Below are 52,788 nucleotides of genomic sequence, written 5' to 3' on the forward strand. Positions count from 1 at the left end.
ATGACCCCACGGTGAGCGACCAGCTCAAGGCCAAGCTGGCGAGCCTTGTGGACCAGGACGTCTCGGCCACGTTCGCAGTCGCTGGCGCCTCTGGCAAGGACGCCCCCGAGAGCATCACCGCTAGCTGCGCCGTCATTGGGCCCAATGGCCCCAACGCCTCCGGCGCCACCGAGAGCTGGGTGCCCGAGACCTCGCTCTCGGTCGAGCCGGGTACCACCGCGGCCGACTTCACCAAGAAGGTCCTCGACGCCAATGGCATCATCTCTGACCCAGACCTCATGGAGTTCAAAAAGGGCGATTTCTCGCAGGGTTATGACGCAGCGACCGGCAAGTGGTGGCAGCTCTTCATCAACGGCAAGTCCGCCACGGTGATGGCGTCGAGCTACGTTCTCAAGGATGGTGACCAGGTCGTCTGGTACTTCTCGGCATGGGGAGACTCGCTTCCTGGCCAGGTCACCGGCTCGGTGAAGGTGATTGGCAAGGACGACTCTGGCCAGGATCAGGTCTGGCTGGACACCACGTCGCTCACGCTCGTCGAGGGCTCGACGGCGGCCGACCTTACCGAGGCAGTTTTTGGCGAGAAGGGCCTTGCGCACGATTCCGGCGTCGCAAGCTGGGGCTGGTACCTCAACACCATCACCTCGCCCGTCGACGGCAAGGAACGGGGCTGGGAATCTAAAACCGGTCGGTACTGGCAGCTGTATGTTAACGGGGAGCTGTCGCAGCTAGGTGCCGGCAGCGTGAACATCTCCAACGGCAGCGAGGTCGTCTGGTACTACGGCGCGGACAAGGAGCTGCCTCCCAAGGACGAAGTTCTGGTCATCGAGCCTGACGCCACGCGTCCCACGGGCCTCGAGGCTGCCTGGCCCGGCTACAAGGGCGCTGACGAGACGGGCGTGGTGCGCGGACTCTCGACTCCAGTGCCCGGCTCCAACACGTATGCCAAGCTTGACTGGGCTCAGTCACGTACTACGACCAGCATGTTTGTCAACGCGAGCGACGCGATAGTCGTGAACGGCGACGTCTACGATGCTGCGCAAACGCAGCTCTACCGGCGTGACGCGTCCACAGGCGTGGTGCTCGACTCGGCGCGCCTGGCCGCGAGCGTCGACTCTACCGCGCGCTTGCAGTACGCCGACGGCCTCATACTTGTGCCGCTGCACGGTGGGCGCGTCCAGGCGCTCACGGCAGACACGCTGACCACGGTCTGGGTCTCGGCTGCGCTGCCCACCTCGACCAGCGCGAGCGGCACGGCTACTGAGCAGCAGCTCCTCTCGTCCATCACTGTTCGCGACGGCAAGGCGTACTTCTCGACCGCAGCGGCTGACGGCGGCGACACCTGCGGCGGCTACGTTGCCTGCGTGAGCCTTGCGGACGGCAGCCTTGTGTGGTCGCACGAGAACACGAGCGTTGGCTACTACTGGACGGGTGCCCTGCCTACGTCTGTGGGGGTGCTTACGGTCAACGACGAGGGGAGCGTCTCGCTGCTTGACGCCACGACGGGAGAGGAGCTTTCCTCCCTCGAGCTGGGGACGCGTTGCCGCGCGCAGCTTACGGTGAGCGGCAACACGGTCTACGCGGTCACGACCGACGGCTCGCTGCATGAGTTCTTCCTGGGTTCTGACGGCTCGCGGACGGCGGGTCGCAGCGTGAAGTTTGGCTCGAAGTCAACCTCGTCACCCGTCATCTGCGACGGGCGTGCCTACGTGGGCGGATCAACGCCAGCGAACCAGGCCGACGGCGCGCTGTTCGTGATCAACCTGGGTAACATGGAAGTTGAGCACGAGGTCCTGGTGCCTAAGGTTGAGGTCAAGCGCCAGGCGGGCACCGGCGAGGTCAAGGGCACGCCGCTGGTGAGCGTTGCCGCCGACGGCAACACCTACGTGTACTTCACCAGCAACGGCAAGCCGGGCGGCGTGTACGCGTATCGCTTGGGCGATTCCGAGGCGAGCATCCTCTACCTGCCTCCGCACGAGGAGAACAACGATCTCTGGCAGTTCTGCCTGAGCTCCGTTGCCTGCGACGCGAGCGGCAACCTCTACTACTTCAACGACTCCGGCACCCTCTTCAAGCTGGACGCCACCGGGACCACGCCTGTTCCTAACGGGGGCGAGGGCGAGAACGGCGAGAACAACGGTGGCTCTGCGGGTGGCAGCGGCAACGCTGGTACCAGCGGTAATGCGGGTGGCAACACCACAGGCAGCGCCTCCGGCAATACCGTCCCGACCCCATCCGCCACGACGCCAGCAAAGCCTCGCGTACCCGTCTCTGTCGGCAACGCGTCGACTGGCTCCGCGACAGCCGACGCCCCCGCGTCAGAAAGCGGTTCGCTTCTCGGCAGCTACTCGTCGGAGGACGTGACCGCCGTAACCACAACCGCATCCCCGGAGTCTGCCGTCTCGGGTGAGACCACGGCCACCGGCGAGCCTGCCGTGAACCAGGCGGGCCTTCCCATCTGGCCAATCGTTGGCACCTGCGTGGGTGCGGCACTGCTCGTCCTGCTGCTTGCCACCCGCCGACGCGGCAACCAGGACGCTTCCGAGGGGAGGCGCGGCTAGATGTCAGATAGCGGTATGCAGGCTGGCGGCAACCAGCCAGCAAACGGTAGGCGCGCTGCGAGGGCGATCATTACGGTTCTCGCCGTCATCCTCGTCGCCTTCTGCGTCTGGGCGATGTCCGTCTACGCGCAGGGCGGCGACCCGCTTGCGTGGGCAACGGGCTCCGCTGCGTTCCAGACCACGGCCGAGGAGGAACAACTCACCGACAAGGACGTCGCTGCGTCGCAAGAGGCGTCCCAGACCCTCACGGTCACCACGGACGACGTCTACTCAGCACTTGCCTCGCTCCAGTTCGACGGCACGGACGTCTCCCTCGAGGCGGACCAGGCCAAGGTTGTCCTCTCCGCAGATGGCATCTGGGTGGAGGAGGCAAGCTCCGCTCCGGCGCCGGACATGGCGCTTGCCTGCGCCCGGCGCTCCGCTGCCCTTGCCACCTGGGCCTCCGAGCAGGGCGTGGGCATCCCAAACGTCACATGGATCTGCGAGGACGGTGCCGGTGCCGTGCGCATGGCCGTGACCATGCCCACGAACGGTGCCCCCGCCACGGGAGACCTGGCGACGCTCCTTTCGGCAGCAACCGGCTACGGCATCTCCGGTGACGCGTACGCCCAGCTTGACGCAGGCGACATCCCACAGTTTGCGGGCATCGCGCCGACGCTGCCGGATGGCAGTGCCGTGACAGTTGACGCTAACGTCACGTCAGCCGGTGAGAACCTCTCGGCCGCCGACGTCGCAACTCGTCAGAAAGATGTCAGCTCGGGGGTAGCGAGCGTCGCTGAGTCTGGTTCTTCCGCCAGCGCCCCCGCGGCGGGTTCGGGCGGTTCTGCGTCAGCAACCGGTACGCAACAGGAAGGCCAACCTTCCCAGTCTCCGACGCAGGAAGCCAAAGTCCGCGTCACCGTGACCATCGACGCCCGTGCCGACGGGGGCGCGTCCAGTTCGTACTCCGTATCGCTCGACCCCGGCGCCACGGCATATGACGCGCTGGTCGCAACTGGCGCAAACGTCAACGCGCGCAGCACGGCCCTCGGCGTCTACGTTGCCGCCATCAACGGGTATGCCGAGAAGGACCAGGGTGGCGAGAGCGGCTGGAAGTACGCTGTCAACGGCAGCTATCCCGGCTACTCGGCGGGGTCCTATACGCTCTCGGATGGCGATGCGGTGACGTGGGTCTACGTCACGTCGGCGTAGCGTCAGAAATCGGAAGGTGCGTCATACTCGTCACATGCTGACCATGCGAGACACACATACCGCCTTCGACACCTGCCACCCGGCAGTGCCGGCGACGTACTTCGCCACGACCATCCTCATCGCGATATTCGCGATGCAACCGGTCTGCGTGGGCATCTCGCTCGCAGGTGCCCTCGCGTTCTCGCTTGTCGCCCGCGGATGGCGTCGCACGCTCAAGGGCCTCCGCTGGCAGCTGCCCATGGTGGCTCTTGTCGCCGTCGCCAACCCGCTCTTCTCGGCGTCTGGCTCCACGCTTGTGGCGCAGCTTGGCCCCATGGCCATCTACCAGGAGAGCATCGCCTACGGTGCCTGTGCGGGGGCGCTTCTCGTGGCGGTGGTGCTGTGGTTCGAGGACGCCTCCTGCGTGCTCACGCAAGACCGTCTGCTCCAGCTCGGTGCCCGCGCGCTTCCCACGGTGACGCTTGTGACCTCGATGGCGGCACAGCTGGTGCCGCAGCTCCTTGACAGGTCTCAGACCGTGCGCGCGGCGACACTCGCCACCACGGCGGCCGCGCCGGAAGGTTCGCGCGACCGCGGCGTTCTCGTGGCAGACCAGCTCATGAGCTGGTCGCTGGAGGACTCCATCGAGCGCTCCGACGCCATGCGCGCCCGCGGCTGGGGCGCCGCGGGTCGCCGCAGCTGCTATCTGCCAGATTCCTTTCGGACTTCTGACGCAGTTGCGCTTGCGGGAATCTTGCTGCTTGCCGCCGCAAGCGCGCTTCTCGTCTATGTGGCTTGCTCGCAGTGGCGCTTCTATCCCACCATGCCCCGGCTCGTCGCCTGGTGGGGGTACCTGCCCCACGCAGCGCTCGTGCTCCTGCCCACGGTCCTTGACCTGGGACAACGCCTGAGGTGGGGGAGGCTCTCGTGAACGCGCTCGAGTTGAGGGACGTGAGCTTCGCTTATCCCGCCACAGACACCGAACCCGATCCGACACCAGTGCTCGAGCACGTTTCGATGGCCGTGCCCGAGGGAGCGTTTGCACTGCTTACGGGTGGAACGGGCTCCGGAAAGTCCACGCTTCTGCGCCTGGCCAAGCCGGAGGTGGCACCAACGGGCGCGCTTTCCGGCAACGTGCTCGCGTTCGGCAAGGAGCTGCGCACGCTCTCCCCTGTCGAGTCCGCTCAGACCGTGGGCTTTGTCTTCCAGAGCCCCGACAGCCAGATCGTGTGCGACACCGTTTGGCACGAGATGGCCTTCGGCCTTGAGAACCTGGGGACGCCCGTGCCCGAGATGCGCCGCCGCGTGGCCGAGACCTGCATGTTCTTTGGCATGGAACCGTGGTTTCGGCGGCAGACGGCAAGTCTCTCCGGCGGGCAGCGCCAGATGCTCGCACTGGCTGCGACGCTTGCCATGCGGCCGCGCCTGCTGCTCCTGGACGAGCCCACCTCCATGCTCGACCCAGTTGCCGAGAAGGACTTCCTGGCCATGCTCTTTCGCGCAAACCGCGAGCTAGGGGTTTCCGTCGTCGTGGCAACGCATGACCCAGCGCCCATGCGTGACGTGGCCACCTGCGCCTTTCGCGTGGAGGACGGCCGTGTGCGCGAGCTTCCGCTCGACGAGGCCGTGGCCGCCTGCGCATTTAGGCCGGAGGCTGTTGCGCGCGCTGCCGGCAAGACCGCTGTCAGCAGCTCGAAAACCGCGCTCTCCCTGCGCGACACATGGTTTCGCTACGAGCGAAAAGCCGACTGGGTTCTGCGCGGACTGGACCTCGCGGCGCCCGAGGGCCAGGTCACGGCAATCGTGGGCGGCAACGGCTCGGGCAAGACGACCCTCTTACAGCTTGCGTGCGGGACGCTGACGCAGCAACGCGGGCGCATCTCTCGCCCACACGCGGCCTCACAGGCGTACCTGCCGCAAAGCCCGCGCGCGATCCTCTCGGCGCAGACCGTTCGCGAGGAGCTCATGCTCTGGTCGAAGGGCGCGGGTTACGGTGATGCCCAGGTCACGGCCATGATGGGGCGCCTGGGTCTTTCAGACACTGCGGCGAGAAACCCGCTTGACCTCTCCGGTGGCCAGCAGCAGCTCGTGGCCTTTGCAAAGCTGCTGCTCACAAGGCCAAGCCTGCTTGTTTTGGACGAGCCTACAAAGGGCCTCGACGCCGCGGCTCGTACCAAGCTTGCCCGTCTCGTGCAGGAGCTGCGCCAGGAGGGGAGAAGCGTCCTTCTCGCCACGCACGACCTTGCGTTTGTCTCTGCGGTGGCAGACTCCGTGTCGCTGCTCTTCGACGGGGCCGTGACGTGCACAGAAGGACCCGACGAGTTTCTCGCCGGGTCCTGGCTGTACCATGCGTGAGTTGTGGCAGCGCGCCGTCAGCTCCCTGACGGCAACCCGCTAGAACGTGAGGAACGGCTCCTCCATGCCCTCCTCTTCGAGGTCCTCCTCGGTGAGGTCGTCTAGGTCCTCCATGTCCTCGAGCTCGATCTCGTCACCGTCGTCCTCGCCCCAGCCGTACGCGCTGGCAGCAAGCTCGTCCACGCTCGTGTCGGGAAGCGCGCTCGTCACCGAGCACAGGCCGTCGATGGCGGGCACGATCTTCTGCCACTGGGTGATCACGGGGTCCTGCGGCACGCCCTCAAGCTCCACCAGGGAGTCGAGGTAGATCTCACTCGCGCCCTCAAGTAGGTCCGACTCGGCGCGCACGCTCGCGAACTTTGACGCGAACTTCTCGAGTGCCTCGTCTGCCGAGTCCGCCTCAACCACGCACGGCATGAGGCAGTAGTTGTTTGCCTGGTCCTTGTCATCGTTGTAGCTGAAGTTTCCAACGTAGAGCATGGGGCCTCCTCCGGTCGATGGGTGCGGCACATGCCCATCTTAGGCAATTCGACGCAGCTTGGTGACGGTTTCCCGCAAGCGGGCGTTACGCTCTGGCATAGAGTGTTTACTGCGTCAGCAATCTGTCGGGGCCTAGTCAGCCCTGGAGCGGTCGGTCAGATTTTGGCAAGAGGGGAGACGGACGCGCCATGAAGACGAGCAGCACAAGCACCGTGCGCCGGAGCGCTCTCGCTGCTCTCGAGGTGCCGTCGATCCTCGGCGTCCCCGCGGTTCTCGTCGCCTGTGCCGTGAACGGCGTGCAGGCGGCAGCCGGGCTCACGCTCCTGGTGGTCGTTCTCTGCGTGGGGCTCTTCCTTGCCAGCTACGAGGCCTCCCGGCCGGCCCTCCGGCAGGTCATGCCCACGGCGACGCTCGCGGCGTTGGCGGCTGCGGGGCGCATCCTCTTCGCGCCGATTCCCGACGTCAAGCCCGTCTCGGCCATCGCCATCGTCGCCGGGGCAACGCTCGGCAGGCGCGAGGGCTTCATGGTGGGCGCGCTGGCGGCGCTGGTCTCGAACTTCTTCTTTGGCCAGGGCGTGTGGACGCCCTGGCAGATGTACGCGTGGGGGCTCGTGGGCTACCTCGCGGGTGTGCTGGGGGAGCGCGGCCTCTTCCAGCGCCGCGGCGCGCTGTACGTGTACGGGTTCCTCTCTGCGCTCATGTACGGGGTAATTCTCAACGGCTGGTACGTGATTGGCTACGTGGAGCCCATCACCTGGCCCGCAATCGTTGCGGCGTATGCGGCGGGCGTGCCGTGGGACTGTCTGCACGGTGCGGCGACGGTCGGTTTCCTGGCGGCCATTTGGGTGCCGTGGGGCGCGCGCATCCGACACGCCGTCGCGAAGTACGGTTTGTAGCTGCAAGTCCCGGCCTACGGCTGGCACCTTCGGGGGCTGCTTCCCACTGCCCCCTGATACACATTCGGACCCGAATCTGTGACCCGCCCAGGTCGATACACATTCGAACAACGAATGTGTATCGACCCACCGCCTCAGCCAGCCCCCAAGCGGCCCTCGTCCTCCATTCCCTCTCACCCTCCCTTCTTTATCGGTATCTGTGAATCTCGATTGGCGCGACCTGCGCAAACGTGACCGTCGTTTCACAGATACCGATAAAGAAGGCAGGAGGGGAGGGGAGAGAGGGAGGGGGAAGGGAGGGAGGGGAGAAGAGAAGAGAGAGGAGGCCCCCGCAGCACCCCCCCAAATGTGAAGAAACCCGGACTTCCGCCCTGCGCTGTGCCGCCCCGAACCCGCTCCCCCTTGCGTCGCGGCCCCCAGAGAGTAGAATTTCATAGGTTACATGGGTATCGACCGCGCTCGCAGCCCCCACAGCCGCCCCAAGGAGCGGTCCCGGCCGCGCACCGTCGCACCCGCATCAAGTACAAGCGCGGGCCCCGCAGTTACGCCCGCGCGCGGTGTGGATAGGAGACTCAATGTCCGGACACTCTAAGTGGGCTACCACCAAGCACAAGAAGGCGGCCATCGACGCCAAGCGCTCGTCGCTCTTCTCCAAGCTCTCGCGCAACATCACCGTTGCCGCCAAGATCGGTGGCGACCCCAACCCGGACAACAACGCCACCCTCGCCGCCGCAGTCCAGCGCGCCCGCATGGTCTCCATGCCCAACGCCAAGATCAAGGCGGCCATCGATAAGGCCTTCGGCGCCGGCGCAGACGCAGCCGTTTACGAGGAGATTACCTACGAGGGCTACGGCCCCGCAGGCGTGGCCGTCTACGTCGACTGCCTGACCGACAACAAGAACCGCACCGCCGCAGACGTCCGCTCCGCCTTCACGCACGCTGGCGGCAACCTCGGCACCTCCGGCTCCGTCGCGTTCCAGTTCGAGCGCAAGGGCTCCATCGCCGTCGAGAAGGTCATCCACAGCGACGAGAAGAAGGTCCCCGACCGCGAGAACGCCGTGGACGAGGACGAGTTCATGCTCGCCGTGGCCGAGGCCGGCGGCGAGGACTACGAGGACGCCGGAGACGAGTGGATCGTCTACACCGCCTACGACAAGATGCAGGACGTCCAGAAGGCGCTCGAGGCCCAGGGCATCGAGGTCAAGGGCTCCGAGCTCACGATGATGCCCACCACCCCCACCGACGTCTCCGTCAACGACGCCAAGAAGGTCCAGCGCCTCATCGACCGCCTCGACGAGCTGGAGGACGTCCAGAACGTCTACAGCACCATGAACGTCACAGACGAGATTGCCGAGGCCCTCGCAGAAGACGAGGACTAGCACGCTACCCGGCGCCGGCGGCCACAAGGCCCCGGCGCCGCTCTCTTCTCGGCACCCGTTTGCAAGGCTCTAAAGCCAAGCTCCCGTCCAAGGGAAAGGTCAATGACTCTTCTCGAACTCCTCCATCTGCTGCGCAAGCACCTCAGGCTCGTGGTCCTGCTTCCCGTGGCATTCGCGGTCATCACCGGCGCGTACGCCTTCTTCCTCCCCAACCAGTACACTGCCAGCACCTCCATGTACGTGCTCTCCAAGTCCAGCAGCCCAGACGGCACCACCGTCACGCAGGGCGACCTCTCGGCATCCCAGATGCTCACGAACGACGTGTCCAGCATCATCAAGTCCGACCGCGTGAAGGGCGACGTCGCCACCCAGCTGGGTCTCGACAACCTCAACGCCTACAAGATCGACGTCACCAGCTCCACCACCACCCGCGTGATTGACCTTACCGTCACCGGCACAGACGCCGAGAAGGCCGCGGAGGTCGCAAACGCGTTGGTAACGGACGTCTCGAACGTCGCCGCACAGGTCATGAACGTGCAGTCCGTCAACGTGATCGACGCGGCCGTCACGCCCACCACGCCCTCCGGCCCCAAGCGCGCGCTATACATGGCGGTCGCGTTTCTCGCCGGGCTCTTCGTGGCCGTCGTGATCGTGGTCGTTGCCGACATGGCCGACACGCGCGTGAGGAACAGCAAGGACGCCGAGGAGATCGCGGACCTGCCCGTCGTGGGCCACTTCCCCAAGGTCGAAGGGATGTAAGCAGATGCCTAGGAGAAACCAGCGCGCCGAGGAGCAGAGCCAGGCGGTCTCTAACGCCGCGCAGACCCTCTTCGCCAACATTCGCTTCATGAGCGTCGACAATCCCGTGCACGTCCTTGCCATCACGTCCTCGGTCCCCAACGAGGGCAAGACCTTCGTCTCGGTGAACATCGCCTCGGCCATCGCCGCCTCCGGCGCCTCCACGCTCCTCGTCGAGTGCGACATGCGCCGCCGCAGCGTTGCCACCCGCATTGGCGTGCACGCCCAGACCGGCATCTACTCCGTGATGACCGGTCAGGTCTCGCTCGAGCAGGCCGCCGTGCGCACGCCCACCAAGAACCTCTACTTCCTGGATGCCGAGCCGCACATTCCCAACCCCTCGAACATCCTCAACTCGCACCACTTCCAGAGCTTCCTGGACAACGCGCGCGGCCGCTTTGACTATGTGGTCTTCGACACGCCGCCCGTGACCACCTTCGTGGATGCGGCCGTCCTGGGCACCAAGGTCGATGCCGTGCTGCTCGTCGCGCGCGAGAACTTTGTCAAGCGGGCGGAGCTCCAGCAGGCCGTGGACCAGCTCCGAGCTTCCAACTGCAACCTCGCCGGCGTGGTCATGAACGGCTGCGACTTTGGCAAGGGCAACAGCTACTACTCGTACTACTACGAGAGCGGGGAGGGTGGCCGCCACAACCACGCCGAGGAGGAGACTAACGCCCCCAAGTTCGTCCCGGCCAAGCCCCAGCCCCAGAAGGCGCCCGCCTCAAGGCCTACCAGCAACGGCCACCAGAACGGCTCCGCCTCCCAGACGCCCGTGCCTGCCGGCCCGCCCCCACGCAGGACCCAGTCCCAGCGCGCGCCCCAGCCCCAGCAGCAGGCCCGCGCTGCCCAGCCCCAGCCAGCCCCGGCGCAGCAGCGTCCCGTTCAGCAGCCCCAGGCGGCATCGCAGCCGCAGTACCAGCGCGCTCACGTTCCCGGCCCCGGCGACACGGCCATCTATCAGCGACTGGCCGAGCAATCCCGTGCCGCGCGTGGCAATCGCAGCTATCCCCGCTATGATGACGAGGAATACTAGCCCACGGTAGGGGAGCGAGACGTGCACGACATTCACTGCCACATACTTCCCGGTGTAGATGACGGCTCCTCCTCCATGGAGGAGTCGCTTGCTATGCTTGCGGCCGCCAAGGCCGCCGGCGTGACGGAGATAACCTGCACGCCGCACTGCCGGGACCCCTACTTCGACTACGATGCCATGTGGCAGGCCTTCTACCAGCTCCAGGACGCGGCCGGGGACTTCCCCCTGCACATGGGCTTCGAGGTGAACCACCACAAGCTCATGGACCTGGGGATGGACTGGGCACGGGTGCTGGGCTGCTACGGCACGGCGGACTTCCTGCTCGAGCTCTCGGTCAACGCGTCCCCCTCGCGCTTTGTGGACTACGAGAGGACCATCTTCGAGCTGCAGGGCATGGGCTTCAACGTGATCATCGCGCACCCTGAGCGCTATGTGGCGGTGCAGCGGGACGTGGGGCTAGCCCAGGAGCTTGTGGATATGGGCTGCAGGCTCCAGGCATCTGCGGACTTCATCGCGGGTGGGCGTCTGGGTGCCGAGAAGCGCCCGGCCATCGAGCTCATGAAGCAGGGCCTCTACACGTTTATTGCGAGCGACGCGCACTGCGTGAAGCACTACCAGTACCTGGCCAAGGCGCTGAGAAAGTACGGGAACTACCTTGCGTAGACCTACAGGCCATGGGCTTGATTCAACATACTGATGTGATGATTGTGGCGTGCAGGACTGAATGTCCTTTCCATTGGCCTGAAACGCGACCAAGACATAGAATGGACCTACACTAAAGGATAAATTGTGTTCCCCGAAAATTGCTCGGGGGGGGGTCTTCGTGGAGCGACAGAGTTGCGAACAATTATGTTTGGCCGAAGCCGGCCAAGCATCGAGGGAGCAGGCGTCGGTAATGCCCCCTAAGTCTCGCAAGTCTACTGAGTTCACAACTCTCCAAGGCACCAAGGATGCCGACAAACCCTGTCCCGGCTCTGAGGAGTTCGTCGCCCTCTGCAAGTCCGTTGACTCTAGGTCCTTTGGCTATCGTTTTGTTAAGCGCGCCTTTGATATTGCATTCTCGGGATGCGTGACCATTATCGGTCTCATCCCGTGCGCATTGCTGTCCGTTGCGATTGCTATAGATACCAAGGGAACTCCAATCTACTCGCAGGTGCGTGTGGGCAGGTATGGAAGGCCCTTCCATATCTATAAGTTTCGCTCCATGGTGGCGGATGCTGACGATGTTGAGAAGTACCTCACACCCGAGCAGCTCGCCGTTTGGAAGCGTGAACGCAAGGTAGACAATGATCCGCGTATCACCAAGCTTGGCCGGGTTCTGAGGAAGACCTCTATTGATGAGCTTCCGCAGTTTCTCAATGTGCTGCTTGGCCAAATAAGCGTCATCGGTCCTCGTCCAATATCGTATGACGAGCTTGAGCATTTCGGCGATGATGCCGCGCTGCTCTGTAGCGTTCCGGGGGGCATTACTGGCCTCTGGCAGTCCTCAAAGCGAAATGATGCCACCTTTGAGACAGGTGAGAGGCAGAAGATTGAGCTGAGGTATGTCAAAGAGGCGAGTCTTGGGCTGGACGCCAAGTGCTTCTTCAATACCTTTGGCGTCATGTTCAGCAAGAGAACTGGTAAGTAATGATTCCAATTCCATCGCACAGATTGTTAAATAAACGATGGCCTGGAGAAGCTATGTATGCTGTTGAGCCCGACGGCCTATCAATCTTGTCGTGGTCGAATTCAAACAAAACTAAGCGCTATTGCCTTCCGCCATTAGCGCATGAATTGCAGGTGCTACATTAATGGCTAGCATTCTCGTCATGGGGCCGTCTTTTTTCGGATATCGAGACATGGTGGCTGCCGAATTCAAACGTATGGGGCATGCGGTTAATACGATTAACGACAGGCCAAGTGAGTCAGTCATGTTCAAGTCTCTTGGTCGAATTAGTTATCGTCTGGTTGACTCTGAAATTGCTGCCTATGCGAAAAAGGTCGAAGAAATCATCGCTGAAAGTCAATTTGATTTTGTGGTCTATCTTTCAGGGATGTCGTTTTGCTTTACATTCTCTCAACTGGAGAGCATGCGCAGAGCATCTGAAGCGCATTTCGTTGCAGGTCTCTGGGATGCTTTTGACAATTGTCAACGACTTGGCGCATGTCGGAGCCTCTTTGACGATGTGTATTCGTTTGAGCCCCGGGACTGCGAGAAGTATGGACTCAAGCTTCGCCCGCTGTTTTATTCAGGGTCATATATGAACCTACCCTTGGAGCCTTTGGATGGCTTCAAGTGGGATGCTTGCTTCATTGGCAGTGTCCACCAACGTAGTAAATTTCATTCCGTGCATGCTACATGTAATGCTCTAAAAGAACGAGGTCTAAGAGTCTTCGAGTGGTATTACATGCCGTCCAAGTCTATTGAAACTCTCCGGAAGGCAGAGGACCCTGAGTATCGTGGTGTCGAGTTCAAGCATGAGACACTAACGCCTGCCCAAGTGGCTGATGTGTATGCGTATTCACGTGCGGTGGTTGACTCTCCTCAAGCAGGTCAGTCTGGCCTTACTATCCGTACTCTTGAGACTCTGGGCGCTCATCGAAAGCTCATTACTGCCAATGCAGACGTTTACAACTACAATTTTTACCGTAGCGAGAATGTTGCTGTGATTGATTCAAGGGAGAAATCCCAGGGGATTATGGATGACTTCTTCTCGCATTCCTATTCAGAGCTGCCCAAGGACGTGTACGAGAGCTACTCGCTTCATTCCTTTGCGGAAACAATGCTTGGAATGGGAGAACCATTCAGCGGCTACAGGAAGGCAAGCAATGTTGATGACTTCGATCCCTGCGATATCCCGCGGGGGGTATTCGTGGAGGACGGATTGACGGCGTCGTTGGTAGATTGCGGGTTATGCGCCCCTGCGGGGGTGCGCTGACATGGCCGAGCCGATACGGGTCTGCGAGTTCGTGGGCAACATGAATGGCGGCGGCGTCGAGGCCGTCGTGATGAACTACTACCGCCACGTTGATCGTACGAAGGTGCAGTTCGACTTCATTGTGACGGAGAGCTCCACCCTCGTGCCGCGTGAGGAGATGGAATCGCTCGGTGCCCGCGTGTTCACGGTGCCCGCCTACACGAACCTCCCGGCTTTCCAGAAAGCCGCCTACGACCTGTTCCGCGAGCACACCGAGTGGAAGATCGTACACGCGCACATGAACGCGCTGAACGTGTTCCCCTTGAAGGAGGCCGCGAAGGCCGGCGTGCCCGTGCGCATATCGCACAGCCACAGCACGGCTGGCAAGGGCGAGACGGTGAAGAACGCCGCCAAGGCGATCCTGAAGACCCAGGCCAACCGCTGGCCCACGGAGCGCTTCGCTTGCAGCAGGTTCGCCGGGGAGTGGCTCTTCGGGAAGGGGACGCCCTTCGAGGTCGTCTACAACGCGATCGATTTGAACCGGTTCTTCTTCAGTGCCCCGGCTCGCGCGAAGGTGCGAGCCGGCCTGGGCCTCGTCGGCGGGCAGGTGGTCATCGGCCACGTGGGCCGGTTCATGCCGCAGAAGAACCACCGCTTCCTGCTCGATGCGTTCTCCCGCGCCGCGCAGAGGCGCGACGACCTGGTTCTCCTGTGCGTGGGCTCCGGCGAAGCCGAGGCCCTCGCGGAGAGCTGGGTGCGCGAACACGGGCTCCAGGCCAAGGTGAGGTTCCTGGGTCAGAGAGACGACGTGAACCGGCTCTACCAGGCGTTCGACGTGTTCGCGCTGCCCAGCCTATACGAGGGCCTGTGCCTCGTCGGCGTCGAGGCACAGGCGGCGGGGCTGCCGTGCCTGCTTTCCGACCGGATTACCCGCGAGGTGGACGTGACGGGGACCTGCGAGTTCCTGCCGATAAACGACCCGAAGGTCTGGGCCGACGCGCTCTGTGCGCTCGAGCCCAAGACGGACGTCGAGCGCTCCGCCACGGATCGCTCCGACTTCGCGAACTACGATATCGTCAAGCAGGGGCAGTGGCTGACTGATAAATATCTACGACTTTATGAAGGAGCAACGGAACAGTGAAGTACACCGCGAAGTTTTTCAGCGATGGTTTCCCAAAATGGAAGCGCATGAAGGACAACATCCTCTGCCGTTACACCTATAGGCCTCTGAGCTTCCCCATTTCTGCATTCTTCGCCAATATTGGCTGGACCGCCAATATGGTGTCTTATTTCTCCGCTCTCGTCGTTTTGGTCGGTTGTGCCTGCTATCTGGTCAATGCCCCCATTATTGGCGCCATCATGTTCAACGTTTGGTACATCCTTGATTGCGTGGATGGCAACATAGCCCGCTCTGTTAAAAAGGAGCACTACGGCGACTTCGCCGACTCGATGAGCAGCTATTTGTGCGTCGGCCTTATGTTCATGTGCCTCGGGTTCAATGCCTACCAGACCGGCGGCGTGCTGTTTGATGCCGGCAATCCCTGGATCATGCTCATGGGTGCCTTCGCGGGGAGCAGCGACTCTCTTATGCGCCTCATCTACCAGAAGTTCCTCAACTCGACGACGGCACAGGGGCTTGAGGTGAACAGGAGCGAGGATCCCGAGCAGCACTCAGGCATCAACCGCATCCGCATGAAGGTCGATGACTACATGTCCATCGGTGGGTTCCTCCCCCTCGTGCTTATCTTCGCGGGCATCTTCCGCTTTGTCGATCTTGTCGTGGTCATCTGGATGTTCTACTACGGGCTCACCTTTATCGCGTCAGTATGTTATTTCGTTATGAAGACCGTCAAGGCCAACAAGATGGAGGCTCAGGAAGATTACAAGGGTGTTGAATAATGCCTGGTAACGACTTTCCTCTGGTATCCGTAATCATTCCAGTCTACAACGTCGAGAAGTACGTTGCACAATGCGTTGAGAGCGTCGTGGCGCAGCGTTACCCGAACCTCGAGATCATCGTCGTGGATGACGGGGCAACCGATTCTTCCGGAGATGGCTGCGACGAGCTCGCTTCCCGCTACGAGAACGTTACCTGCTATCACAAGGAAAACGGAGGACTTTCGGACGCTCGCAACTATGGGCTTGCGAGAAGCCATGGCGACTGGATCTCATTCGTCGATTCGGATGACTTTGTCTCGCCTTCATTTGTGAGCTCCCTCTACGAGGCGGCAATGCTTTGCGACTGCCCTATAGCTGCCGTTCCTGATGGGAAGACTTTCTACGATGACGAAACATGCGAGCTCGCTGATTCACTTGTGCCAACGCTAGACGACGGCTCCACGGCCGAAATGTCAGCCGACGCTCATGCCGTGGCCACCTCTGCTCTGGACGCCCATGACCTCTTGAAGATGATGCTCTACCAGCACGTAGCAACTGGCGCGCAATGGCGGCTCTATCGACGGGATACCCTGGGTGAAGATCCCTTCCCCAAGGGTCTCTACTATGAGGACCTGGCCAGCACCTACAAGTTTATTCAGCGCGCCGGGCGGGTTGCCCTCGTTGATACCGCCGACCTTTATGCTTACCGGATGCGACGGGACAGCATCATCCGCCAGTCATATCGACATGTGAAAGGACAGAGCGCCCTCATCGTCTCCGATCAGATTTACCGGGATATTCCAGCTTGGTATCCAGACCTTACCGCTGCCGTTTCATCTCGCTGCTTCTCTGTCTGCCGGATGGTCTTCGCCCAGATCCCTAGGAGCAAGAATGCATCTCCGCAGGATGAGGCTGACCGTCAAGCTTTGTGGGCAGTCCTGAAAAAACATCGGCATGCCGTTACGCGGGACCCAGAGGCCCGAGGACGCGAGCGGCTGGCCGCTTGTATTGCCTGCTTGGGAGAGGGACTGTTCTCGGCTTTCTGTCATTTGGCGCGTAGGATGGGGAAGATGCAATGATTTATTGCTTAATTATAGGTCTTCCCGTGTTGCTAGCTTATTGTGCTGACAAGACCAAAGGAGCTTTGAACGTAATACTGACGGTGGCCGCACTTTTTGTTCCGTGTTTTTTTGCGGGTGTGCGAGATGAGACTGTTGGTACCGATGTCCTTACATATGGGATATGGACCTTTAATGCTGCTGAGGCTCAGGGTTTTACCGAGTTCATGCACTCTTATGCTGCGATTTCGGCCCCCGGTTTCAATCTATTGAGCTGGATTATGGGTCGGACTGGATCTTTCGAACTTTATCTTGGTTCAATCCAGGCTCTTACGGTCTGTCCTTTGTATTTGTATGTAAGGCGTCGCTATCGAAAATCGACATGGTCGGCAATGGCGATTTACATGTTGCTATTATTCCCCATCTCGCTTAACGCAATGAAACAGATGATTGCAGTCTCGTTTTGCTTAACGGCTTATGAGCTTATCGAGAGAAAGAAATTCGCAAAGTTCACGATATATATACTTATAATTGCCCTGCTTTTTCATCAGACGGCAGTGGTTTTTCTCGTTGCTTATCCAATTATCAGGCTTCTGTATGGCATGCATGATGGACAAAATGCTTTCTTTGGAAAAGTCCAAGGGCTAATTACATGGACCATCATCGCAGCTCTGTTCTTTATTGCGTTCGTATTTGGCAATTTGCTTATCGAGCTAATTGCTCCAATAAAGGATTCTTATTCCTATCAATTACAGGCCTCGGGATCGCGGCTTAATTATTCCGCTCTCGTCATGACTGCTGTACTCATAGCCACATATCTTATCTGGAGACCTAAAAACAGGGCTAATGGTTCAGGATTGTCAAAAGAGCAGGCTGTGCTTGCATCAGTAAGCATAATCGGATCAATTGCATTTCAGCTCAACATAATTGCTACTAGTTTGCTTAGATTTGCTTACTACTTCGTATCTTTCTTGACACTATATATTCCATCCTTGATGAAAGACTCTGCGGGTAAAGCAGCAAGAAGATCCGCCTGGATTCTTCTGATTTTTTTCGTCTTCTACTTCGTTCAAGTTTACGTGATAAATGGGGGAAACGCCGTCTATCCTTATACCTCAGTTATCTTGGGAGTGGGCTAACAATGCTTTTTAGCGTAATCGTGCCGGTCTACAACGGAGAGAAATACCTGCCCGAGTGTCTTGGCTCCCTTGCTGGACAGACGTGGAAGGACTTTGAGACCATACTCGTCGATGACGGCTCTACCGACTCTTCCGGAAAGCTTGTCGATGATTATGCCGCACTGCACGATGACGTGCGGGTCATGCATGGACCCAACCAAGGTCTCCTTCTAGCAAGAAGGAAAGGATTAGGAGTATCTCAAGGCCAGTATGTGGTTTTTCTTGATGCAGATGACTGCCTGCGTGATGATGCGCTTCATACAATTGCAGACAGTATTTATAGTTTCAAGACCGACATCGTTTCTTACCTTATGAGCAAAAACCCGCATTACGTACCGGAGACAAACCATGGCGACGGTCTCCCGGCAGGTGAATACTCTGGCATCGAGTTTCAACGGGTGAGGTGCCATGTTTGTGCCGGGCGATTCAACAATCTTTGCGGTAAGGCTATAAAGCGCTCCTGTTTTGACCTTGATGCTGATTACGCACCATACCGAGGCCTCATGCATGGGGAGGATTGGTTTCAGCTGCTCCCCGTTATCAATAACAGCTCTTCTTTGGTACAGCTGGACGAACCACTGTATTACTATAGACAAAATGAAGACTCAAGTACGGCGAGATTCCGCAGCTCTCAACTCCGTGACATTGTACAAGTAACGTCCAGATTAAGGTACTTTGCTGAACAATGGGGTGACGAATGTCAAGAGAGCGCTAAAGCGGGGGAAGCGCTGCAATACACCTACCTGCTGAAGCTCAGCGAACTTTCCGATGCATCTAAAGAGGAGAAGCAACAGAACTTCTCGCAAATATGCTCGGTCATGCAAGGCGAGGGTGTCTTTGGGCGAGCGCGAAAAGCCAATCTGCGGCCCGACAACCGTGTGCTCATACATGCCATGGAACGTGGGGATCTTCGTCTTGCTAGGCTTGTTGTGAGGGCCGTGGAGGTAGCAAAGCGATGAGCGAGATCCTTCTTTCAATCATAATCCCTGTCTATAACACGGCATGCTATCTCAGAAAATGTCTCAATAGCATTCTTCTGCAACCAAAGGATTGTTTAGAGGTAATCCTTGTTGATGATGGATCAACGGATGGCTCGGGTGAGATTTGCGATGAATATGCCTATTCAATTCCGGTGATTACCGTTGTTCACCAACACAATGCGGGTGTTTCAGCTGCTCGTAATGCTGGCATAGGGCGGTCTCGTGGCAAGTATCTCTGGTTTTGCGATAGCGATGATAGGATACTTCCCGGTTCGCTAAGCACTATATTGACTTGCATCAGACGTAATGATCCAGAGCTAATTACTTTTCCGGTTATCCAAGAGGACGATTCGCAGAATCAATTAGGATTGATTCCTGTAGCAGAAGGTGATTGCTACGGCTCTAGGGGACCTCTTCAATCCGGTGATCCCCTATATCCTTACGCGCATGTCATGAGGAGAGATTTGGTTGGTAAAGAGAGGTTTGATACATCGCTTTCTCTTCTTGAAGATAGGGATTTCCTTTATAGAGTTTGCTCAAAAGTTCGCGGTAACGCATGCATTGTAGATTCGCCGCTTTACGCATACTTCATCACAAGGGAGGACTCTGCCGTCAACTCTCTGTCGGTTGGCAAATATATCGCAGCTAACGATGTGCATTGGCGCATTCTCGAGGGGGAGCTTGCTCATAACAGAACCGAACCCGCTTATGCCATAGCCACAAGTCATACTCTCAGTGTGCTGGCGCTCATAGCCCGAACAGGAAAATGCCTGGAAAGTTTCGAAGTGCTTCGGGAGAAGCTCCTCTTGTATGACCGCTATTCGAAAGACCTCAGAGGGTTAGTCGCTGCCAAGTATGCGATTTGCAGGTACATGCCAGGGCTTTTTAAGGCTGCCTACTATGTCGAAGGCAAGCTACGAAGGAAGGACGCGGGACTTGGTTCGACCGTGCTCATCTCTTCCAAGAATGGTGCGGGAGATGTTTACAAGTGAGAGCAAATAGTTCCATCCGAGGATTTAAAGACGACACTGTCATTCTCATCTCAGTCATCGTTCCGGCGTACAACGCCAGTTCTTCGGTCGTCAGATGTCTCACATCAATAGACAACCAGACCTACTGGAATTTCGAGCTAATTGTCGTGGATGATGGATCGACTGATGGCACGGGAAGAATCTGCGACTCCCTTGCCACAGAGGACCGGAGGGTTCGCGTCATCCACCAGAAGAACGCTGGTGTGGCAGCGGCGAGGAACGCCGGGCTTGCCGCGGCTAAAGGTGAGTGGATTTTATTCATAGACTCTGATGACTATGTCGAGCCAGACTACCTCGAGACACTGCTGGGAGCGTGTTTGGAAGGCGGAGCTGACCTTTCTTTCTGCAAGACCATGGACGAGGATCCCTCCGGGCACTTGGTTGCGGGAGGGTACTCTCCGTTCGGAGCGAATCGAGAGCTACAGCTGGTTCGAACCGTACTCTCACTACGTCGCCTGGGGCGCCCTGTACCGGCGCGAGACGATCGCGGGACTCGGCTTCGACGGGAAGTACAAGGTCGGAGAGGACACCGTCTTCTTCGCACAGGCCGCGTCGAGGGCGAGAAGTCTCTATTTCGTCGGAAAGCCCCTGTACCACTACGTCCTGCGGGAGTCCTCTGCCGCCCATGGCAGGTCCGACACGGCGAAGGCCACGGAGCTCGACGCATGGAAGAAGGTGTGCGAGATCTTCCCGACTGCCGACGCCCGGGCCGCTTACGCGGCTCGCTACATGGAGGCATGCGCCAGGTGGTGGCCCGACGGCCTCTTCGGGGCAGGCCATCGCGCCCGGGCGCTGCAGGCGTATCGCGAGAACTTCCGTCCCTATCTCGGCGAGCTTATCAAGGCAGGCAGGCGAAAGGGAGCTGCCGGGGCCATCCTCTTCAGGCTTCTCCCGTCTGCCTACGTGAGGCTCAGGCGTCGCGAGGGCTGAGGACGGCCGGGGCGCGGAACATGAGCGAGTAAATAAGCCAAAGGACATCTGCATTGGGAAATGAGATCGATAAACCAGCCAATAAGGGGAAGGTGGGAGTAATCACCCTTCCCGGGGACTTCAACTACGGGGGCAAGCTCCAGCTCCGCGCGGTCATGAGCATATACCGCGGGCTCGGCTACGACCCTGAGTTCCTCGTACTCGAGAGGAAGTTCCGCCTCATCGCCCACCCGAAGGAGATCGCGAGGAGGGCCCTCCATAAGCCATCGCCTAGGAGCATGAGCCTGGAGGAAGCCCAGCCGCCGGCCAGGCGAGCCGCCTTCAGGAGGTTCTCCGAGGGAATGCGCCCGCACAGCTACCAATCCCCCAGGGAGGTCGACGCCAGTTCCTTCGTCTTCTTCTCGGTCGGAAGCGACCAGGTTTGGAACCCGAACTACATCTTCACGGAGAACGACGGTGGCAACGGCGTCAAACGCGCCTACCACCTCCTCACCGACCCCCGCGAGCTCCCCGACGAACGCGACTGGTACTTCCTCGGCTTCGCAAGGAGGGACCAGCGCGTGGCCCTCGCCCCGAGCTTCGGCGTGAGTAGCCTCGACCGGCATCAGGCCCGGCTCACATCCAAGGGCCTCAGCGGATTTGACAGCCTTTCGGTCAGGGAGGAGGCCGGCGCCAGGCTCATAGAGAACCTGACTGGCCAGCATGCCGAGGTGATCTGCGACCCGACGCTCGCGCTCAGTAGAGGCGACTGGGAGATGGTGTCCGATGATCGGGTCACGCCGAACGGGCCCTATGTCCTAGCCTACGTGCTCGGGCAGAGGACCGACGAGAGTAATGAGGCCATCAGGATCGCCTCCAAGGAAGGCTCGCTTCCGGTCGTGAGGCTTTCCGACCAGGCGAGGCCGGGCGAGCCAGACGCGGGGCCCGCGGAATTCATCTCCCTGGTGGAGCACGCCTCCTGCGTGGTCACCGACTCCTTCCACGCGAGCGTCTTCGCCGCGATCTTCGAGCGCCCGCTCGTGATCGTACGCCGGCAGGGGAAAGGCCAAAGCGGTATGTTCTCGAGGCTCGAGTCGCTCATCCACATGCTCGGCATCGAGAGCATGGTGTTCGACGGTACGTACGACGCCCCGGCGCATGCCGACTACGATGGCGTGGCCGAGGCCATCGCTAGGGAGCGGAAACGCTTTGTGGGCTATCTCGAGTCCGTGCTCGAAAGCAGATAGGAAGAACATGGCAGTGAACCAGAGGCGCGCCGGCGCCGCGCTCTCGTATGTGGCGCTCGTCGTGAACGCCGTCACCACCTTCGTCTACACGCCGCTCATCCTCTCGTTCCTCAACGCAAGCGAGTACGGCGTCTACCAGCTCATCGGCTCCATCATCGCCTACCTCGGCGTGATGGACATGGGCCTCTCCACCACGCTCTCCCGCTTCTACGTGGAGGCAAAGGTCAAGGAGGACCCGACACATGTCGAGAACCTGCTCGCGATGGCGGCCGTCATCTACAGCGTGCTCACGGCGCTCTCGATCGTAGTCGGTGTTGCCTTCGACCTCCTGCTTCCCATGCTGTTCGGACAATCCTTCACACCGGGGGAGCTTGAACTCGCCCACCAGATGATGCTCCTCGTGCTCCTCAACTGCATGGTCGTGCTGCCTGGGAACTACTTCCTGGCGGTCATAAACGCCAACGAGCGGTTCGTCTTCGCCCGCACGCTTCGCATCGCGCGCTACCTCCTTCAGTTCGCGGCTGTCATCGCCGTCCTCGAACTCGGCCGGGGCGCTATCGGGGTGCTTGCCGTGCAGGTGGCCCTGAACTTCCTGGCCGACGTTGCCTACGTCGCCTACTACCGCGGCAGGCTCCATGTGAAGGCGAGGCTCCACCACTGGGACAAGAGGCTCCTGCTCCACATCTTCTCGTTCTCCGGATACATTCTGCTCAATATGGTCTTCGACCAGATTTTCTGGAAGACGGGGCAGGTCGTGCTCGGCGCCGTGGTGAGTGCCGCGGCGGTGGGCGTCTACGGCATCGCTACCCAGCTCATCACTTCGGGCTACATGGAGGTCTCGACGGGCGTCACCTCGGTGTTCCTGCCCAAGCTCACGGCCATGAGCGCCAGGACCGACGACATGACCGAGATCAACGGCCTCTTCGACCGCATCGGCCACATCCAGGCACTGCTCGTCTGGGGCATATGCGCAGGCTTTGCCTGCATAGGCCAGGAGTTCATCTACGTCTGGGCCGGGCCGGAGTACGGTGAGGCCTTCTGGGCAACGCTGATCCTGATGCTGGGCCTCAACGTCTCGCTCGTGCAGAACCTCGGCATATCCGTGCTGCAAGCCAAGGACAAGCAGGGCTTTAGGGCCATCATTTACATCGTTATTGCCGTACTCGATTTGCTCGTGTCTATCCCAGTTTCAGCAGAGTTCGGCGTCATCGGCTGTGCAGTTACTGCCGCTGTCTTCCTTTTTATTGGAACTGGTCCCATCATGAACTGGTACTACCATACAAAGATCGGTATCGACATTCCAAAGTTTTGGCATGAAGTGATTCCGGTTCTAATTCCGGCGGTGCTGACGGCAAGTGCAACGTTTGGATTCTCGGCACTCACTAGGATCGGACCTTCCTATGGAAGCATTTTGATAAAGTGCCTCTTCTTCGTCGTTGTTTACTTTGCACTTTGCTGGAAGTGGTTCTTTACGGACTACGAGCGCGGGATTATTCGTGGCACATTTCACAAGTTTTCGAGGAAGAAGGCATAGCGGTGGACGAGAGAACCAAAAGCCCGTCTATCTCAGGCGTGGGGGATCGTTGCTGTGGTTGTGGATCCTGTGCGGCAGTGTGCCCCGTCTCGTGTCTAAGAATGAAACCTGATTCCTGTGGATTCGTTCACCCCAGCTATGAAAGCGGTTGTATAGGCTGCGGAAAGTGCGCTAAGGCTTGTCCGGTGCTTACTGTTGGCAAGCAGGACAGAGCTCTCTCTGTAACTTGGGCAAAGACTAAGGATGACGGACTGCGAGATCGTTCTTCCTCTGGTGCGGTTTTTGGACTGCTTGCCAAACAAGTTCTCGATGAGGGTGGCGCGGCTTATGGTGCTGCCTTTTCAGGAGACTGCAGTGCGGTGAAGCATGTACGTGTGGACAGCAAAGACGAGCTTGATGTTGTAATGCGGTCTAAGTATGTGCAGAGCTATGTTGGCGTTGATGTCTACGAAGGCGTTGAGGGCGACCTTGATAGTGGCAAACAGGTTCTTTTTGCTGGCACCGCTTGTCAGAACGCTGGCATACGGAACTACCTCTCGTTGAAGAAAGTCCCCATGGCGAACCTGCTTCTTGTCGAAGTGATATGTCATGGCGTTCCCTCGCCGAAGCTTTGGTCAGGATGGCTTGACTATGTTTCCAGCGGAGTGGGTTCTGAAGTTGACGAAGTCAACTTCAGGAGTAAGTCAACCGACTGGTTGACTTACTCCGTCGCGTACTTCGTCGCGACGGAGAAAGTTCGGAGCGACGAAAACTCTCGTGACTGGTATATGAGAGCGTTTTTGCAGAATGCCTCTCTCAGAGGAAGCTGCCTGAATTGCCCTGCGAAACGTTGCTGCGGTAGCGACCTGACTTTGGGTGACTTTTGGGGTGTGCAGGAAATTCATCCCGAGATTGTTGACAGGCTTGGTGTGTCGGCTGTTATCTGCAACACCGAAAAGGGTGTCGCTGCGCTCGATGCCGTGTGTGGCTCCCTCGAAATGGGACCTTCTTCGATTGAGGAAGTAGTTCCGGGCAATCCGTCCCTGATCCGCAGCGTGAAGCCATACGTTAGGCGAGAAGAGTTTTTGACAGACGTTGCCAGCGGCATGGCAATTGAGGACCTCATGCGAAAGTGGACCTTCGAGCCATCGCTAAAGCAGAAGGTTAGAGGGAAGCTATCTGGGTTGAAGCGCAGACTGCTGGGGTAGGGGACGCCAAGAATCTTGCGCACTTTTCGACAGCCCCTTGGCTCACCCGGTAGGCCTTGCGGCCGGCGGTGCGCTCACATTGCTCTGTGTCGACCACGCAATCGGCTTCCTTCTCGAGCGGCTACTCCGCATATCCTTGATGTTCTGGCGGACCAGATTCTTCAAACTCTTCTTCGGGTTCTGCTCGCTTGTTGCTAGGATTGGCCTGGTATGCCCCCTGTATGCTGCTGTTTCGGCAGCTTGAATCATACCGTGACGAGCCTTGCTCACCTTGCTATCGGGCCGCTATGCAGCTGTTATAGAGAGCAAAGGCTGGTACGTTATCCTCGCGGTCCAATTCCATTGACGCCTGCCGCATCCTTGCTGTCGACCTCATTGACATGCCCTGCTCGTGGGGTTGCATTACCATGCTTTGCCGTATCTTTCATGTAATGCTCGGCTTCATTGGGGCTGTGGACGATTTCTTGGACCATCCTACCCCGCAAGCCCCAGCCTGCGTCTGCGGCCCATGATGGTCTCGTAGTGCCTCGTCCCGTCCGGCTCCACGAACAGCTTCAGCTTGCCGTCGCGGTACCACTCGACGTAGTCCCCGAGCGCGTGCCTCGAGAAGGTCGACTTCAGCATGTTTGTTTGCAGAGGCCTCGAGGGGATTCGGACTCTGCCCTCGCAGTCCTGCCTGCGTGTCTGGGCGTACCCCTCCAGAGTCCAGAGGTGGGAGCGCCTCGGAAGCGAGCACAGGTATGACTCGCTGATCGGGGCGGCTTACGAGCACCTATTTTCGCCATGGTGGAAGGCCACCAGGGCGGAATCGTCCTCGGGACCGCATCTGGATATACGAGTAAGAAATCAATCACGATTTGTGCTGGAATTTGCTCAGAGAGTGCAAATTTAGAATATGGTATCGTAAAAATAAATAGCATGTCCATTCGGCACAGCAGTCTTGACGGATACGTAATGATTTCGCGGATACCATCTTGAGAGGACTACAATGCACTGAAAGTGCAATCAAGTGGAGGCGCTCTGATGCTGCTTTGCGATGATGAAATAAGGGACCTCATAGACAGGGGGGTCCTTGTTGGTGCTTCCGCAGAAAGTGTGCAGCCGATTACTTATGATTTGAGGACAAAGGACTTTATCCAGTCAGTTGGCAAGAAGGTCCGAGCGATAGAGCTGATGCCTGGTGACTCAACGTTTGTCGAATGCGTCGAGGGTGTTAATCTCCCCAATGATTTGGCGGCTCGTGTCTTACTTAAGAATTCAAGGATTCGCGAGGGGCTCACATTGGATGCACCTCTTTATTTTCCAGGACATAATTCGAGATTGTACTTCAGAGTAACAAACATAAGCGGCAACCCTATTCGTCTGACTGACTCTCGTTGTATTGCTCAAGTTGCATTTGAGAAAGTTGATGCTCCTGTTAAGGAGACATACAGCGGTACCTTCCAGGATGAATTCGAGTTCTCTGGACTTGGTGACTACAAGGATGTGTATGAGGATGAAATTAGCGCGATTGAGTCAAAGGTAGATGAAATAAAGGGCATAGAAAAGCGCATGTATGCAAATGTACTAGCCATTATGGCCATTCTTGCAGGGGTATTCACGCTTGTGAACGTTAATGTCCAGACCGTTGGGCGTAGCCCCGTACAAATGGTTACACTGAATCTAGTTACTGTTGCCAGTTTTGCTGCTTTAGTTGCGCTTATTGCGTTAATTACGAGCTCGAACAACAGAAAATGGATTAAGCCCCTTGTGGTCTCTATCATATGCTTTGTGGCTGCTGTGGCTATTTCAGTTCTCCATGCTGGGGCATAGCGCGGTGTCGTGCGCGAAGCGAGTCTATGCACTTGGCGTCAACTAGTTTCGTTGGGTCACAGTTAATGCTTCCTTTGCCTATCGATGTTTCTGACCACAACCCCTTGCCAAGTAATGTCCTCACTCTCTTCCTGGCTAGATATGGCAGGGCGCTTGAAAGCTGCAGTTGGGTTCGGGTCTTTTCTTGGGCTGGCGGATTTGATGCTTGCCGATTGGTGGTATTGGTGAGCAATAACCGTATGCCCGTTTAGGACGTGCTGTGGGGTATCCCAAGTGCAGACTGCGGTGCGGGACGTACGATGCACGCGAACGCACCCGGATTATCTAAATATCTTTCAGTACGATACAATCGCTCTCAGAGCCGAAACGCTCCCGCACTCAAACCTACATGTCTGAGGTTATCAAATACTTTTAGAATTGAACAATCATCGGGAAATTGGTGGGTAGAGTTGGCAGTGTCAGTGCGCGCCTACGGGGAATCGAAACGGCAGAGCAGGGGAGGAACGCAAATGCCGGACAGCTCCATTTGTCGTTTTGAACTTATTGGCCTGATTGGAATTGGCCTTGAAAAATAACAATTCAGCACGGCGCTACGTTGAGGTTGACTCTTCTAGGCGAAAAACCAAGCACGGTCCAGTTATCCTATTTATTATCATTTGCCTCGTGGCGGCCGTTCTCCCTCCTATCATTATCAATGCACTGTATGACGTTGGTGATGACCATCCTTTACTCATTGCCCGCTGGACAGCGGCGGATAGCCTTAGCTACTTTGGAACGATTTCGGCTGCGGTTATTGCTATCGCCGGAGTTGTTATCTCTGTACGTGCCGCATGGCGTTCGCAAGAGAGTCAATTGCGCGACGATGCCGCTCCCTACTTTGCTGCGATTTTTCTTGACCAGCAGAACAAGCGCGATGCTTTCGCAGATTTCTTTTGCAGTAGATGTCAGGGCCAACCTATTGACAGTTCGCCTGCCGTTAATGATGGTGGAGATAGCACGGCTCAGTCGACATATAAAGAGGTTGAGATCCGCACTATATTCGCAATCATTGGTGACACCATTACATACAAGAAAAAGCTCAGCGATTATGAACGGGAGCACGTGGAGTCGAGCTATCTTGAAGAGGAGCAAGCTAATGGTGGAAGATCCTTCGTTCCAAACTCGGTTATTTACATGCCCATTGAGATGAGAAATGTGGGAAAAGGTGCTGCTGTTGGAGTTCGTGTCGGAATAAACAAGTTAGAGGATTCCTGGACCGGGGTCAGCTCCCTTACCCTAGGGATTGGTGAGTCGTTTTACCTTGGCGTCTACATCAATACGAGCAGGCCGGGGGCTTTTGGTGAATATGAAATACGTGTAGCCTTCTCTGATTGCTTGGGCTATCAGTACATGCAGACTTTTCAATTGCGTGTCGTAAAGAATACTGACCCACATGGTTCTTCCGAAGAGCTGCAGCCGCAAGTGCTCATTTCGTATCTCGGAACAAGAAGGTTGCTAAATGCTAATGAGCGTCGGGAGTATCTGGAGAGCTTGACCGATGTTTCTAATGGAGGGATTCCATTTATCTAGCATGAGAATTGGTGGGAGGCCAGCGGAGGAATCGTAGCTAGCTCTGCACTGGCTAGTCCTCCCAGTCTGTGCTGTTATCAGTGGAAGTGCCAGGTCGCATCAATTTGGGCAAACCGCCACTAGACCAGTCTTGATATAAGTGCCCGGACTCCTTGCTAACCTTCACTTCGACGAAAAGGGCGAGGGACATGAGCATACTGCAGGAGGCGCTCGCACTGTCGGCGAAAGCTGGGTGCGGGCTTGCCGAGAGGATTGGGAGTCGCCCATCGCGAGAGGGCGGGCCGACGGGCCCGGCGAGTGCCCGAGGCGCGGCTACTCGCGCGTCGCCAGGCATGGGCACGATGCCAACGGAGCCTCGAAGTGGGCCTGCTGCGGGTGCGGGCGCACCTTTACCAAAAGGGTGGGCGGCCCATGGCGCTGGTGAGCTGGTGCACGTACGCTTTGTTTCCGTACCAGTTTCATCCCAAGCTTGACGCCTTCACATCTATGGTGGGTTAACACAGGCATTAATTTTTCCGGCTATGGTTCCAATGTGTCTCGTTCAAATCTTTCAGGGGGACGCACTTGAGGTTGGTTACGTACGCCGACCATTTCGTGCCGCTCATGTCTGTGTGTTCTGGATTATCTGCGATGTAGATATACTTTGCTTAGTCTTAAATACTAAATAATATAAATAGGAGCAGAAAAAATGCTCACTCTATATAACAAGACAGGCATTACTACGCAGAAGCTCGCAAGAGTTTTATGCGCTGTTCAGTTGGGAAACAAGATTCCAACTGTTTCCCAATTGAGTGAGATGTGCTCTTCCTCTAGGGGGAATGTTCAGAAGGCCCTCTCTATTCTCAAGGATTCTGGTGCGATATCTCTTGAAGCGCACGGGAAGTATGGGACCAACTTGATTTCGGTCAACTACAGGGAGTTGGCAAGAATCTGCGGGATAAAGCAGCTTCTCGGTATGATGCCCCTTCCATATACAAAGCGGTATGAGGGTCTGGCAACCAGTCTGTATACGCTAATAAACGGCACGGAATTCAAGGGTTTCATTTCTTTCTCGCGTGGATCAGAGTCTAGGGTAAACAGCATGATGTCCGGCTACTGCAACTACTGCGTAATGAGTCGCATGGCCTTTAATGACTATGTGGAAATGGGGATTCCGCTGGCAAAAGTTATCGATTGCGGCGCGGAGACATACGTAGGAAAACACGTCCTTATTACGCGAAATGACTGGACGAAAAACTGGGATGGAATGAGAGTTGGGGTCGACGAATCTTCTGCTGACCAGAGGAACCTGACGATGGCATACTTCAAAGGGGTGGATGCCGAGCTTGTTCCCCTTCAGTACACGCAAATCATTGGCATGCTGAGAAATAACGAAATAGACGCTGGCATCTGGAATGTAGACGATTTGGACACCGTTACCGATCATTTGGCTACGCACGATCTTGGGCCAGCCATGGAGCATCTGGGTGACACGAATGCGGTAATAGCGGTGAAAGCGGACGATGCCCTTTCGGCACACTTGTTACAAGGGATTTTGGACGTCAATGTCCTTCGTGACATCCAACAGGAGGTGATGACCGGAAGGATGATGGCCCGGTATTAGGAGCTTTGCATGGATCAAGAATTGGAGAGGCGAATAGATACTTTATTTGACTTAGGGGTTATTGATTCGGAGGTGAGGGATGCTACCAAGGAGGCCGTCGAGCAACTGGGGCAATTTGGATTCCCAATCACAGAAGATGCATTAGGGATGCTCGCCACTCATCTGGCGATGTGCTTTGAGAGGGCGGAATGTAATGACATTGTGCCAACTATTGGAACCCAAATTAGGGACGAGATTTCAACGAACTCGCATTTCGAGGAAGCAGCACATATTACAAAACGTGTAATGGACGCTTCAAACTATGTGGTGCCAGATGCCGAGCGTTGGCTTGTAGCCGCCCATGTAGAAGCCCTAATTGAGAGGTTCGGAAGTAGAGCGGGGGATACAAGATGATTAAGTTTGCAGTCGGTGGCCAGATGAACAAGAAGGAAATCAAGCAGTATCTTGAGCAGAACGGGGGAGGGGACGTCGAATGCGCCATTTTTACTGATGCTGACGCAGCGCTGAAAGTAAAGTCAGGAGAGTACGACTATTACGTTGGCGCTTGTCAGAGTGGGGCAGGTGGTGCGCTTGCCATGGCGTATGGCATTCTCGGTAGGCCAAAATGTGCAACCTTGGGAATGGCTGGTATAGCCCCCAAACCCGATAAGGTCCATGATGCATTTCAGCGTGGATGCGTAGCGTTTGGCTTTACAAATGACCAAGTCGAAGCTGCTTGTTCGCTAGTTTTGAAAGAGGCGCTCCATAGGTAGTTTTTTGTCTGGTCACTTAAATACTAAATACAATATATTGAACTGTCGCGAGAAAAGAGTGATGATGGCAATTGAAATCAACTGGCTGAAATTCATCATCTTTGCAATTATGGGCGGATACGCGACGTTTCTGGCAAACAGATGCATTGCTGTATACCACGATGGATTGCGGCCAATCATGCCTGAGTTTATGTGTGGAGACATGAGTCGCAAAGAGATTGCGGGAATCACATTTGCAATCAGTATAGGATTCATAACGGGGTTCGCACTGCCCATAACATTGGCGACGGGAATTATCGTAGTTCATATTGTCCTTCTGGCAGCAGACATCTTCGGCATGTCAATTGAAAACACGCCGCTGTCTGTTGCTGTAGGAGCACTCTGGGGTGGGCTGTCGACCATCCTTCTTGACGGTATAACCGCATTCTTTGAGATGCTTCCAGTTAACTTCCTCGATGCCCTCTCGTCCGTCGGTGATCCCATTGTGTATGCCTTTGTTGCCTTTCCTGCAATTGCCGTTGCATACCAATTCGGCAAGAAGAAAGGAATGCTTGTCTTTATACTCTCATGGCTCTCGAGGGTTGCCATCGAAAAGATCAACCCAGTAGTAATTGCGGGCGAGGAAGTCTCTCTTTCTGCAGAGGGCATTTCAATGCTTGTGGGCATGATTGCGCTCATCATTATCGCCGCAAGCGACAAGTCGCGCGGCGAGGACGTTGCGAGCAGCCTTTTCCTCGACAACGCTAATCGAATCAAGAAGAACGCAAAGTACATTGTCCCAATGGGTGCCATTATTTGCGTAGCCGCAAACTTCCAGTGGATCGCTGGCGAGCCAATCGCCGCGGCTGTTCTTGCTAGCGGTGATGTGACTTCCGCGGCAATCGTTGCTTTCGTTCAGGCGGCGGCCTTCCTTCCACTTGTTATTACCACCTCCCTTGTGTCTGGAGTCTACGCCACGAATGGTTGGTGTGACTGGATCGAGGGCTTGGGGTATCTCTCGCCCAACCCTGTGGTGGCTGGGGCAATCGGTGCAGGTGCAATGGGCTTCGAGGTATTTAGCGTCGACAAGGTCGGGTCTTTCCTTAACAGGTTCCCTGCTCTAAAGATGTCAGGAGACAACATTAGGACTGCAATGACCGATATCCTCGACATCGCCCTTCTCGTTGGCGGTGTAAACGCTGGAAGCACAATCTGGGGAGGGACCGGTTTGTTTATGGTTGTTGGCCTCTACATTCTGAATGAGGTCGCCGGTAGGCCAGTTATCAAAATGGCGGCTGCCCCGCTTGCGGCAATTGTCGTTGGCCTTTTGGCAAACCTTGCAGCTGTTATTGGGGTTTTCCCAGGCATGTAGTTCGATTTTTGACGACTAGGTGACTTCAAGGAGAGACGAAGTGTTTCTCAATAGCTTGCTCGAAGAAAATGCCGCCCTTGCAGATGTTGCTCTGCATTTAATCGGCGAAGGCGCAATTCTTCCCGATACCTACGTGCTCGATCTAGACATGATTCGTGAGAACGCTAGCAAAATTGCTGCCGAAGCCAATACGTATGGGTTGAAGTCGTACTTCATGCTCAAACAGCTGGGAAGGAACCCCCTTGTTGCGAATTCCCTGGCGGACATGGGCTTCTGCGGTGCGGTGTGTGTCGATTATCGAGAAGCCCTAGTGATGGCTCGGGCTAACGTTCCCATTGGACACGTTGGACATCTTGTGCAACTGCCTCGCAACGCCATTGAAAGTGTGTTGAGTGCACATCCAGATGTCGTGACGGTCTATTCAGTAGAGAAGGCTGCGGAGCTTAGCGATGCCGCTGAGTCTTTGGGGATAAGACAGAAGGTCTTGCTTAGGGTGAGGGCGGAGTCAGACACTACCTACCCGGGGCAATCGGCCGGATTCCTCCTTGCTGACTTGGAGAAGACCGTAACCCAGCTTAAGCGAATGCCTGGAATCAGGATAGCTGGTGCATGCTCTTTTCCCTGCTTCCTGTACGACAGGTCCGTTGGTGACTTCGTAAAGCAGCCGAATGCCGATACGGTTGTTGCCGCAGCGCACATGCTTAGGGACAGGGGCTATGACGAATTGCAGCTCAATATGCCTTCCGGTAACTGTGTCCATGAGCTTGGGATGGTTGCAAAAGCAGGGGGAACGCATGTTGAACCTGGTCACGGACTATCCGGGACAACTCCATATCATGCTGATCACTATGGTGCGGAGAAGCCTGCATATGTTTACGTCACGGAGGTTAGCCATAATGCGGACAACAAATCGTATTGCTATGGAGGCGGGTATTACCGCCGTGGTCACTTGGTGCATGCAGCTGTCGGGAACAGCCTAGAATCTGCACAATTATGCAACGTGTCGCCTCTCTCAGACGAGTGCATTGATTATCACCTGGAGCTTGAAGGCAGTTTTTCTGTAAGTACGAGTGTCCTCATGTGTTTTCGGACGCAGATGTTTGTGACCAGAAGCTCTATAGCCGTTGTAGAGGGCATCCAGCACGGGAAGCCGGAACTACTAGGAATCTGGTCTCCGCTAGGCGACAGAATTGCTTGATACAAAGGTGCTCATGTCCAGCACGGGAGATGCTCATGGGAAACTTCGTCGTTATCGTTCTCGATGGCTTTGGCATTGGCCAAATGCCAGATGTCCCTGATGTTCGTCCTCTGGACGTAGGGGCAAATACATGTAAGCGCATCTTCGAAGTTGTTCCGGACTTGGTGCTGCCAAATCTGCAAAGGCTGGGCCTTGCTAATGCGCTTGGCATGGAATTCAACAGACTCAGATTCAGCGAAAACGCAACGTACGGACGATGTGCGCTTATGCATTACGGGGCAGATACTTTCTATGGGCATCAGGAAATTATGGGTACCAAGCCATGCAGGCCAACGGCGGAAATGATCCAACCTTACTTGGAATCCATTACTCGTGAACTTTCAAACAATGGCTTTTCGACACGTCCTTACTACGTTGACGACGGGAGAAGTCTGCTAGTCGTAAACGATGCAGTGACAGTGGCAGATAACGTAGAGTGCGATCCGGGACAGGCGTGGAACGTAACGGGTGCACTGGATGACATCAGCTTTGAGGACGAGCTGAAAATCGGAAAAATAGTCCGACGCCTATCGACAGTTGCAAGAGTAATTGTATTTGGTGGACATGGGGTTCATCTCAATAACCTGCTGAACGCAGTAGAGGTTCATGGGGATTATGTTGGCGTAAATGCACCGAAGTCCGGCGTATATCTCCATGACTACCATTGCATCCACATGGGCTATGGGATTAACGAAATGAGACAAGTCCCGTTTATTTTGGGTAGCCACAACATTGGCGTACATCTGCTCGGAAAGGTTGCCGATGTATGTGCAAATAGTTTTGGCGAAAGCGAATCCATCGTTGATACTGAAACCGTGTTGTCTCGTACGAACGAGGTTCTCCTCAACTCAAGCGATTCATTTATCTGCGCAAACGTTCAAGAGACCGATTTGTGCGGCCATAGACAAGATGCCCAGGCATATGCTGATATCCTTCGGATAGCTGATGGAGGGATTGGCAGAATAATCAGCAACATAAGGCATGGGGACATATTGATTGTTATGGCCGACCATGGAAACGATCCTACGATTGGTCATTCTCGCCATACACGAGAATACGTCCCACTGCTTATTGAGCATTCTGGAAACTATCTAGGGGACATAGGTATCCGTCAGACCGAATCGGATGTTGCCGCTACGGTTGCAGAATATTTCGGAGTGCCCTCTCCCGAGAACGGCTCGAGTTTCTTGAAGTTGTTGTACAGGTAGAGAAGCGGCAGATAGTTTGAGACAGGCGGATCCTCGTCCTTCCGAATCCCTGCCCTTCGTTACCCTTCACCCTATCCTATGCGGTCTCCGCTATGCCGCTGAAGTACCACGTTGACGGGATCGCGTAGCCCAGTGTTAGCGGCGGGAAAGTTTAGCCACATCCAGTCGGACGATAATCGCCAATCCCGGTCAGCCGATTTTGGCCAATGCGCCGGCAGCCGGTTGCCTAACTTATGCTTTTGCTACATCACTTGGGCTGCATCCCCCTGACCTTCGTCGCCTGCGGAACCGCCTCGACCGAGTAGGTGTCGAGCCCGCGGCCGCGGTAGCTCGGGCCGCGCATCATGAAGACGGAGGCCTTGTCGAACACCCTGTCGAGCGCGCAGAGCAGGGCCTCGTCCCCCGTGAAGAACTCGTCCCAGGAGCTTGGCGCCACGTTGCTCGTGAGGATCATGGTGTTGGGGCCCTCCTTTTCGTAGCGGCGGTCGATCACGTCGAAGAAGAGGTCGGTGCATGCCCTGTCGAAAACGCATCTCCCAACCTCGTCCACGATCAGGCAGGACGGCTTTACCAGCGTCGCCACCGTGCGCTGGGCGCTCCCGCGCTCCGCCGCCCTCTGGAACCTGTCCCTGAGCTCGTTGGCCTTCACGTAGTAGGTCTTGAGACCCCGCATGCAGCACTCGCGCCCGTACGCCTGTGCGAGGTGCGTCTTGCCTATGCCGCCCGGGCCTATGAACGCGACGTTGCGGCGCGCGTAGAGGTCGGCGAGCGCGGGCAGCTTCGCCAGCGCCCCCGCGTCGCGGCCCTGTATCCTCGAGAAGTCGAATCCGTCGAAGGTCTTGGGCTCCCTCCTCGGCAGCCTGGAGAGCCTCAGCAGCGTCTCTATCGACGCACGTCTCCTCTTCTCCGCAAGGTAGTCGAACGTGACGGCAAGCGCGCCGAGCTCCGCGTCCCCCATGTCGTGGTCGGACGCCAGCGTGGCGACCTCGGCTGCCGTGAGCTGGAGCCCAAGCTTCGCTGCGGCCTCGCTGGCGAGCGCGTAGGGGCTCCTCTCCCTCTCTTCCATCAGGCCCGCCTCCCGAAGTCGAACTTGGCGAAGGCGGGCTTGCCTGTCGAGAGCTCCACCTGGGCGATAGGCGTGGTGACCGGCTGGCTTGGCAGCTCCTCCGGCTGGGCGTCGGCCCACTGGCCCTCGCACCAGGAGTCCCGCCGGTCCCAGGTGACGGCGTGGGCGACGAGCTCGCGGGAGAGGTCGTCGCTGTATATGTGCAGGTACCTGCCCTCGCGGCTCACTCGGCAGTCGCGCCGCTCGTACCACCACGGCACGCCGAACCTGCGGCCCTCGTAGCTGACGAAGCCGTCGAAGGTTATCCTCCTGCGGGGGCAGAGCCAGAGCGCGACCTCCTCGGTCACCACGAGCTCGCGGGCGGCGGCGCGGCAGGCAGCCTCGTGCTCCTCCGCCGGCACGCAGGCGACGGCGCGCCGCCACCTTCCGGCCTGCTCCGCGCACCACAGGGCCGCGTCCTCGTTGAGGGCGGTGATGTCGGCGAGGTCCCTGCCCGCGAGGAAGTTGTCCTTCACGAACCTGATCAGCCGCTCGACCTTGCCCTTGGTGAGGGGGTGACGCGGCTTGCAGAGCCTGGTGCGGAAGCCGACGCACCCCATGAACTCCGCGTAGTCGCGCTGCCAGACGGGCCTGCCGTCGAGGTCGCGGCGCACGACGACGGACTTCATGTTGTCCGTGAGGACCTCGTCGGGGACCCCCATGGTCATGAAGGCGTGGACCATCCCTATGAGCAGGTTCTCCTGGCGCGCGTTGGGGAAGAACTCGACGTACGAGCTGCCGCAGTGGTGGCAGACCATCGCGAAGCACGCGATCCTGCTCTCGGCGACGCCCGGGCCGACGACCGTGACGAAGCCCCAGTCCATCTGGTACGCCTCGCCCGGCCCGGTCCTGAAGCGCTGCCCGCGGCTCCCCTGCGGCGCGACCGTCCTTCTCCTTGCGGGGACCAGGTCCATGTGGGCGGCGACGTAAGCCTTCACGCTCGTGAGACCGCCATGATATCCCTGGCCGACCAGCCTCTCGTAGATCGCCTGCGAGTTGGTGACGCCCTTCCCGAGCAGATCGTCCACAAGGCCGGTGTGCCCGGTGAGCACGGTGGTCTCGGCCTTCCGGCCGCTGTTGCCGTGCGGAAGCACCCTGAAGCCGTGGGCCTTGATGGTCCTGGCCGTCGACCTCGTCAGCCCGGTCCTGCGACAGAAGTCGGCCAGGTTGCACGTCTGCGGCTCGAAGCCTTCGCCCTCCTCGGCCGCCATCTCCTCCAGTGCCTTGTCTATAATCTCCTGTAGGTCATCGCGTCTCTCGTTCACCTCGATAGTCCTCCTAACGCCGGCGCTGTGTTTGATAGCGTCTTATTTGCGGGTTTGAGCGTTGGAAAGTTTCGGGTCTGAGCACGAAAAAAATGCTGGTTCGTGCATGGGCACGCCGACCATCCCGCGATTGGCCCAACATGTCGTTGCTTCGGTCTGCGACGTGAGGAGGGCCAGAGGGGAAATGATCGGCGTGGACAAGATAGGGGACATGCGCAGGAGGGCGCGGCGTGGCGAGCCGATTGCGGCGATCGCGAGGGCGGTCGGCGTGTCGGAGCCCACTGCGAGGAAGTACGCCAGGATGGACGACCTGTCGCCCGAGCCCCCGAGGAGGAGGAAGCCCGAGAGCGAGGTGCTCGCCCCCTGCGAGGGGATAACAGGTCTTGGCCCGGTGACCGTCTGCGTCACTTCTTAGTGAACATCAACACAGGGAGTACGGCCTCACCCGCTCGATGTCCAGGAAGGGCAGGTGCGCGGACAACGCTGCGATGGAGGGGTTCTTCGGGAGGCTGGAGAACGAGCTCTTCCACGGCAGGGGCTGGTCGGGGGTCTCGGCGGAGGAGCTCGCGCGGAGGCTGGACCGGTGGATGAGGTGGTACCGCTCGGGCAGGCAGTGTGGCCGGTCGGCTATTGGCAAAGTGTGAAACAAATTCATCATTTTTTACTAAGCGGACTGTGTGAACTGTATTCTCTCGTGTGTACCCATTTCAATTTCTTGTCTTTAGGCGGTATGCATGAAGGGGCTCTTGCATCGTCTGATTGAATTCGCTCCTCGGGCTACGGCTTCCGAGCGTATCCTCATTGATTGGTTTCAGACCCACGATCGCTCGTGTGTAAGGATGTCGGCCCGCAGTATTGCGGCAGCTTCTGGCGTTTCCTCCTCGACTTTGGTTCGCCTTGTTAGAAAGCTTGGCTTTGAGGGTCTCAGGGACTTCCAGCTTGCCCTCATGGCCGATATTGCCTCCTCAGACACCTCTTCCGAGATTCGTTCAAATGGGGTTTCTTCCGGTGATTCCACGCAGGACATTATTGACAAGGTTACCAACACGAATGCAACCTCCCTCTCGTTGACTCGCGCCATGCTCGACCCCCAAACCATTGATGCCGTTGTAGGATGCATGGGCTCGGCTAAACGCATTGCATTATTTGGTGCCGGCGCCTCTCTGTTGGTAGCCCAAGATTTGCAGTTGAAACTCCTTCGCATTGATCTTCCTTGCATTCTGTGTGAAGACTTTCATTCTCAGGTCGTGTATGCCCGCAATCTTACCGAGCGAGATTTGGCCATCTTCGTCAGCTATTCGGGGTCAACTTCTGAGATTGTTTCATGTGCGAGGTTTGCCCGTGAACATCAATGTAAGATTGTTGCAATTACTTGTGGCTCCTTCGATTCGCCACTCTCCAAGCTCTCTGACTACGTTCTTGGCGTTGCCGCATCGGAACTTCTTGTGAGAGCCGGCGCCATGTCTTCGAGAATCGCGCAGCTTGATATAGCTGACATTCTCTTCGCCACGTATGTCAGCCGTAACTATGAAGCCTGCATGAGACATCTTTCAACTACCCTCATTCGTAAGCCTGGCACTGCCGGATTGGTCAAGAGCTCGTCACGCAGAAAGGCGGATTCTCATGGTTGATCTCTCATCTCTCGCAACCGAGGCAAGAAACCCTAGGACGATGAACTTGGATCAGATGACTCCTCAAGAGATTGTGGACGTTATGAACTCCGAGGATGCGAATGTAGTTGCCGCGGTTCACTCTCAGAGGCAAAGTATTTCCTTGGCAGTTTCATGGGCTGCTGAGGCCCTTCGTGCCGGTGGTCGGATTCTTTACGTTGGGGCTGGGACCTCGGGACGCTTGGGTGTTCTCGATGCGGTTGAGTGCCCTCCCACCTTTGGCGTCTCTCCAAATGTCATTATGGCCCTTATCGCTGGTGGTAACGGTGCCTTCGTTAAGGCAAAAGAGGGTTCGGAGGACAGCATCGAGCTTGGTGCGGAGGACCTCCGCAACCTCTCGCTATGCAGCGAGGACTTTGTCATTGGCCTTGCGGCGAGCGGACGCACGCCCTACGTGATCGGCGCTCTTCGCTACGCACGCGAGGTTGGTGCACGCACAGCCGCCATTGCCTGCAATGCTAATTCGGCCATTGGCGGCGAGGCGGAACTTGCCATCGAGCCGGTGACGGGCCCGGAGGTGCTCACGGGCTCAACCCGGCTCAAGGCTGGTACGGCCGAGAAGATGATACTCAACATGATTTCTACTGGTGCTATGGCGCTTAATGGCAAGGTTTACGAAAACCTCATGGTAGATGTGAAGCAATCCAACGAGAAGCTTGTCCAGCGAGCCCAGAACATCACGATGGCAGCCACGGGATGCAACCGTGAGCAGGCTGTAAGAGCGCTGGAGGATTCGCATGGATCCGCAAAAGTGGCCATCGTGATGCTGCTTGCGGGGGTCGATGCCGCCGAGGCACGTGCGAGACTCCAGGAGGCAAACGGTTACGTGCGCGCAGCCGTGGGATAGCACCGCTGCTCCACCGCTGACCTTTTTTGCTAGACCATTCGCGCAATCTGTGCATGTCCACGCAATTTGGAAAGAGGTGGTTTCTTATACTTCAAAAAGCTAACATGCTAACATTCAAACTTTACGTAAGAGAGGAGAGGTATCCATGGTTATTGAAAACTATTCTCAGAAATTTGAGTCCCAGACTATCGACCTCTGGAATCGGTGCTGCACCTTTGATCCGATTGACGTTTGGAAGTTTCGTCGACAGGCTCTATTCGATGATAACTTCGATCCGTCGTTGGCTTGGATAGCCCGAGAGGGAGACAAGCTCCTCGCCTTTGCGTATGGGACAAAGAGGAGATTCCCGTATCTTGAGCGCGGTCTGGAGCCAGAGCGCGGTTGGATCAATGTGATCTTCGTTGATCCAGCGGAGCGTGGACAGGGCATCGGGGGCAGTCTCCTAGAGCGGATTGAGGGACAACTCTCCGAGATGGGGGCAAAGAACGTCACGCTCGGTGCATACTCGCCCAGCTACTTCTTTGCGGGGATTGATTCGGATAACTACCCAGAGGCAGTGTCATTCTTCGAGGCACATGGCTACAAGGGTGGAGACAAGCACTACTCCATGGGTAAGAACCTGCATGGCTTTAGGGTCCCAGAGTGCACAAGAGAGAAGCGGGCACAACTTGAGAAGATCGGGTATCGCTTTGTGCCCTTCAACTACTCTTACGCTCTGGAGACCCTTGATTTTCTCCACCGCGAGCTGGGCGCCGGTTGGAAGCGTAATGCGCTTATCAGCATGAGGGAGGGAACGGCAGAGGACAGGATGCTTCTTGTGCTCGATCCTACCGAGTCTATCTGTGGGTGGTGTATGCGAGGGATTGACGGCAATGAGATGCGCTTCGGTCCCGTCGGCATCGCCGAGAAGGAGCGCAATCGGGGTCTCGGATCGGTCCTGCTCGACCTCTATTGCTTCGAGATGGCTCGACGCGGCATCTACCGCATGTACTTCATTACTACCGATGAGGCTGGAAGGCGCTATTACGCCCGTCACGGACTCGAGGTCATTCGTAGCTTTACCGACTACAGGAAGGACTTGTAATGACGTGCAAAAGGGTCATTTCGATTGGGGCTCACAGTCTGGACCCAGAGTTGCTCGGGGGGCCGCTCCTTATTAAGTACTCCAAGGCAGGTGCAAAGGTCACATGCGCTAATACCGTCATGGGCCGCTTGGAGGGCAACCATTCGCAGGAAGAAAAGGACGCATACCTCGAACAGGTGAAGGAAGAGGCGAGGCTGGCTGCCGCCGACCTAGGTGGAGATACCAAATGGCTTGGTTACGAGGGCTCGAATATGCCCTCGACGGAGCAGTTCGCCGCAAGGCTCAAGACATGGTTTGAGGAAGAGGGCGCTGATCTGGTCATCACGCACTGGCGCGGCTCCATGCATCCCCGTCACATTGCTACTCACGATGCCGTGACCGAGGCGGTGAAGGCGATGAGACGTGAGGGATCGAGCATTCGGCTTATCTACGGCATGACGTTCGAGGACCTGGTTGGATATACGCCGCAGGCCTACTTCGTGCTCTCGGACGACGAGGTGGACCAGTGGATGAAGGCCCTAAACGAGTATGCGATTTTCCGTGGGGAGGTGAATGACTTCCCCTATAACCGCTACTATCCGACGAACCTCAAGGTAAGGCAGGTTGAGTCTGGTTCGGCTGGTCCCACCGTCTGTTATATGTACGCGAGCCTCATTGAGAATCAGCTCTGGTAGGCAAAGGCGCGCGATCTACGCAGGCAGGAAGGATAAAGACTATGGGAAAGACGTATGTACGTGTGGATGATCGTCTTATCCACGGCCAAACGATTGTTGCGTGGGCGCCGACGCTTGGATTGGAGGAGATTATCGGCGTCGATGACGTGAGTGCTTCGAATCCAACCCTTCGCAGCATTCTCACCATGGGAGTGCCAAAGCAGTATGAGGCGCACATTGTTACGACGGAAGAGGCGATTGAGCTTCTTAAGAACGATGACGGCAAGACCCGCCTTGTCATCGTCAAAGTCCCACATAAGCTGACGGAGCTCAAGGATGCAATACGCGGATGCGAGCACGTCTATCTGGGGAACATGGCCAAGCGCCAGGACACCAACCATCAGGTGACGGGGGCGACTGGGATTTTCTATCTGAGCGATCAGGATATAAGCGAGCTCTCTGGTCTGGCATCAGAAGGATTCGATATCACGTTCCAGCAAGTCCCCTCTTCATCCTCGACAACATGGGAGGACTTTACCAAAACGGTGTGAGGCACGTTCACGATGGAGAGCGTTTCCTGGGGCATTGAGGTACATGGAGGTGGTAGTGACATGTCCGTTCTACAGATGTTTCTAATCGCATTGTTCATTTACCTTGGTTCTATCGGCTCGATTGTGGGTAACACGATTGGCTGGTACACGCTTGGCAGACCTCTTGTGGCATCTTTCGTTGTGGGGCTCATATTCGGTGACGTCCAAGACGCAATGATCGTCGGCATCCCTCTGCAGGTGATGTATCTCGGCAACGTGACGCCCGGAGGTGCCGTTGCGTGGGACCTCTCGTACGCGACCTATATCGGTACTACAGGGGCCCTTCTATTTGGCCAGGGCATGGATGCCACAGCCCTTATCGGCGTGGCTACCGTGTTCGCGGGTATTGGAGGACTTGTTGGCCAGCTTGTGTGGAACGTCACGTATGCGCTGAACATTCCACTCAACCGCGTTGCCGCAAAATATGCTGAGGCTGGAGACACCAAGCGCATGTACGTGCCTAACGTCGTGCTTGGACAGACCATTGGCTTCATCGGTAGGTTTGTACCCGCGATGCTCATCCTTGGCGGTATGACGGCTGCCAGCACGCAGGCTGACTTCGCGAGTTTCATCCCGCCCTACATAACGACGTGCCTCACGATCTTCGGTGGCATGATGGCTGCCCTCGGAATGGGCATCCTGCTCTCGTTCCTCCTGAAGAAGAAGTGGTACGTTGTCATCTTCCTTGCCGGCTTCATCCTGGTCACCTACTTCAAGCTCTCGATGATGGGATGCGCGGTTGTCGCCACGATTCTCGCGGTCACCTACTACGAGGTTTCCGCGAAGCCGGCCCAGTCTGAGAAGGAGGCCTAGCCATGAGCGAGGAGATTCAGGCGTCCGAGGAAGCCGCTGGATACCTCAAGATCCACCCCGAGACGCTCAAGCGCGCATTTTGGAACTGGTTCTTCTGGAATGGCTGCTCGCAGCAGGCAGAGTCCATGCAGGGCATGGCATTCGCTCAGTCGATGGCACCCATCATCGACGACCTGTACGAATCCAAGGAGGACAAGGCCGCCGCGCTCAAGCGCCATGTGTCGCTCTTCAACACTGAGCCTCAGGTCGGGTCCATCTGCAACGGCATCGTGAGCGGCCTTGAGGAGGCCAACGCCAACGGAGCCTGCACGCCCGAGGTGATCGAGTCCGTCAAGGTCGCCCTTATCGGCCCCACCTCGGCGATTGGTGACTCCCTCTGGGTGGGTACGATCATCCCCATCCTTCTCACCATCTGCATGACCATCTCTCAGTCTGGGGTCAGCTGGCTTGGGCCCATCGTGTACATGGTCGTCTACCCCGTTGGCACGGCTATAGTCAGTTGGAAGCTCTTCCAGCTTGGCTACAAGGGTGGCCTTGAGGGAATGCAGTCGCTGATGGCTTCGGGCAAGCTCGACCGCCTGACGAATGCGATGGTTCTCATGGGCCTCATCGTGGTGGGTGCGCTCACGGCCTCCTACGTGACCTGCACCATCCCCTTCGGCATTGTGGGCGATGTCTTTGACGCCACGACCGGCACCACAACGCAGGCGGTCATCTTCGACACCAACACGATGCTCGACGGCTTCTTCCCCAAGCTGCTGCCGCTCCTGCTCACACTTTGGATCTATCACCTCTATACGCACAAGAAGTGGTCGCCGCTTGCGATCATGGGCCTCATTCTCGTCCTGGCAATCGTCCTTACCGCAATCCAGTATCTGACCGGCTATGCAAACGTCCAGGCCGTTGCGGCAGCAGCGGCTGCGGCTGCGGCATAGTGTGTCAGAGTTCGTAGCAGTTTGCATTATCTTGTAGTAGTTTGCCCCCAGAGGGCCCGGACGCTTCGCCCGGGCCCTTTTGGAGAGGAGGATTGCCGTGGACGAGGGACTCGTAAGCTGGCTCATCCTAGTTCCCGTTGCCGTTGCCGTTGCCACCTTGCTTCTCGTCCTGGCAAAGCTGAGGGCAAGGGCGCTTGGAGAACTCAGAAATGTCCTGTATGCGCGCAAAGACCTCGCGCTCTACCTGCGGCTGCTGGACAACCCGCACCTCAGGATTCTGTTCTCTCGACAGTCCCTGCAGGCGCTGCGAGTCGAGGGGATGAAGTACGCAGAGGGACATTCCTTTCCCCGCAGGGACGGTGCTGGTAGGCACAAGTTCCAATCATAGACATTTTTGATTTCTTTGGTCGATGTGCTTGCCATCCGCTTTTTCAAGTGGGAATCATTGAAGTTACAGAGACCTTGAATCACATTGCAACGGGAGGAATCTTGATGATGTCCGACGGGAGTGTGGGTGATGCCTATCTCGCGAAATACCTCCGCATCGAGTCTGACATCCTGTCGGACATTCGCTCCGGGAAGCTGAAGCCTGGCGACAAGCTGCCTGGTCAGTCCGAGATGAGGCGCAAGTACGGGGTCTCTGCCATCACTGTAAGGAAGGCCTTCGCGGATCTCATCAGCGATGGCTGCCTTGTAGGCGTGAGAGGTTCGGGTACGTATGTCGCCAAGCAGCCTATGGTCCGCGGGCTCACGTCCATATCATTTTCTCAGGAGCTTCGCGACCAGGGGTATGAGCTTGGACTTGTCGTCGATTCCATCACAAGTGTTGAGAATGCTGCCATTTCGAAGCGCCTGGGGGTTGACGACGCGGCGATGCTGACGCGCGTGGCGCGCACTCGTCTGGCAGATGGTGAGCCAGTGGCATATCAGGTTTCTTACATGCCGGCTGCGCTGCTATCCGCTAAGCAGGCAGAGGGAATCAGAGAGGATGAATCTTTTTACAAGACGCTCGCTCGTTGCCGCATCTATCCTCGGCTTGTTAATGAGAACTACTCGGTTCGCTGCGTTGATGATCAAAATGCCTGCGCGGCTCTCGGTGTGGAACCAGGATATCCGAGCTTCTTCGTTCGTAGGACGACATATGACGAGAACAACTCAGTAATCGAGTACGCGGAATCCTACTTCAACAAGGACTGGTATTCAGTCACAGTGAACATTCGAGCGTAGTGGGTGCGTCTGAGGACAATAACGCTTGCCGTGCATGTTTCTTGTTGCTCACATCCGCTCCCTAGCCCGCCTGCGATTGTGTTCTTTTGTAAAGTTTGTCTAACAGCCTAGATTACGGATGATGCTGCTGCGCCTACGTTGAGATGCGTTAGCTCGCGTCGGCCATTATGGCGAATCCTCAGAGCAAGTGCAACGACTGGCGGTGGTAGACCTCCCAGGGCACTTCCACTTGAGACGCTTGCGTGGTCTCCGGCTGAGTGAATCGTATGCCTCCTGCACCTCGCTGTCGCTGACATCGTCGAGACTCTCGCCCTTCGGGAACCAGTCCCTGAGAAGGCCATTGGTGTTCTCGTTGGTGCCCCGCTCCCATGGATGGTGGGGATGGCAGGAGTAGACCGGCGCTCCCAGCGCCTCCTGGAGGCCCTCTGCATCCGAGAGCTCCTTGCCCCTGTCGAGAGTGACGGTATGGACGGCCTCTCCCTCGAGCGCCCTCTCTGTGACCTCGTTGACCTCGGCATGGGCCTTCCTGGCGGCCTTGCCGCCGACAAGGCATCCGCTCATCCTGTCGACCTGGGTGACGAGGCATGCGCCGCCCCGCCTGCCAGCGACCGTATTGCCTTCCCAGTCGCCTGTCCGGCTCCTGGACGATGTCTCTTCCGGCCTCTCGGAGATGCCATGGGTCATGCGCACCTTGCCCCCGCGCTCCTGGCCTCCCTTCCCGTGCCTGCGCTTTCCATGGTGCCTGAGCGGCCTTGCGGCCTTCCTGTGCCCCGGAAGCCCGCAGTCTGGGGATCCCGACCCCACGGCACGGTAGATGGCGGAATCGCTCGCGGCGAGGTCGGGCCGCTCCTCCGAGATGCGGCCCGATGTCTCCTCCGGGGGCCAGCGCCCGTCCCGCATGGGCCTCACGATCGGCGAGCGCCTCTCGGGTTCGTCCACGGCTGCGTTTGATAGCCTCGAACTTGCGGGTTTAAGCGCGGAAGAGTTTCGGATCTGAGCATGAAAAATGTTTCAGATCTGGGCATGCGGCCAGGCCGACCACCATCGGCCCCTACGCTCCCGGGTGTCTCTGTCGTCCTCCTTTAGGACTCCGTTTATTCAGATTCCACATGCCTCCCGAATTCGAGTACGTAGCTATTATTCTGTTATGCGGCAGTAAGTAGGGCGACATGGGCAAGAAGGTAAAAACGAGCAGTTTGGTGGCGCTCGACTTTGCCTGAAGCAGAAAGGCCGTGGAGTGGATGCCTGAAGTATCAGGAGACGAAGGTTGCTTACGATGGACAAGTTCAAGAGAAGGCCGAGCATTATCGTCGGGGGGCATGCAGACTCTCGAGCTGAGTCAGACGCACCTCACGTTTGCAACCTACATAATGCCCGTGTGGTGAGTCACATGACGTCGGTTGCAGACGGCAGGTTTATGCGCTGACGGTTGAGGTGTACGACAGAGGGAAAACGTTCGCGTAAGAGGGGGTGGCACATTGGGTAGCTTTTCACCGAAGGCATCGGCCGAGGCCAATGGAATAAAGATTGAGAATACCTTCAATATTGATGGGGACATCGCCAAAGAATGGCTTTCGAACAAGCTTGGCCCCAAAGAAGCTCTTCCGATGAACTTTATCGCCAGAACGAGAAGGTCTCTAAACGCTACCAAGTACGAGACCGATATCGCAGGGGCTAGAAGAGTCCGTACACAATCCATTTGTGACTCGTTTTTACAATACAAGCAAACTATGCCGTCACTGAGCGACAACCAGGCATTCTTCCTTGCAAGCGGTTACATGCTAACGCCTCCCGAAGCTGACAACGTAACAAAAGTGCTCTCTGATGCCGCGGAATCTGTGGCGCCAGACGTTGATCCTGATGTTCTGGATGATCAGTTCAAGGACGAGTTCATCAAAGGGTCTGCCTGTGCATACGATGAAGAGGTCAAAGCTCTTTGGGTTAAGCTCTTAAGCAGCGAGCTGACTAAGCCGGGATCCTTCTCAAAACGAACCCTTGCTGTACTTCAGGATATGTCAAGGGAGGATGCAGATGCCCTCCAAGCGCTGTGCTCATGTTCAGTGTTTATGGATAGGAGAAATCCTACTCCTGTTCTTACTGAACTCGATGAGGGCGGCTGGACATACAATCATGGGAGCATAAGCGTCGACCAGTTAAACCTCATGACCTCCTTGGGTCTAGTTGACACGAGCATGCACATTAACTACGGTGTGCCTGCAAAGTCGGGGCTGAATGTGTTTACGGAAAACCTCGCGTTTCTCCTTACGAACGATTCCGACGAGATGAAACAAGTAAACTTTGGAAGTGCTATCTATACACCCGTTGGAAGGCAGTTGGCGCAACTGTGTTCGCTAGGTATTGCGCCTAAGCTGCCTGATCTTGTAGCGGAAGTGGGCAAAAAGTTCGAAATGTCTTGTGAGCTGATGCCTTTTCATTTCTCATAGCCCATATGGCACTTCCCCGCATTAACGGAAGCGCACCGTTATCGTCGAAAGTGAGTATTAGCCCGTACTGGCACTGCGGTTGTCGCGCCTCGGCACCAGCCGGCCGATAGCAGGTTATTGCCTTTCGGCACCGTCCATATTGCGCTTCGGCACCGCCTGCTGAAACCAGGCGGCGGGCCCCTCTTGCGGCTGATGGCTCCCTCCCGCCATGTCCCAACGAGGCGAAGGAGGAACGCATGGCAAGGAAGGCCAGGGCCAGGCCGATGCTGCGGCAGCTGGCCGCAGGGACATCCCGCAACGCGATAGCGAGATCGCTCGGGGTGTCGAAGCACAGCATCCAGGCTGTCGCCGAGGCGGCAGAGAGGGAGAAGGTCTCCTGGCGGGATGCGGAAGGCATGGAAGGGGGCGGACTCTATTCGAGGCTCTTCCCGGAGAAGGCCGATGCAGCCGAATGCGTCTACCCCGATCCTGACTGGGATGCGATCCACAGGGAGCTCAGGAGGACCGGCGTGACGCTCAGGCTGCTGCACGGCGAGTTTGCAGACGCCCTGAAGGCCGAAGGCAGGCCATGGATGTCCTATGACCGGTTCTGCAAGCGATATGCGGAATATGCCGAGCGGCGCAATGTCGTGAGCAGGGTCGGCCTCAAGGCGGGAAGGACGCTCGAGGTCGACTGGGCGGGGCCCACGATGCAGCTCGTGGACCCCATGTCAGGCGAGGTGTCGAAGGTGTACCTCTTCGTGGCCGCCCTGCCATTCAGCAGATACTCCCATGTCGAGCCGACGCTGGACATGAAGCAGGATGCATGGCTGCGCTGCCATGTGCATGCCTTCGCCTTCTTCGGGGGATGCACGCCAATCATCGTCCCCGACAACCTGCTCACGGGCGTGAAGAAGCATCCGAAGGAGGGCGAGGTCGTCCTCGACGAGGCATACCGCGAGCTTGCGGCGCACTATGGGGCAGCCGTCCTCCCTGCCCGCGTGAGGCATCCGCGCTCGAGATCCGGAGGGGATCCGAGAGGCTCTCGACGCACGCGCTCGTGCCTCCATGCGCGAGGGACCGCTATTCCACGCATGGGGAGGGCATGCCGGACGGGAAGGCCTGGCAGGAATGGGGTGCGGACGGGATCCGCAGATGGGCGGACCGCATCGGCCCCGGCTGCCGGGCAGTGGCGGAGCGCGTATTCCAGTCCCATGCATTCGAGGAGCAGGCATTCAATGCATGCCTCGCAGCTTGCTGCGGAAGGTGGAGTACACCGATGACACGGAGAAGATTCATCCCATTGCGCTTCATGCTGATGGTAGTCAGCTGCACCTCGCTTTTGAGCACGTCGGGACATGCAAGAACACGTACTGGACTTTCCGGCGAGAGTGGAGCTACCTCATGAGTATCGTGCCGTTCGACATACGGCGCTCGGTGCTAAGCGATCCCGTTACCGAGTGGAACATCATGGTGAGCAGAATGATTAACGGCCAGCTCGCCCCAGTCTGCGTCTACTACGACCTGCGTCTTGCCAACGACGCCATGAAGGATATGGGCATTATGCCATCGCCGAAGATGAGCGCCGGCAACCGGGAGCTGCTCTCATGCCTCCTCGAGAAGTATGACCTGACGGCTAACCTGAGATCCAGCCAGCTGGAGGGCTCCGTGTAGCGCCTTGGTTGCCAGAACCTCACCAGATATGGTAAGGTTCTGCCATGACACACTACCAGAAGCTCTTCGACATCGCGGCCGACAACTACGGCATCGTCACGTCCGCCCAGGCCAAGCGGGAGGGCATCTCCGACAAGGAGATGTCCGCCATTGCCTCGCGCGGCCGCATACGCCGCCTGGGGCGGGGCGTCTACAAGATCGTGGACTACATCCCCGTGGAGAACGACCCCTACGCCGAGGCCGTTGCGCTCGTCGGGCTGGGGTCCTACCTGCTAGGAGAGTCCGTGCTCGCGATGCTGCGCCTCGCGCCCACCAACCCCACGCGGATATGGGTGGCCACGTCCAGGCGCGTGAGGAAGGCCCTGCCGTCCCACATCCGGGTCGAGCCTGCACCCGCGGGCGTGGAGCCCACTGAGTACGACGGCATCCCCTCCGAGCCCGTGGCCGACGCGATCCGCACCTGCAAGGGCCGCCTCATGCCAGAACGCCTGCGCGACGCCGCCGCCGAGGCCCGCCGCCAGGGCTACGTCACGGAGGAAGAGGAGAGGGCGCTGCTGGCTTTTGTCGAACGGAGGTAGTTTGAGGGAATTCAATGCCGTGAGGGCCATCTATTATGGGAGGAACGGCTGGGCAGCCGGAGCGTTCAGAGATCGCATCAGGGAGGTATTGCCGGCGCTTGCCGCTGGCCCCATAGGCTCAATCAATGACGCCATCGAGGCTCACCAGTCCAAACTCACGTTGGAGGACATCCCCGAGCTGTTCGATACGGAGGAGCTGCCGGCCCTACTCGAGCAGGCCTCGAAAGCCTTCGGCAACGCGTGCCGTTACGCCAACACGTTCCTGCCCGAGAAAGGCATCATCCAGCTCTACGACGAGCTCGAGCAGCAGTACGCCAAGCAGTTCTGGGAGCTCCTCGGAACGTGTGGTGCGGAGAAGAATATCAATGGTGATGAGCTCAAGACATTGCTCGCCGAGCACCCCCATTGCCTCGGCCCCGTCCTCGAGATGCCTGCGTTCGTCAAACGCTTCGACCAGGACATCAGCAAGTCGATGATGGAGGTGCCCCGTGCCTCCGCTGAGCTGATCATAAGCGCCCTCGCGACGGACTCGCGAGGGCAACAACCCATCCATCTGCCCCCGTCCCTTGCGAGTGACGATGTCGACTCAATCATGCTCGCGTATCTCGACAGCGAGCATCCTAACCCCAACTACGTGGAGGTTCTGACGCGCTGGCCCGACCGCCTCACGGACGCCTACCATCCCTCTCCGGAAGTCCGCGCGGGGGCGAAGCGGGTGTATGGCGAGGGCACCCGCGAGCTGTTCGCCGATGGCGGCGGGATACGCTTCTCGACAGGTGTCACCATCGACATGAACCAGCGGGCATGCCGAGGAGTGATAATTGACGGGCTCGACATTACCTACTCGTTCGGCGGCCAATGGCTCGAGGAGTACATGGACTCCGCGACCGTGATGAACAACTGCCGCTGGGTCTTCGACTTCATTGATGACAAGGGGCTCATGCAGATGCCGGCACACGCGCATGAGGAGAGCGGCTTCGTAGCGACTCTGGGGCCTCATGTATGCGGAGAGTATCGAGACAATATGGCCGCCCGCCAGAGGCAGTCTTTCGGTCTCATGGAGACACAAGCCTACGCTGACTTCCTCGAGAGGCGCGGCAGGAGCCTGGAGGAGACGCTCGAGTGGGTCTACGGCACCTACTTCCCTGAAGAATACGGTATCGACGGGTTCGGAATATCCCTCCCCAGCAGGGGCGGGACCTGGCTCGACAGGTGCAAGGGCATAGGCCCCGAGATCGAGCGCGCCATGAAGGAGTACCAGCTCTACGCGCGGCGTGGCTCAATAGAAGAGGAATACTTCCCCTACGAGCAGTTCAAGTCGTTCGGCGATGCCCAGGCGCTCGTCGAGGGCAAGTATGCAGTAGCGGGCGTCAAGTTCCTGACATGGGCGGGCCCCCTCTTCTCCGACCAGTCCCTGCTCGCCTATGTGGAGAGAAAGGAGAGCGACGCGCACTCCTTCTATGACCTCATGCTCTCAGAGGACGTCACGAAGGCCGACTACCAAGAGCCCTTTCGCAGGAGCATCGAACAGCTCATTGAGAAGGGGCTCATAAAAGAGGATTCCGTCACGGGCAAGTTGACGCCGACTCAGCGGGCCGCATGTCTCCACATCGTCTGGGATTCCGGCGCAATCGTGGCCAGGCGCTACGGCGGCAGGGCGAAGGAGGATATCGAGAGCCTGGTCTCTCAAGGGCTGTTGAAGTATCACGACGGTCTCTTCACTCCGGACGAGGCGTCATACCTCAATTATATGCTCAATGACTCCGAGCAGACCAATGCCATCGGCCTGCGCAACAAGTACAGCCATGCGGACAGCGTCAAAAAAGACCCGGATGCGAACAGTATTCGCTCCGACTACCACATGATGCTCGCACTCCTCATATCAATCACGCTGAAGATCAACGACGAGCTGGTGTATGCGAAGGGCAGGCCGGGAGGGATAGAGTTCGTGGACTGGCCCTTCTACGACGAGAGCGTCTACAAGACGGCTTCGCAGCTAGTAAAGAAGGACCTTCCTGTGCCTCAGGGCCAGGATGACGATAGTTCCCAACTGGTTGAATAACCTATTATAATGCATTGCTTGCATGCATGGGGATAAGGAAGGGAGGCCGCCCATGAACCTCGGCATGGAGACCGAGACGGTGGAGCACAAGAAGTCCACCAGCGAGATGCGCGAGGGCATGGAGTCCATCGCCTCCATCCTCAACAAGCACGGGCACGGCACGCTCTACTTCGGCGTGCGTCCCTCGGATGGCGAGGTCATCGGACAGGACGTCTCCGAGAAGACCCTGCGCGACGTGAGCCAGGCCATCTCCAACCGCATCGAGCCCAGGGTCTACGCCCAGATAGAGCGCCTCGCCACCGAAGACGGCAAAGCCTACATACGAGTGGAGTTCTCGGGCTTCGAGACGCCCTACTCCTGCGACGGGCGCTACCGCATCCGCAGCGCCGACGAGGACCTGCCCATGAGCCGCGCGAAGCTCCAGGAGATGATGCGCGACGCGGAGAACCGCTCCAACCCCTGGGACAGCCGAAGCTCGGGCAGGACCGTCGACGACGTCGACGAGGACGAGCTCCGCAGGTACTTCGAGCGCGGGGTAGAGGCCAGGCGCATCACCTTCGAGTACAAGGACAGGCGCAGCGCGCTCTCGCGCCTGGGGCTGCTCTGCCCCGACGGCACCCTCACCAACGCGGCGTGGGTCTGCTTCGCCGACCGCCCCCAGGTCGGCCTGCGCATGGGCGTGCTCGGTAACAGCACGCGCACCGACATCCGCGACAACCAGCAGGTCTCGGGCTCGCTCTTCCACCTCGTGGACGCGGCGGAGACCTACATCCTCAACAACACCCGCCGTGCCTTCGTGATCGACGGCAACGTGTCCATGCGCCGCCAGGAGGTCCCCGAGATTCCCATGAGCGCCGTGCGCGAGGCGCTCAGGAACGCCTTCTGCCACCGTCTCTACGAGGACCTGGGCGCCGTCCAGGTGGACATCTTCTGGGACAAGGTCGACATCTACAGCCCGGGCCGGTTCCCTCTGGGCAGCAGTCCCGAGGACTACCTCTCGGACAGGGAGGACGCCTCCAGGCCGCGCAACCCGCTCATCGCGGCGACGCTCTACCGCTCCCGCGACATCGAGGCCTACGGCACGGGCCTGCAGCGCATCAAGGAGGCCTGCGAGGCGCGGGGCGTGCCCTTCGAGGTGACCCAGCGCAGCGGCAGCGTGCACGTGGTCTTCATGCGCCAAGAGGGCATCGCGGCGCGGAAGGACACGGCCGAATCCGCCGACAACCCGCCGACAACGGCAAAACCAGCCGACAAACCGCCGACAACCCGCCGACAAGGCAAAGGCCCCGCCGACAACCAGCCGAGCCCGGGCGAAAGCCACGCGGTGACGCTTGGAGACTTGGCGGACAAGACGGGGGCTGACCTGTCCGGAGAAACATGGGAGTCGCTGGGTTCGAACGACAGGCGCGTCGCTGAGTACATGGCCAAGCATGGCACTACGACGGTAATGGCCGTGTCGGAGGCGCTGGAGATACCCGAACGAACGGTGCGCGACGTGATGTCGCGCCTCGTGAAGAAAGGTCTGGCAGAGGCTCGGGGTGCCAACAAGAACCGCACCTACACGCTGAAGGGCGGCGAGTAACGGTCAAGAGGAGAAGACAATCACGCCCCACCGCCCCAGAGTTTTGCTTAATATGTGTTTAGTCAAGCCTGACTTTCGACTTGGGGGTGGTACCGGAAATCCGTACCAAACGATGAGGCTTGGAGGATTGCGTGTACACCCTTGAACAGAGGACCAGGGCGGTCGAGCTCTACATCA

At 58.0% G+C, this 52,788-nt stretch carries 49 protein-coding genes and 2 pseudogenes (1 of these 51 running past the window's edge); 46 read left to right on the plus strand and 5 right to left on the minus strand.

What is annotated here, in order from left to right; translation table 11 throughout:
• The 4 genes in view from BT122_RS07170 to BT122_RS07185 are tightly spaced (at most 34 nt apart) and all read left to right on the plus strand, a layout consistent with a single transcriptional unit that may run on beyond the window.
• Positions 1 to 2,558, plus strand: partial view of a DUF4430 domain-containing protein gene (locus BT122_RS07170; RefSeq protein ID WP_072355283.1) — the 3' portion only. It extends 3,205 nt beyond the left edge of the window; 2,558 of the gene's 5,763 nt are visible here — the last part of the coding sequence; the start codon falls outside the window, past its left edge; it ends in the stop codon at positions 2,556 to 2,558.
• Entirely contained in the window at positions 2,559 to 3,749 is a 1,191-nt protein-coding gene (locus BT122_RS11095; RefSeq protein ID WP_072355284.1) for a DUF4430 domain-containing protein, read from the plus strand.
• A 34-nt stretch (positions 3,750 to 3,783) separates the two neighbouring features.
• Entirely contained in the window at positions 3,784 to 4,659 is an 876-nt protein-coding gene (locus BT122_RS07180) for an energy-coupling factor transporter transmembrane component T family protein (RefSeq protein ID WP_083432377.1), read from the plus strand.
• Positions 4,656 to 6,083, plus strand: coding sequence for an ABC transporter ATP-binding protein (locus BT122_RS07185; RefSeq protein ID WP_143190004.1), 1,428 nt, complete (start codon positions 4,656 to 4,658; stop codon positions 6,081 to 6,083). The genes BT122_RS07180 and BT122_RS07185 overlap by 4 nt, the downstream gene beginning before the upstream one ends.
• Before the next feature lie 39 nt (positions 6,084 to 6,122).
• Here BT122_RS07185 and BT122_RS07190 read toward each other — a convergent pair whose 3' ends face one another.
• Positions 6,123 to 6,563 carry a hypothetical protein gene (locus tag BT122_RS07190; RefSeq protein WP_072355286.1) on the minus strand — a complete coding sequence of 147 codons (441 nt, stop codon included), beginning with the start codon at positions 6,561 to 6,563 and terminating at the stop codon, positions 6,123 to 6,125.
• Positions 6,564 to 6,751: 188 nt separating this feature from the next.
• Between BT122_RS07190 and BT122_RS07195 the strand changes: the two genes are divergently transcribed.
• From BT122_RS07195 to BT122_RS07275, 18 genes and pseudogenes are all read left to right on the plus strand, one after another.
• Complete coding sequence (locus BT122_RS07195) at positions 6,752 to 7,459, plus strand: DUF6580 family putative transport protein (protein ID WP_072355287.1); 708 nt, start codon at positions 6,752 to 6,754, stop codon at positions 7,457 to 7,459.
• 575 nt (positions 7,460 to 8,034) lie between these two features.
• Positions 8,035 to 8,838 (plus strand): YebC/PmpR family DNA-binding transcriptional regulator, encoded by an 804-nt coding sequence (locus tag BT122_RS07200; RefSeq protein ID WP_059055186.1) that lies wholly within the window; start codon positions 8,035 to 8,037, stop codon positions 8,836 to 8,838.
• Positions 8,839 to 8,940: 102 nt separating this feature from the next.
• Positions 8,941 to 9,597 carry a YveK family protein gene (locus BT122_RS07205; protein ID WP_072355288.1) on the plus strand — a complete coding sequence of 219 codons (657 nt, stop codon included), beginning with the start codon at positions 8,941 to 8,943 and terminating at the stop codon, positions 9,595 to 9,597.
• A 4-nt stretch (positions 9,598 to 9,601) separates the two neighbouring features.
• On the plus strand, positions 9,602 to 10,669 hold the full coding sequence (locus BT122_RS07210) for a CpsD/CapB family tyrosine-protein kinase (protein WP_072355289.1): 1,068 nt from the start codon (positions 9,602 to 9,604) through the stop codon (positions 10,667 to 10,669).
• A 21-nt stretch (positions 10,670 to 10,690) separates the two neighbouring features.
• On the plus strand, positions 10,691 to 11,332 hold the full coding sequence (locus BT122_RS07215) for a CpsB/CapC family capsule biosynthesis tyrosine phosphatase (protein WP_072355290.1): 642 nt from the start codon (positions 10,691 to 10,693) through the stop codon (positions 11,330 to 11,332).
• Positions 11,333 to 11,564: 232 nt separating this feature from the next.
• Positions 11,565 to 12,299, plus strand: coding sequence for a sugar transferase (locus BT122_RS07220; protein ID WP_072355291.1), 735 nt, complete (start codon positions 11,565 to 11,567; stop codon positions 12,297 to 12,299).
• A 163-nt stretch (positions 12,300 to 12,462) separates the two neighbouring features.
• Positions 12,463 to 13,590, plus strand: a complete 1,128-nt coding sequence (locus BT122_RS07225) for a WaaS/CpsH family glycosyltransferase (RefSeq protein WP_072355292.1) — start codon at positions 12,463 to 12,465, stop codon at positions 13,588 to 13,590.
• 1 nt (position 13,591) lies between these two features.
• Entirely contained in the window at positions 13,592 to 14,710 is a 1,119-nt protein-coding gene (locus tag BT122_RS07230) for a glycosyltransferase family 1 protein (protein ID WP_072355293.1), read from the plus strand.
• Between the two features lie 47 nt (positions 14,711 to 14,757).
• Entirely contained in the window at positions 14,758 to 15,468 is a 711-nt protein-coding gene (locus tag BT122_RS07235) for a CDP-alcohol phosphatidyltransferase family protein (RefSeq protein ID WP_143190005.1), read from the plus strand.
• Complete coding sequence (locus BT122_RS07240) at positions 15,468 to 16,526, plus strand: glycosyltransferase family 2 protein (RefSeq protein ID WP_072355295.1); 1,059 nt, start codon at positions 15,468 to 15,470, stop codon at positions 16,524 to 16,526. The genes BT122_RS07235 and BT122_RS07240 overlap by 1 nt, the downstream gene beginning before the upstream one ends.
• Positions 16,523 to 17,644, plus strand: coding sequence for an EpsG family protein (locus BT122_RS07245; RefSeq protein WP_072355296.1), 1,122 nt, complete (start codon positions 16,523 to 16,525; stop codon positions 17,642 to 17,644). Before BT122_RS07240 ends, BT122_RS07245 begins: the two co-directional genes overlap by 4 nt.
• A 2-nt stretch (positions 17,645 to 17,646) precedes the next feature.
• Positions 17,647 to 18,642, plus strand: a complete 996-nt coding sequence (locus BT122_RS07250) for a glycosyltransferase family 2 protein (RefSeq protein ID WP_072355297.1) — start codon at positions 17,647 to 17,649, stop codon at positions 18,640 to 18,642.
• Complete coding sequence (locus BT122_RS07255) at positions 18,639 to 19,655, plus strand: glycosyltransferase family 2 protein (RefSeq protein ID WP_072355298.1); 1,017 nt, start codon at positions 18,639 to 18,641, stop codon at positions 19,653 to 19,655. The genes BT122_RS07250 and BT122_RS07255 overlap by 4 nt, the downstream gene beginning before the upstream one ends.
• Positions 19,652 to 20,056: pseudogene (locus BT122_RS11270) on the plus strand (glycosyltransferase family 2 protein); the annotation flags it as partial. The gene BT122_RS07255 and the pseudogene BT122_RS11270, both read left to right, overlap by 4 nt.
• Positions 20,057 to 20,075: 19 nt before the next feature.
• Positions 20,076 to 20,624: a hypothetical protein gene (locus BT122_RS11165; RefSeq protein ID WP_286130338.1), complete on the plus strand. Its 549-nt coding sequence runs from the start codon at positions 20,076 to 20,078 to the stop codon at positions 20,622 to 20,624.
• A 53-nt stretch (positions 20,625 to 20,677) separates the two neighbouring features.
• A complete protein-coding gene (locus tag BT122_RS07265) occupies positions 20,678 to 21,850 on the plus strand; it encodes a polysaccharide pyruvyl transferase family protein (RefSeq protein WP_072355300.1) in 1,173 nt (390 codons plus the stop codon).
• Between the two features lie 7 nt (positions 21,851 to 21,857).
• Positions 21,858 to 23,384 carry an oligosaccharide flippase family protein gene (locus BT122_RS07270; RefSeq protein ID WP_177242207.1) on the plus strand — a complete coding sequence of 509 codons (1,527 nt, stop codon included), beginning with the start codon at positions 21,858 to 21,860 and terminating at the stop codon, positions 23,382 to 23,384.
• 2 nt (positions 23,385 to 23,386) lie between these two features.
• Complete coding sequence (locus BT122_RS07275; protein WP_177242208.1) at positions 23,387 to 24,571, plus strand: Coenzyme F420 hydrogenase/dehydrogenase, beta subunit C-terminal domain; 1,185 nt, start codon at positions 23,387 to 23,389, stop codon at positions 24,569 to 24,571.
• Positions 24,572 to 25,045: 474 nt separating this feature from the next.
• On the opposite strand, the gene BT122_RS10990 is transcribed toward BT122_RS07275, so the two are convergent.
• The gene (locus BT122_RS10990; RefSeq protein ID WP_177242209.1) at positions 25,046 to 25,195 is read right to left on the minus strand and encodes a hypothetical protein; all 150 of its coding nucleotides are present in this window, start codon (positions 25,193 to 25,195) and stop codon (positions 25,046 to 25,048) included.
• A gap of 399 nt (positions 25,196 to 25,594) precedes the next feature.
• Here BT122_RS10990 and BT122_RS07280 point away from each other — a divergent pair, with 399 nt between their 5' ends.
• From BT122_RS07280 to BT122_RS07315, 8 genes are all read left to right on the plus strand, one after another.
• Positions 25,595 to 26,383 (plus strand): dCTP deaminase domain-containing protein, encoded by a 789-nt coding sequence (locus BT122_RS07280; protein WP_072355303.1) that lies wholly within the window; start codon positions 25,595 to 25,597, stop codon positions 26,381 to 26,383.
• A gap of 564 nt (positions 26,384 to 26,947) precedes the next feature.
• Positions 26,948 to 27,952 (plus strand): hypothetical protein, encoded by a 1,005-nt coding sequence (locus BT122_RS07285; protein WP_177242210.1) that lies wholly within the window; start codon positions 26,948 to 26,950, stop codon positions 27,950 to 27,952.
• A gap of 688 nt (positions 27,953 to 28,640) precedes the next feature.
• The gene (gene yhfZ, locus BT122_RS07290; protein WP_072355305.1) at positions 28,641 to 29,555 is read left to right on the plus strand and encodes a GntR family transcriptional regulator YhfZ; all 915 of its coding nucleotides are present in this window, start codon (positions 28,641 to 28,643) and stop codon (positions 29,553 to 29,555) included.
• Between the two features lie 9 nt (positions 29,556 to 29,564).
• On the plus strand, positions 29,565 to 29,948 hold the full coding sequence (locus tag BT122_RS07295; RefSeq protein ID WP_072355306.1) for a PRD domain-containing protein: 384 nt from the start codon (positions 29,565 to 29,567) through the stop codon (positions 29,946 to 29,948).
• Positions 29,945 to 30,307, plus strand: coding sequence for a DUF2620 domain-containing protein (locus BT122_RS07300; RefSeq protein ID WP_072355307.1), 363 nt, complete (start codon positions 29,945 to 29,947; stop codon positions 30,305 to 30,307). The genes BT122_RS07295 and BT122_RS07300 overlap by 4 nt, the downstream gene beginning before the upstream one ends.
• A 61-nt stretch (positions 30,308 to 30,368) precedes the next feature.
• Positions 30,369 to 31,658: a YhfT family protein gene (locus BT122_RS07305; RefSeq protein ID WP_218161968.1), complete on the plus strand. Its 1,290-nt coding sequence runs from the start codon at positions 30,369 to 30,371 to the stop codon at positions 31,656 to 31,658.
• A 40-nt stretch (positions 31,659 to 31,698) separates the two neighbouring features.
• A complete protein-coding gene (locus BT122_RS07310) occupies positions 31,699 to 32,856 on the plus strand; it encodes an alanine racemase (protein ID WP_072355308.1) in 1,158 nt (385 codons plus the stop codon).
• 35 nt (positions 32,857 to 32,891) lie between these two features.
• Complete coding sequence (locus BT122_RS07315) at positions 32,892 to 34,103, plus strand: phosphopentomutase (RefSeq protein WP_072355309.1); 1,212 nt, start codon at positions 32,892 to 32,894, stop codon at positions 34,101 to 34,103.
• 247 nt (positions 34,104 to 34,350) lie between these two features.
• Here BT122_RS07315 and BT122_RS07320 read toward each other — a convergent pair whose 3' ends face one another.
• Together BT122_RS07320 and istA are read right to left on the minus strand one after the other, a co-directional pair.
• Positions 34,351 to 35,169 carry an ATP-binding protein gene (locus BT122_RS07320; RefSeq protein WP_072355310.1) on the minus strand — a complete coding sequence of 273 codons (819 nt, stop codon included), beginning with the start codon at positions 35,167 to 35,169 and terminating at the stop codon, positions 34,351 to 34,353.
• Positions 35,169 to 36,473 carry an IS21 family transposase gene (gene istA, locus BT122_RS07325; RefSeq protein ID WP_286130339.1) on the minus strand — a complete coding sequence of 435 codons (1,305 nt, stop codon included), beginning with the start codon at positions 36,471 to 36,473 and terminating at the stop codon, positions 35,169 to 35,171. Before istA ends, BT122_RS07320 begins: the two co-directional genes overlap by 1 nt.
• Positions 36,474 to 36,657: 184 nt before the next feature.
• On the opposite strand from istA, the gene BT122_RS07330 reads away from it, so the two are divergent.
• From BT122_RS07330 to BT122_RS07380, 10 genes are all read left to right on the plus strand, one after another.
• Positions 36,658 to 36,888, plus strand: a complete 231-nt coding sequence (locus BT122_RS07330; protein ID WP_072355311.1) for a hypothetical protein — start codon at positions 36,658 to 36,660, stop codon at positions 36,886 to 36,888.
• Between the two features lie 319 nt (positions 36,889 to 37,207).
• Positions 37,208 to 38,104 (plus strand): MurR/RpiR family transcriptional regulator, encoded by an 897-nt coding sequence (locus BT122_RS07340; protein WP_072355313.1) that lies wholly within the window; start codon positions 37,208 to 37,210, stop codon positions 38,102 to 38,104.
• Positions 38,097 to 38,990, plus strand: coding sequence for an N-acetylmuramic acid 6-phosphate etherase (murQ, locus tag BT122_RS07345; protein ID WP_072355314.1), 894 nt, complete (start codon positions 38,097 to 38,099; stop codon positions 38,988 to 38,990). The genes BT122_RS07340 and murQ overlap by 8 nt, the downstream gene beginning before the upstream one ends.
• Positions 38,991 to 39,135: 145 nt before the next feature.
• Positions 39,136 to 40,074 carry a GNAT family N-acetyltransferase gene (locus BT122_RS07350; RefSeq protein ID WP_072355315.1) on the plus strand — a complete coding sequence of 313 codons (939 nt, stop codon included), beginning with the start codon at positions 39,136 to 39,138 and terminating at the stop codon, positions 40,072 to 40,074.
• The gene (locus tag BT122_RS07355) at positions 40,074 to 40,748 is read left to right on the plus strand and encodes a PIG-L deacetylase family protein (RefSeq protein ID WP_072355316.1); all 675 of its coding nucleotides are present in this window, start codon (positions 40,074 to 40,076) and stop codon (positions 40,746 to 40,748) included. The genes BT122_RS07350 and BT122_RS07355 overlap by 1 nt, the downstream gene beginning before the upstream one ends.
• Before the next feature lie 41 nt (positions 40,749 to 40,789).
• Positions 40,790 to 41,278, plus strand: a complete 489-nt coding sequence (locus tag BT122_RS07360) for a PTS sugar transporter subunit IIB (protein ID WP_072355317.1) — start codon at positions 40,790 to 40,792, stop codon at positions 41,276 to 41,278.
• Between the two features lie 60 nt (positions 41,279 to 41,338).
• Positions 41,339 to 42,130, plus strand: coding sequence for a PTS mannose/fructose/sorbose/N-acetylgalactosamine transporter subunit IIC (locus tag BT122_RS07365; RefSeq protein ID WP_072355318.1), 792 nt, complete (start codon positions 41,339 to 41,341; stop codon positions 42,128 to 42,130).
• Positions 42,131 to 42,132: 2 nt separating this feature from the next.
• On the plus strand, positions 42,133 to 43,065 hold the full coding sequence (locus BT122_RS07370; RefSeq protein WP_072355319.1) for a PTS system mannose/fructose/sorbose family transporter subunit IID: 933 nt from the start codon (positions 42,133 to 42,135) through the stop codon (positions 43,063 to 43,065).
• A 97-nt stretch (positions 43,066 to 43,162) separates the two neighbouring features.
• Positions 43,163 to 43,453, plus strand: coding sequence for a hypothetical protein (locus tag BT122_RS07375; RefSeq protein ID WP_072355320.1), 291 nt, complete (start codon positions 43,163 to 43,165; stop codon positions 43,451 to 43,453).
• Between the two features lie 104 nt (positions 43,454 to 43,557).
• Positions 43,558 to 44,292, plus strand: a complete 735-nt coding sequence (locus BT122_RS07380; protein WP_072355321.1) for a GntR family transcriptional regulator — start codon at positions 43,558 to 43,560, stop codon at positions 44,290 to 44,292.
• Between the two features lie 178 nt (positions 44,293 to 44,470).
• Here the strand turns inward: BT122_RS07380 and BT122_RS07385 are convergent.
• Positions 44,471 to 45,231: pseudogene (locus tag BT122_RS07385) on the minus strand (IS30 family transposase); the annotation flags it as partial.
• A gap of 539 nt (positions 45,232 to 45,770) precedes the next feature.
• Here BT122_RS07385 and BT122_RS07390 point away from each other — a divergent pair.
• From BT122_RS07390 to BT122_RS07415, 6 genes are all read left to right on the plus strand, one after another.
• Positions 45,771 to 46,736 (plus strand): DUF2806 domain-containing protein, encoded by a 966-nt coding sequence (locus tag BT122_RS07390; protein WP_072355323.1) that lies wholly within the window; start codon positions 45,771 to 45,773, stop codon positions 46,734 to 46,736.
• A gap of 236 nt (positions 46,737 to 46,972) precedes the next feature.
• Positions 46,973 to 47,998: a DDE-type integrase/transposase/recombinase gene (locus tag BT122_RS07395; RefSeq protein ID WP_072355324.1), complete on the plus strand. Its 1,026-nt coding sequence runs from the start codon at positions 46,973 to 46,975 to the stop codon at positions 47,996 to 47,998.
• 121 nt (positions 47,999 to 48,119) lie between these two features.
• Entirely contained in the window at positions 48,120 to 48,389 is a 270-nt protein-coding gene (locus tag BT122_RS10995) for a hypothetical protein (protein ID WP_177242211.1), read from the plus strand.
• Positions 48,390 to 48,433: 44 nt separating this feature from the next.
• Positions 48,434 to 48,967, plus strand: coding sequence for a type IV toxin-antitoxin system AbiEi family antitoxin domain-containing protein (locus BT122_RS07405; protein ID WP_072355326.1), 534 nt, complete (start codon positions 48,434 to 48,436; stop codon positions 48,965 to 48,967).
• Position 48,968: 1 nt separating this feature from the next.
• Complete coding sequence (locus tag BT122_RS07410; RefSeq protein WP_072355327.1) at positions 48,969 to 51,029, plus strand: hypothetical protein; 2,061 nt, start codon at positions 48,969 to 48,971, stop codon at positions 51,027 to 51,029.
• 52 nt (positions 51,030 to 51,081) lie between these two features.
• The gene (locus BT122_RS07415) at positions 51,082 to 52,611 is read left to right on the plus strand and encodes an ATP-binding protein (RefSeq protein ID WP_072355328.1); all 1,530 of its coding nucleotides are present in this window, start codon (positions 51,082 to 51,084) and stop codon (positions 52,609 to 52,611) included.
• Positions 52,612 to 52,788 lie beyond the last annotated feature (177 nt).

This window comes from Olsenella sp. kh2p3, assembly GCA_900119625.1.
In the GTDB taxonomy this organism is placed as follows: domain Bacteria; phylum Actinomycetota; class Coriobacteriia; order Coriobacteriales; family Atopobiaceae; genus Tractidigestivibacter.

What these genes read in the sequence shown, in the direction of transcription:
- BT122_RS11095 (WP_072355284.1), top strand. Translation starts at nt 2,559, where the DNA reads ATGTCAGATAGCGGTATGCAGGCTGGCGGCAACCAGCCAGCAAACGGT.
- BT122_RS07180 (WP_083432377.1), top strand. Translation starts at nt 3,784, where the DNA reads ATGCTGACCATGCGAGACACACATACCGCCTTCGACACCTGCCACCCG.
- BT122_RS07190 (WP_072355286.1), bottom strand. Translation starts at nt 6,563, where the DNA reads ATGCTCTACGTTGGAAACTTCAGCTACAACGATGACAAGGACCAGGCA.
- BT122_RS07195 (WP_072355287.1), top strand. Translation starts at nt 6,752, where the DNA reads ATGAAGACGAGCAGCACAAGCACCGTGCGCCGGAGCGCTCTCGCTGCT.
- BT122_RS07200 (WP_059055186.1), top strand. Translation starts at nt 8,035, where the DNA reads ATGTCCGGACACTCTAAGTGGGCTACCACCAAGCACAAGAAGGCGGCC.
- BT122_RS07205 (WP_072355288.1), top strand. Translation starts at nt 8,941, where the DNA reads ATGACTCTTCTCGAACTCCTCCATCTGCTGCGCAAGCACCTCAGGCTC.
- BT122_RS07210 (WP_072355289.1), top strand. Translation starts at nt 9,602, where the DNA reads ATGCCTAGGAGAAACCAGCGCGCCGAGGAGCAGAGCCAGGCGGTCTCT.
- BT122_RS07220 (WP_072355291.1), top strand. Translation starts at nt 11,565, where the DNA reads ATGCCCCCTAAGTCTCGCAAGTCTACTGAGTTCACAACTCTCCAAGGC.
- BT122_RS07225 (WP_072355292.1), top strand. Translation starts at nt 12,463, where the DNA reads ATGGCTAGCATTCTCGTCATGGGGCCGTCTTTTTTCGGATATCGAGAC.
- BT122_RS07230 (WP_072355293.1), top strand. Translation starts at nt 13,592, where the DNA reads ATGGCCGAGCCGATACGGGTCTGCGAGTTCGTGGGCAACATGAATGGC.
- BT122_RS07235 (WP_143190005.1), top strand. Translation starts at nt 14,758, where the DNA reads ATGAAGGACAACATCCTCTGCCGTTACACCTATAGGCCTCTGAGCTTC.
- BT122_RS07240 (WP_072355295.1), top strand. Translation starts at nt 15,468, where the DNA reads ATGCCTGGTAACGACTTTCCTCTGGTATCCGTAATCATTCCAGTCTAC.
- BT122_RS07245 (WP_072355296.1), top strand. Translation starts at nt 16,523, where the DNA reads ATGATTTATTGCTTAATTATAGGTCTTCCCGTGTTGCTAGCTTATTGT.
- BT122_RS07250 (WP_072355297.1), top strand. Translation starts at nt 17,647, where the DNA reads ATGCTTTTTAGCGTAATCGTGCCGGTCTACAACGGAGAGAAATACCTG.
- BT122_RS07255 (WP_072355298.1), top strand. Translation starts at nt 18,639, where the DNA reads ATGAGCGAGATCCTTCTTTCAATCATAATCCCTGTCTATAACACGGCA.
- BT122_RS07270 (WP_177242207.1), top strand. Translation starts at nt 21,858, where the DNA reads ATGGCAGTGAACCAGAGGCGCGCCGGCGCCGCGCTCTCGTATGTGGCG.
- BT122_RS10990 (WP_177242209.1), bottom strand. Translation starts at nt 25,195, where the DNA reads ATGCTGAAGTCGACCTTCTCGAGGCACGCGCTCGGGGACTACGTCGAG.
- BT122_RS07280 (WP_072355303.1), top strand. Translation starts at nt 25,595, where the DNA reads ATGCTGCTTTGCGATGATGAAATAAGGGACCTCATAGACAGGGGGGTC.
- yhfZ (WP_072355305.1), top strand. Translation starts at nt 28,641, where the DNA reads ATGCTCACTCTATATAACAAGACAGGCATTACTACGCAGAAGCTCGCA.
- BT122_RS07295 (WP_072355306.1), top strand. Translation starts at nt 29,565, where the DNA reads ATGGATCAAGAATTGGAGAGGCGAATAGATACTTTATTTGACTTAGGG.
- BT122_RS07300 (WP_072355307.1), top strand. Translation starts at nt 29,945, where the DNA reads ATGATTAAGTTTGCAGTCGGTGGCCAGATGAACAAGAAGGAAATCAAG.
- BT122_RS07305 (WP_218161968.1), top strand. Translation starts at nt 30,369, where the DNA reads ATGATGGCAATTGAAATCAACTGGCTGAAATTCATCATCTTTGCAATT.
- BT122_RS07315 (WP_072355309.1), top strand. Translation starts at nt 32,892, where the DNA reads ATGGGAAACTTCGTCGTTATCGTTCTCGATGGCTTTGGCATTGGCCAA.
- BT122_RS07320 (WP_072355310.1), bottom strand. Translation starts at nt 35,169, where the DNA reads ATGGAAGAGAGGGAGAGGAGCCCCTACGCGCTCGCCAGCGAGGCCGCA.
- BT122_RS07330 (WP_072355311.1), top strand. Translation starts at nt 36,658, where the DNA reads ATGATCGGCGTGGACAAGATAGGGGACATGCGCAGGAGGGCGCGGCGT.
- BT122_RS07340 (WP_072355313.1), top strand. Translation starts at nt 37,208, where the DNA reads ATGAAGGGGCTCTTGCATCGTCTGATTGAATTCGCTCCTCGGGCTACG.
- murQ (WP_072355314.1), top strand. Translation starts at nt 38,097, where the DNA reads ATGGTTGATCTCTCATCTCTCGCAACCGAGGCAAGAAACCCTAGGACG.
- BT122_RS07350 (WP_072355315.1), top strand. Translation starts at nt 39,136, where the DNA reads ATGGTTATTGAAAACTATTCTCAGAAATTTGAGTCCCAGACTATCGAC.
- BT122_RS07355 (WP_072355316.1), top strand. Translation starts at nt 40,074, where the DNA reads ATGACGTGCAAAAGGGTCATTTCGATTGGGGCTCACAGTCTGGACCCA.
- BT122_RS07360 (WP_072355317.1), top strand. Translation starts at nt 40,790, where the DNA reads ATGGGAAAGACGTATGTACGTGTGGATGATCGTCTTATCCACGGCCAA.
- BT122_RS07365 (WP_072355318.1), top strand. Translation starts at nt 41,339, where the DNA reads ATGTCCGTTCTACAGATGTTTCTAATCGCATTGTTCATTTACCTTGGT.
- BT122_RS07370 (WP_072355319.1), top strand. Translation starts at nt 42,133, where the DNA reads ATGAGCGAGGAGATTCAGGCGTCCGAGGAAGCCGCTGGATACCTCAAG.
- BT122_RS07380 (WP_072355321.1), top strand. Translation starts at nt 43,558, where the DNA reads ATGATGTCCGACGGGAGTGTGGGTGATGCCTATCTCGCGAAATACCTC.
- BT122_RS07395 (WP_072355324.1), top strand. Translation starts at nt 46,973, where the DNA reads ATGGCAAGGAAGGCCAGGGCCAGGCCGATGCTGCGGCAGCTGGCCGCA.
- BT122_RS10995 (WP_177242211.1), top strand. Translation starts at nt 48,120, where the DNA reads ATGAGTATCGTGCCGTTCGACATACGGCGCTCGGTGCTAAGCGATCCC.
- BT122_RS07405 (WP_072355326.1), top strand. Translation starts at nt 48,434, where the DNA reads ATGACACACTACCAGAAGCTCTTCGACATCGCGGCCGACAACTACGGC.
- BT122_RS07415 (WP_072355328.1), top strand. Translation starts at nt 51,082, where the DNA reads ATGAACCTCGGCATGGAGACCGAGACGGTGGAGCACAAGAAGTCCACC.